The organism is Stenotrophomonas sp. YJH_SMC_135, from assembly GCF_059372355.1.
Genome location: NZ_JCAFVN010000001.1, coordinates 1219881 through 1277551 on the forward strand (window position 1 = coordinate 1219881; position 57671 = coordinate 1277551).

Here is a 57671-nt window from a genome sequence, read left to right on the forward strand (position 1 = left end):
GGGCTGCACGAACTGCAGCTGATCAATGATTTCGAAGCGGTGGCGCTGGCCATCCCCTACCTGCAGCCGGAAACCCTGGTGCCACTGAACGGTGACGCCGATCCGGCGCAGGCCTTCCCGGCGCTGGTACTGGGCGCGGGTACCGGGCTGGGCGCCGCGCTGCGTTTCGCTGATGGCGAGCGTCCGGTGCTGGCCAGCGAGATCGGTCATGCCGCGCTGGGCGCCGGCAACGCGCTGGAACTGCAGGTGCTGGGCCGCCTGCTGCAGCGTTGGCCGCACGTGGACAACGAACGCGTGCTGTCCGGCAGCGGCCTGATGAACCTGTATCCGTGCCTGTGCGAACTGCGCGGCGTCACACCGGTGTGGAACAGTACGGAGGCGCTGATCGGCGCCGCGCGTGGCGGTGAGGATGCACTGGCGGTGGAAACGTTGCAGGTCTTCTGTGCGTGGCTGGGCAGCCTGGCCGGCGACGCGGCAATCGCCGTCGGCGCGCGCTCGGTGTACCTGGCCGGTGGCATTTCCGCGCATGTGCAGGATTTCCTGGCCGATGGCCGCTTCCGTGAGCGCTTCCTCAACAAGGGCGTGCTGACCGAGGTGCTGCGCCAGGTGCCGGTGTGGCGCGTGGAGCATGGCCAGCTGGGCGTGCTCGGCGCAGCGGTCTGGCACGCCGCACGGCAGCCCACGCACGACTGATCGGCAGGGTTGGCATCGGGCCGGCCGTGCATTGCAGACTGGGAGGGGAAAATGGTGGATCGCAGGCAGTTCCTGCAGGCCGGTGCACTGGCCGCAGGCATGGCGGCATTGCCGGGCGTGCAGGCGCGCACGCAGGGTGGGGCCCGGGTGGTCTCCACCTGGGACTTCGGCGTACCGGCCAACCAGGCCGCATGGAAGGTGCTGGCGCAGGGTGGCAGCGCGCTGGATGCGGTGGAGGCGGGCGCACGCTGGGCCGAGAGCGAGCTGTGCAACCCTACCGTTGGCCATTGCGGCAATCCGGATCGCGACGGCGTGCTGAGCCTGGATGCGAGCATCATGGACGGCGATGGCCGTTGTGGTGCAGTGGCCGCGCTGGTGGACATCCTGCATCCGGTGTCGGTGGCCCGCAAAGTGATGGAGAACAGCCCGCATGTGCTGCTGGTCGGCGAGGGCGCGCAGCAGTTTGCGGTGCAGCAGGGGTTCGAGCGCAAGCATCTGCTGACGCCGCAGGCCGAAGCGGCCTGGCGCGAGTGGCTGAAGACCGAGAAGTACCAGCCGCAGATCAATGCCGAGCGCCGTGGCATTCCCGGCAACAGCGACAACCACGACACCATCGGCATGCTGGCACTGGATGCCAAGGGCCAGCTGGCCGGTGCCTGCACCACCAGCGGCATGGCGTGGAAACTGCACGGTCGCGTTGGCGACAGTCCGATCATCGGCGCCGGCCTGTACGTCGACAACGACGTCGGCGCGGCCACTGCTTCGGGTGTGGGTGAGGAGATGATCCGCAACGCGGCTTCGTTCCTGGTGGTCGAGCTGATGCGCCAGGGGCGTTCACCGGCGCAGGCCTGCCGTGAAGCCATCGACCGCGTGGTGCGCAAGCGCCCGGAAGCGAGCAGAACGTTGCAGGTGTGCTTCCTGGCCATGAACAAGCAGGGCGAGGTCGGCGCCTACGCGCTGCATCGTGGCTTCGTCTATGCGGTGTGCGATGCGCAGCGCCAGGATGACCTGCGTGACTCGCCGTCGATCTACACGAGCACCCAGGCGTGAGTACGCGGCGGATCCTGGAGATCGCCAGCAACTCGCTGGCCTCGGCGCTGGCCGCGCAGGCCGGCGGCGCCGACCGCATCGAACTGTTCGACAACCTGGCCGAGGGCGGCACCACGCCGTCGTTCGCCAGCATCGCGATGGCCCGCGAGCGCCTGTCGATTCCGCTGTTCGTGCTGGTGCGGCCACGCCCGGGCGACTTCCACTACGACGCGCTGGAAACCGAACTGATGCTGCGTGACATCGCGCAGTGCCGCGCGCTGGGTTGCGATGGTGTGGTGATCGGCGCGCTGGACGTGCAGGGCGGCATCGACCTGGCGCTGTGCCGGGAACTGGTGCAGGCCGCCGGGCCGTTGCAGGTGACCTTCCATCGCGCCTTCGACGCCGCCCGCGATCTGCCGGCGGCGCTGGAGCAGGTGATCGGGCTGGGCTGCCAGCGCGTGCTGACCTCGGGCGGGCAGGCCAGCGCCGAGGCCGGTGCCGATGTGCTGGCGGGCCTGGTCACCCAGGCGGCGGGGCGCATCACGGTGATGGCTGGCGCCGGATTGGCCCCGGGCAACATCGCAACCGTCGCGCGGCAGACCGGCTGTACCGAACTGCACGCCTCCGCAAAAGGCCTGCGCCGCTCGGCGATGCAGTTCCAGAACCCGGCGCTGCGCGGTCTGGACCCGGACTGGAGCCAGACCGCCACCGCTACCGTGGCCGCGCTGCGGCAGGCGCTGGACGGCTGATCGAATCCGTCGGGCATGGCCCGGGGTCAGATCCCTTCTGCGAAGGGATCTGACCCCTGTCGCAACCCCGGCCGCAGGCACGCGACGGACAAAACCGTTCCGCGCGCGATTGTCGTGATCATGTCACTACTTCGTGCGCCGTTCTGTCAGCGATGCGTCGCAACTCTTTGATTGTTCTGGACACCGGCAGCCGATAGCGGCATCTCGCCGGCTGTTGCTGCGTTGCCGCATGCCGGGCGTGGTTCAGCTGTGCTTTAGTTTGGATCGATCCACAGGGGAGGTGCCATATCGGTCGTGAACCGATCCAAGCGCCTGGATCCGTCGTAGTGCCGCGCCACCGTCCGCCCGTGCGTCCACATCTTCGAAGAGCAACCACCCATGGCTCAGATCGTCCACAAGCGTCGCCACCTGCTGTCCCAGGCCCTGATCCTGGCCCTGTTGCCGCTGGCAGCCAGCGCGCAGGAAGCTGCCAGTTCGTCCACCAAGGATCTGGACGCGGTCACCGTCACCGGCTCGCGCATCAAGCGCGCCAGCGTCGAGGGCCCGGCGCCGGTCAACGTGATCACCGCCGCGCAGATCCAGAAGGAAGGCTTTGTCAGCGTGTACGACGCGCTGAAGACCCTCACCGAGGCCACAGGCACGGTTGAAGCCGCATCGCAATGGGGCTCGCATACGCCCAATGCCAGCGGCCTGAACCTGCGCGGGATGGGCCCGAACCGCTCGCTGCTGCTGGTCAATGGCCGTCGTGTAGCGGATTACCCGCTGCCCTACGGTGGCGAAACCAACTTCTCCAACTACGGCAACATTCCGGCCGCGGCGGTGGAGCGCATTGAAGTGCTGACCGGTGGCGCCTCGGCCATCTATGGTTCGGATGCGATCGCCGGCGTGGTCAACGTCATCCTCAAAGCCAACTACGACGGCGACGAAGTGCGCGTGCGCGGCGGCACTTCCACCGAAGGCGGACGTGATACCTGGGATCTGTCCTGGGCCGGTGGCAAGACCGGCGACAACTGGAGCGTGACCTACGCGCTGCAGTACACCAAGCGCGACCCGCTGTTCGGGCGTGATCGCCCGCAGATGGACGATGCCGACGATGCGCCGTACCCGTCCTGGAACATGGAACAACGCAAGGTCGGCTTCCGTCCCACCGCCGGTCTGGCGCTGATCGATCCGACCACGGGCCAGCGCCTGGCGCCGCCCACCGGCACCTGCGAAAAATTCGACGGCGAGTATTACACCGCCGATCGATTGGTCTACAACTACGCCGCCAACCGCATCACCAACACCGGCCGCCTGTGCGGCATGAGCGCCGACTACGCCAACTGGCTGCTTACCGGCGGCGCCGAGAACGTGTCCGGAAACCTGTACGCCACCTTCGATTTCAGCAATGACCTGCAGGTCTGGACCAACCTGGCGGTGTATCGCTCCGAAGCGATCTGGGGCACCAATCCGCCCGGCGTGTCGCTGATCGACGATGACAACGGCTATTACTGGGATGCCAACCGCAACCGGCCGATCCTGGGCGTGCGCCAGTTCACCCCGAACGAAGTCGGGGGCCTGGATACGCTGCGCAACACCAACCGCGAACTGTCCTGGGACTGGAGCGCGGGCCTGCGCGGGCGCCTGGCCGACCGTTTTGACTGGAGTGCCACGGTGGGGCGTTCCTATTACCGCGTGGAAGAACGGCAGAACGTGGTCGACAAGCAGAAGTCGTATGACTACTTCCTTGGCCCGCGCCTGGGCACCACCGCCGATGGCGAGGCGATCTATGCGTTGAACGAATCGCGCTGGTGGAACCCGCTGACGCCGGACCAGTACTGGCAGATGGGGACCGTGGCGAAGAACCGCGCGGCGTCATGGGTCAACCAGGCGTCGGCGGATATCACCGGCGAGCTGTTCCAGGGCTGGGCCGGCCCGATTTCGTTTGCGGCGGTGGCTGAAGTCGCGCAGCAGGGCTATCACCTCAGTCCGGACCCGCGCGCTGGCATCGACTTCGACCTGCAGAATGTCGATCGCGGCGGCGGTGAGCGTACCCGCTACTCGGCCGGCGTCGAGTTCAAGATCCCGCTGTTGGACAGCGTGACCGCCACTGCGGCCGCGCGCTACGACCGCTATGGCAACTACAAGGCCGATGACAGCAGCGAAGCGCTGGACATCGGCAGCCAGAAGGAAACCACCTGGAACGTCGGCCTGGAATGGCGCCCGGTCGAATCGCTGCTGGTGCGTGGCTCATACGCCACCAGCTTCCATGCGCCGGACATGCATTACCTGCTGGGCCAGCCGAGCAGTTCGGAAGTGCAGACCTATGACCGCCTGCGCTGCATCCAGAGCGGCGCGTACCTGGTCAACAACTGTGGCGTGGGCAACACCGACGTCTGGTACACGTTCGACGTGAACCGGCGTGGGACGCCGCTGCTGCGCTCGGAGACCGGTGATTCGTGGACGGTCGGCTTCGTCTGGGACGTGCTGCCGAACCTGTCGGTCAGTGCCGACTACTGGGCGATCAAGCTGGAAGACATGATCGTCGACGTCGGCGCCGATGAGGTGCTGGCCAGCGAGGCCGGCTGCCTGACCGGCAAGAACATGGACGGTACGCCATGGGCCAACCCGGCCGGTGGCGAGTACTGCGCCGGCATCCTGGCCCGCGTGAACCGTGACAGCAACGGTCGCCTGGTATCGATCGAGCGCGGCCCGTTCAACCTGGCCAGCCGCGAGGTGCGCGGCATCGACCTGACCGCGCGCTATCGCCTGGAAACCGCGCGGTGGGGCAGCTTCCAGCTGGGCGTGAACTACACCAACCAGATCTCGACCAAGGAGCAACGCTACGCCGCCGACCCGAATCCGGAACGCCGCGATCGCGACCTGCGCAGCAAGCTGCGCGCGAGCCTGGCCTGGCAGCGCGGCAACTGGAACGCCAACGTCTATGCCGACCGCATCGGTTCGGTGCCGGGCGTGCGCTACCACTGGGGTACCGACCGCCTGGACAACCCCGGTGGCTGCCTGCCGTTCGCCGATGGCTACGTGCCCAGTGACAGCCCGTCGCTGAACTGCCTGGAGCCGGCACGGCTGCCGGATGGTTCGGTGAACCCGAACCCCAACGCCGGGCAGCAGACGGCGCGCTACTACGGTCGAGTGGGGCCGTTCATCACCTGGAACTTCAACGTGGGCTACCAGCTGACCGAACACGCGAAGGTAAACGTGTACGTCAACAACGCCTTCAACGCCGCCAGCTGGAACCACAAGGACCCGTACAAGCTGGATTACGACTTCGCTCCGACCCGCCTGCTTGGCGCGGTCGGCCGCGAGTTCGCGTTGGAGTATGTGTTCACCTTCTGAGGTGACCTGCCTCCGCCGGTAGGTCCACGCCATGCGTGGATATGGACGCCCGGGCGCCCATTCAGGAACTGCGGACAGGCTGGATTTGACCTTCCCACGATGGCAAGGTTTAGCCTGTCCGCATCCAGAAGGAACCCCGGGAATCCGATCATGAGCACGCCCCGCGCCACTGCGGCCCCCGCAAGCCCTGCCACCATCAGCCTGCCCATCGAGGGCATGACCTGTGCCAGCTGTGTCGGCCGGGTCGAGGCGGCGCTGTCCAGGGTCGAAGGTGTGGGCAGTGTTTCGGTCAATCTGGCCACCGAGCGCGCGGATATTCGCCCGTCCGGTCCGGTCGATCGGGCCGCGTTGATCCAGGCGGTGGAGCGGGTGGGCTACGACGTGCCCGCTGCCACCACCGAGCTGTCGGTCGAGGGCATGACCTGTGCGTCCTGCGTGGGCCGAGTCGAACGTGCGCTGTTGGCCGTGCCCGGCGTCAGCCAGGCCAGCGTGAACCTGGCCACGGAGCGCGCCACCGTGCGTGGCGTGGCGGAAGTTGCAGCGCTGGTCGCCGCGATCGACAAGGCCGGCTATGACGCACGCGTGATTGAAGCCGGCGTGCAGTCCGATGACGAGGCCGCGGAAAAGAAGGATGCCGAGCGCGCCGAACTGAAGCGCGACCTGATCGTGGCCTCCGCGCTGGCGCTGCCGGTGTTCGTGCTGGAGATGGGGTCGCACCTGATCCCCGGCATACACGAATGGGTGATGTCCACCATCGGCATGCAGGCCAGCTGGTACCTGCAGTTCGTGCTGACCGCGCTGGTGCTCGCCATCCCGGGCCGCCGCTTCTACCAGAAGGGCATCCCCGCGCTGCTGCGGCTGGCGCCGGACATGAATTCGCTGGTGGCGGTGGGCACTGCTGCAGCGTTTGGCTACTCGGTGGTGGCGACGTTCCTGCCGACGCTGTTGCCGGCGGGCACGGTGAACGTCTACTACGAAGCAGCGGCGGTGATCGTCGCGCTGATCCTGCTCGGCCGCTTCCTTGAGGCCCGGGCCAAGGGCCGCACCTCCGAGGCGATCAAGCGACTGGTCAATCTGCAGGCGAAGGTTGCCCACGTGGTCCGTGACGGCCGGACGGTGGATGTCCCGGTCAATGAAGTGCTGAGCGGCGACGTGGTGGAAGTGCGCCCGGGCGAGCGCGTGCCGGTCGACGGCGAGGTGGTCGAGGGCCGCAGCTACATCGACGAGTCAATGATCAGCGGCGAGCCGATCCCGGTCGAGAAGCAGCCGGGCAGCAGCGTGGTGGGCGGTACGGTCAACCAGAAGGGCGCACTGACGGTACGTGCCACGGCGGTGGGCGCGCAGACCATGCTGGCGCAGATCATCCGCATGGTCGAACAGGCGCAGGGCTCGAAGCTGCCGATCCAGGCGGTGGTCGACAAGGTCACCCTGTGGTTCGTGCCGGCGGTGATGCTGGCCGCGCTGGCGACCTTCGCAGTCTGGCTGATCTTCGGGCCCTCGCCCGCGCTGAGCTTCGCGCTGGTCAATGCGGTAGCTGTGCTGATCATTGCCTGCCCATGCGCGATGGGACTGGCCACGCCGACCTCGATCATGGTCGGTACCGGCCGTGGCGCCGAGATGGGTGTGCTGTTCCGCAAGGGTGAAGCGCTCCAGTTGTTGAAGGATGCACAGGTGGTGGCGGTGGACAAGACCGGCACGCTGACCGAAGGGCGCCCGCGCCTGACCGATCTGGAGATCGCTGCCGGCTTCGATCACAACACGGTGCTGGCGGCAGTTGCCGCAACGGAGTCGCGCTCGGAGCATCCCATCGCCCGCGCGATTGTTGATGCCGCGACCGGCCAGGGCATCGCGTTGCCGGGCATGGTCGACTTCGAATCGGTCACCGGCATGGGCGTGCGGGCCAGTGTCGAGGGTGCACGCGTGGAGGTCGGTGCCGATCGCTTCATGCGCGACCTGGGCGTGGACATCACTTTGTTTGCGACGCTGGCGGCAGAGCTGGGCATCCAGGGCAAGTCGCCGCTGTATGCCGCCATCGACGGCCACCTGGCCGCAATCATCGCGGTATCCGATCCGATCAAGCCGAGCACGCCGGCCGCAATCGCGGCACTGCATCAGTTTGGCCTTAAGGTGGCGATGATCACCGGTGACAACGCCGGGACCGCGCAGGCGATCGCGCGCCAGCTCGGCATCGACGAAGTGGTGGCCGAGGTGCTGCCGGAAGGCAAGGTCGAGGCGGTGCGCCGCTTGAAGGCCACACATGGCCATGTCGCCTTCGTCGGCGACGGCATCAACGATGCGCCGGCGCTGGCCCAGGCCGATGTCGGCCTGGCCATCGGCACCGGCACCGATATCGCGGTCGAGTCGGCCGATGTGGTGCTGATGTCGGGCAACCTGCAGGGCGTGCCGAATGCCATTGCACTATCGAAGGCAACGCTGGGCAACATCCGCCAGAACCTGTTCTGGGCCTTCGCTTACAACACCGCATTGATTCCGGTGGCGGCCGGCGTGCTGTATCCGGTCTGGGGCGTGCTGTTGTCGCCGGTGTTCGCGGCCGGTGCGATGGCACTGTCCAGCGTGTTCGTGCTGGGCAACGCGCTGCGCCTGCGCCGCTTCCAGCCGCCGATGGCGGACGCCCCCGCCGCGATCCATTGAGGGAGAACCGCATGAATATCGGTGAAGCCGCCAAGGCCTCCAGCGTGTCGGCGAAGATGATCCGCTACTACGAACAGATCGGCCTGATTCCCGCCGCTGATAGAACCGAGTCGGGCTACCGGGCGTATTCGCAGGCGGATATCCACCGCCTGCGCTTCATCCGCCGCGCGCGCGACCTCGGCTTCCAGGTGGCCGAGATCGGCGACCTGCTGGGCCTGTGGAACGACACCTCGCGGCACAGCGCCGACGTCAAGCACCTGGCCGAACAGCACATTGCCGACCTGGAACAGCGCATCGAGCACATGCGGCAGATGGCCGACACGCTGAAATCGCTGATCAGTTGTTGTGCGGGCGACGAGCGCCCGGAGTGCCCGATCCTGGAGCGGTTGGGCGAAGACCATGATGCCCCGGTGCCGGTCGTCGCCGCCAAGACCGGCGCGGTGCGGCGACGCGCACAGAAGCATTGAATCGATATCGCGTGCATGAAAAAGCCCGCCGGGTGCAGCAGCACCGGGCGGGCTTTTCTGTGTGAGACGGGGGCAGGGGATCAGGCAGTACGCGGCGGGAAGCCGGCATCGTTCACCGCGGCGAACACCTGTTCCTGCGACGCAGTAGTCTGCACCTTGACCAGCCCGGTCGGCGGATCGGCCACCACGCTGGCGTTCGGATCGATCTGCTGGATCGCACGGGTCACGCTGCGCGCACAGCCGCCGCAGGTCATGCCGTCGACATGGAATTCCATCTGTAGCTCCTTCGCTGCTCTTGGGATGGGACCAGTGTGCACCTTCCAACGATGGCAGGGTCAAGCGTCGGGCTGAACGACGAACAAGGCGCGGACAAAAAAAACGGCAGCCACCTGTACCAGCGCGGCTGCCGTGGAGGAACGTCCCCGCCAGGGCAGGGCATGGGTTGCACCGGGGCGCGCCCGGACAACCCGGTGTTGCCTTAGAACTTCCAGGTAGCGCCGAAGTACAGCTGGCGGCCTGCATAGGTATTGGAGATCAGGCGTGCCTTGGTGTCGCTTCCCAGGTGCACGCGCTGCTCCGACTTGGTGGCATTGATCACCGATGCGGTCAGGGTCCAGTCCGGGGTCAGGTTGTAGGCCACGTTCAGGTCCAGCTGGTCATACGGCTCGGTGTAGACGGTGAGGCCATTGTTGAGCCCACCGACCACCTGGCCGCGACGGTTGAACGAGGCGCGCGCGAGGAACTTCTCGTTCTCGTAGAAGACCGTCACGTTGGCCTGGTTCTTGGCGCTGCCGACCAGCGGCGAGGAGCCGATTTCCTGCCCGTCCAGAACAATGGAAGCCAGGTTGGTGTCGTTGTAGGTGTAGTTGGCCTGCACGCCGAAGCCGAAATCGAAGGTGTACTGGCCATACAGCTCGACGCCCTGCGACACACCATCGCGGCCATTGGCCTGGGTCTCGTAGCGCTGCACGTTCACCGCTTCACCGTTGATGACCATGGGCGTGTCGCGCACCACCGGCAGGGTGAAGTTGTCCACGTTCTTGCGGAACAGGCTGACGCCGGCGACCGCGCCCGGCTGGAAGTACCACTCCAGGCCCAGGTCGAACTGGGTGGCCTTGAACGGCTCCAGCTGCTTGTTGCTGCCCTGGCCGACCCAGCCTGCGGTCGATGCGCCACCGGCAACGCGGCGATCATTGACGTACTCCTCGCTGTAGTAGCTCAGTGCGCCCGGTGCTGCGATGTCGGTGTAGCCAGGGCGGGCGATCACCTTCGATGCGGCACCACGCAGCACCAGCGTGTCGGTGATGTCCCATGCAATGTTGAAACTCGGCAGCACGTCGGTGTAGGTGCGGTCCACGCCGATCAGGCTGTAGGTCTTGCTCTGCGCAAGGTCATGCGGCAGGCGCACGAAGCCGCTCTCGCAGCTGTAGGTCGGGTAGGCCGCAGCGGCGGGGTCGGTGCACGCCATCGGCGCGCCGGACGCGTTGTCCAGGAAGTAGTCGTTGAACTTCTCGATCGAGTCGGAAGACTGCGCGAACTGCTTGGTGCGCACCACACGCACGCCGACATTGCCGCGCAGGCGCTCGGTGCGGAAGTTGGCCTGGAAGTAGCCGGAGTAGATCTTCTCGTTGACGTTGTAGACGAAGTCTTCCTCGGTACGGTTGTGCGAACCACCGTAGGTCTTGTTCAGATAGTCGATGTACGCCGGGTAGTTGATGCCCGGGAACACGTTGGCATTGAAGCCACCGGCAATGTTGCTGATCGGGTTCGACAGGAAGAAGCCGGGCTGCGCATCGCCGGCAGTCGGATCGCAGCCACTCTGGTAGCGGCTGTTGTCATAGTCGGCCGGGTCACGGCCCGGGCATACCCAGTAGGTGTTGCCGGTGTTGCGGTGGACCTTGCCATCACGGTATTTGGCACCGAACTGGATCGAATCCAGCCAACCGGACTCGAACAGCTTGGTCACGTCGGCCTGGAAGTAGTTCTGCTTGACCTCGGTGCGCTTCCACGACGAATCGGTCGAGCCGGTGTCGACTTCGGCGATGCCGTTCATCAATTGCTGCTGCAGGTCGGGCGAGAAGGTGGCAGACGGCGTGCCGGTCAGGTCCCATGCGCTGTACTGGTTACCGGACAGGTAGTCGTTGCCGACCTTGCGGCGCGGCTTGGCCGACATGCGGAAGTTCATCGACGGACCACCTTCGGACCAGGTGCGGCCACCGGTGAACGAGGCCTTCCACAGCGGGCTGATGTCCCAGTCGATGGTCAGGTCGGCGGTCTGCGACAGCGCCTTTTCCTTGCTGTAGCCACCGGTCAGCTGCGGTGTCGGAATCGTGCAGTCGTCCGGGCCCCAGCCGCCGGGCTTGAGGCCGGCGGCCTTGGCCTGGGCTTCGCTGCAGTAGTAGGTCTTTCCAGCCAGCTTTTCGAATTGGGCACCCGTGACGGTGTTGCCGCTGGCATCGAAGTCCAGGCCATTGAGAAGGCGGCCTCCGGCCCAGTTGCCGTCCTGGTTGTAGCGCGCCATGCTCCATTCCGGAATCTTCAGCATGTTCTGGGTGTAGTCACCCTGCAGCTCGAAGCGGAAGTAGTTGGCGGTCATCGTGACGTTGTCGACCGGCTTGAACTGGAAGGTCAGCTGGCCGCCCTTGCGCTCGCGCTTTTCTTCCTTCACCGCGAAGTTGACCGAGGTCGGCATGAAGAAGTCGCTGTAGTTGCCGCCGGTCTGGTTGTTGAAACCGGACTTGCCCCACCAGTAGTGGATGCCATCCTGCTGCTGCACGTTGCCATAGGCGTCGCGTGCCTTGCCGGCGCCGTACCACTGGTAGTCCTCGGTGCTGGCCTCCATGGTGCGGGTGGTGCGCTTCTGCTGGGTCACGCCGACCAGCACGCCGAAGCGCTCATCCTTGCTGTGCCACGAATACAGGGCCGAGGCCTGCGGGTCGATATCGTGGTGGGTATCGGAGGAGGTGCCCTCGAGCGTGACGAAGCCCGAGTTGGACTCCATGTCCAGCGGACGGCGCGTGTGCAGGATGACCGTGCCGCCGATGCCGCCTTCGTCGATGCGGGCTTCCGGGGACTTGAACAGCTCGGCGCTGGACAGCATGTTCGACGGAAGCAGGGTGTAGTTGAACGAACGGGTGGCTTCGTCGTTGGTTTCCGACGTGGCCACGTAGTTGCCATTCAACTGGGTCAGCGTCAGGTCCGGCGCAAGGCCGCGCACGCTGACACTCTTGCCTTCACCACCGCTGCGGGTGATGACCACGCCGGGCACGCGCTGCAGTGCGTCGGCCACGTTCTTGTCGGGGAACTTGCCGACGTCCTCGGCGGTGATCACTTCGACAACGGCGTTGGCGTCGCGCTTCTGCTCAAGGCTCTTTTCGATGGCGTAGCGGTAGCCGGTGACCTGGACGCTGTCCAGAGTCGTGGCGTCCTGCGAGCCGGTGGTCGTGGCCTGCTGCGCGGCGGCGCCTGCCGGAATGACGGCGGCAGCCAGGGCCAGCGCGATGGCCAGCGACAATGCGTCCTGGCCGTGCGTACGTGTTGAATGCTTCATTCCCATCTCTCCCTCTCTCCTGGATTGATCCGGTGACGTGGCACGGACAACTTGAATCGATCTAATTTGAAGTGAATTTGTCGCTGTCGCCATGCAGTGGCAGTAGCACCGCACGCGTGGCCTGGTGTACGTCCTGTTGCTGCTCCCCCAACTCCCGGCCATCGCAGCGTCGTCTTGGATCGATCTAAGCGATGGGCGGGCGATTTTTAGCATGGGTCGCCCTTGGGCGCATGCTGCTCCGCAATATGGTACTGGCGTGGCGTAGGGATGACGGTTTGCTGAAAACAGTGAAATCGTTTTCGTGCGCAGGGGAGGGTGGGTCGGCAGGGCTGCGCCCTGCACCTGCGGGTAGTGCCGGCCGCTGGCCGGCAAGAGCCAAAGCCAAAGCGGCTCTGGGTTGTCTGGGTTTGGCGGTGCGGTGTGGACTGGCAGGACACGCCGTAGACCCTTCCATGGGGGCTCGATGGCGCCATCCATGGCGCCAACGGTCCTGCCAGCCCACACCGCCCCACCTTTGACAGTTTCCCGGTGACGGTTGGACTGATCCTGGAACGACATGGGGTCCTGGGGTCAGATCCGTTTTCCAAAGGAAAACGGATCTGACCCCAATCGATTTCGTTGTCTGACAGAGATTCATCCACGCATGGCGTGGATCCATCCACAGATCGCGGAAATCTGTCGAAGGCGGGGTGGGTCCGGTTGCGGGGGTGTCCGCGGCATGGATGCCGCTGCCAAGCCCCCAAGGATGGGTCTACGGCGTCCCTCGCAACCGGACCCACCCCGCCATTCCACGGATCGCCGGCTTTTGCTGTTGCTTTGGCTGTTGCGTCTGAGGTTGCCGGCCAGCGGCCGGCACTACCCGCGGGTGCAGGGCGCAGCCCTGCCGAATACCCCCTCATGCTGCGCCGCAGAATGCATTCGGCTGAACCTGCATGCTCTACTTGAATCGATCTAAATCCACGGTCACGTGGGTCGGGCGTCATTCCAGGGGGAGCCTTCTGCCGGTCCAGGCAGAGCTCAGCGGAAGGGTGCCGGAAGGCCCGGGCCGTCTGTCTCTGCGTCATCGACTACAGGAACCCGACATGCGTCCAGTGCCGTCCGCTCCCGCCGTCCCATCATCCTCGCGCCCGCTGGTGCGCCTGGCCTGCCTGATCGCGCTGTCGGCGGTGCCGATGCTGCTGCAGGCCGCACCGGCAGCGCTGGAGCGGGAGGTCAATACCTTCATCGGCAGCAAGGACGACGGCAACACGTTCCCGGGTGCGTCGGCACCGTTCGGCCTGATCCAGGTCAGCCCGATCGGCAGCCACTATTCGGGTTGGCGCTATGACGACGAGAAGATCCGTGGCTTCGGCCACTCCTTCATCTCCGGTGCCGGCTGCTGGGAGCAGGGCGGCCAGGTGTCGGTGCTGCCGGTGACGGGCTCGATCGGTCCGGGCGGCGATTTCGATACCGGCAACGCCAAGCAGTTCGACCACAAGGCCTACGCTGCGTCCTACACCCACGATGGCGAGGTCGGCCAGGCCGGCTACTACAAGGTGCGGCTGACCAGCTACGGTGGCATCGATGCCGAGGCGACCGCGCGTACCCGTGCCGCGGCCGAGCGCTACACCTTCAGCCAGCGCAGTGGCGATGGCCACGTGCTGGTCAATGTCGGCCAGGCCAACGAGCGCCATTCGGTGATCGGCAGCGTGGTCGATGTGGTCGGCGACCGCGTGGTCGAGGGCAAGCTGGTTACCAAGAGTTTCTGCGGCGGCCATCAGTACACCACCTGGTTCCGCATCGAGTTCGACCGTCCGTTCAAGGCGCATGGCACCTGGGGTGAGGGCGGCGGCCTGCCGGGCGCGCGCCACAGCATGGAAGGCGAGCAGAAGCCGAACGGTGCCTGGCTCAGCTTCGACCTGGCCAAGGGCCAGTCGGTGACGGCGGTCAGCGCGATCTCGCACGTGGATGCCGAAGGCGCGCGCACCAACCTGCGTGCCGAGGGCATGCAGGGTGGGTCGCTGCTCGGTTTCGACCGCATGCGCGCGCTGTCGCAGCAGGCCTGGCGTGAGCAGCTGGGCCGTGTACGCGTGCAGGGCGGCACCGCCGATGACCGCACCGTGTTCTACAGCGCGGTCTACCACGCGCTGCTGCAGCCGATGACCGGCAACGATGCCGATGGCCGCTACCGCGGCTATGACGATGGCATCCACCGTGCCGATGGCTGGACCTATTACGAGTACTTCTCGCTGTGGGATACCTATCGCGCGCAGAACCAGTGGCTGGCACTGACCCGTCCGGACGTGGCGCGCGACATCGGCCGCACCCTGCTGGCGATCGATGAGCAGGGCGGTTGGCTGCCGCGCTGGGGCTATGCCAACTTCGAAACCAACATCATGACCGGCGATCCGGTCACCCCGTTCATGGTCGACCTGTGGCGCTTCGGTGCACTCAAGGGCCGTGAATCGCAGGCCTGGGATGCGCTGCGCCGCAATGCCTTCGGCACGCCGCCGCTGAACTCGCGCATGGCCGGCCGCTCCGGCAACCCGACCTACCTGGACAAGGGCTACGTGGTCTACGACCGCGCGTTCCCGTCCAAGGGCATGGACGTCGATCCGCACCACGGTGGTTCGGCCACGCTGGAGTACGCGCTGGCCGACTGCGCGCTCTCGCAGATGGCCGACGGCCTGGGCCATGCCCAGGATGCGGCGACGCTGCGCGAGCGCGGCCGCAACTGGCGCAAGGTGTGGGACCCGCAGGTGCGCGACGCCGAGACCGGCTTCACCGGGTTCCCGCGCCCGCGTACCGAGGACGGCCAGTGGTACACCCCGTCCGACGGCCATTACAGCCCGCGTTCGCACCACGGTTTCCACGAGGGCACGGCGTGGCAGTACCAGTGGCTGGCGCAGCAGGACGTGCCGGGCCTGGTCGAAGCGATGGACGGCCGCGAGCAGGCGGGCCGCCGCCTCGATGCGTTCTTCGCGATGGACGCGCTGCAGGCCGATCCGCTCAATGCCGCCCGCAAGGCGTGGGTGGTCGGGCCGTACAGCTACTACAACCAGTTCCGCTACAACCCGAACAACGAGCCGGACCTGCACTCGCCGTGGCTGTACACGCTGATCGGCCAGCCGTGGAAGACCGCGGCCGTGGTGCGTGCGGCGCAGCAGCTGTTCACCAATGCCCCCAACGGTGTGACCGGCAACGATGACCTCGGCACGATGTCGGCCTGGTACCTGTTCAGTGCCATCGGCGTGTACCCGGCGGTGCCGGGCAGCGGCCAGTTCCTGCTGCACACCCCGCGCTTCAGCAAGGTGGAAGTGGACATGGGCAATGGCCGCACCCTGCGCATCGACGCGCCGGGCGCCGATGGCCGCCGCCTGCAGTATGTGCAGGGCGTGCAGGTCGATGGCCAGGCGCATGCACCGGTGTGGCTGGACTGGAACCGCCTGCAGCAGGGCCCACGCGTGCGCTTTGCGCTGGATGCGAAGGTGCCGGAGCAGGGCTGGGGCACGGCGGTGAAGGACCTGCCGGTATCCTGGTGCGCGGCACCGGGCAGCCAGCTGCGCTGAGCCGGACTGTGCCGTTCGCGGTGACCCAGCGAACGGCACGGCACGACACGGCCCTGATCCATTAGGCTTGAGCCTCCAGCGGAGTCCGGGAAGACGATGAACGACAACGGCAGCAGTCCCAGCAAGCGCGCCAGCAAGGCGGTGACGGTGACCGACATCGCGCGTGCGATCGGCGTGTCACGGGCAACCGTGTCGCTGGTGCTGCGCGGCAGCCCGCTGGTCAATGTCGATACCCGCGCCAAGGTCGAGGCCGAGCTGCGCCGCCAGCGCTATGTCTACAACCGCGCGGCGGCCAACCTGCGCCGGCGCACCTCGTCGAGCATCGCGCTGGTGATCAACGACCTGTCCAACCCGTTCTTCGCCGAATTCGCGTCCGGCGTGGACGAGGCACTGGGCGGGCGCGGTTACGTGACGTTGCTGGGCAGCACCGGGGAATCGCCGGAGCGCCAGCAGGCCGTGCTGTCCACGCTGATGGAGCACACCCCGGCCGGCCTGATCCTGTCGCCGGCCGAGGGCAGCGACACCGCGCAGTTGCGGCAGGCGCTGGGCGCCAATGCCAACGTGCTGCTGTTCAACCGTGAACTGGCCGGGGCTGACTGGGACTTCCTGACCCTGGACAACCAGCACGGCGCCTATCTGGCCACGCGCCACCTGATCGAGCGCGGCCATCGCCAGATCGCCTTCTTCGGCGGCCACGCCGCTTCCAGTTCCTGCCACCAGCGCCGCGCCGGTTTCCAGCAGGCGCTGGCCGAGGCCGGGCTGTCGCTGCCGCCGGGTTGGATGATCGAGTCGGCGCCGAACCGCCTGGAAGCAGCAGCGCGCACCGATGAACTGTTTGCCGATGGCCATCGTCCGAGTGCGGCGGTCTGCTACAACGACACCGTCGCGCTGGGCCTGATGCTGGGCTTGAACTCGCGTGGCATCCGTCCCGGTGGCGACTTTGCCGTTACTGGTTTCGACGACATTTCCGAGGCTGCGGTGGCGGTGCCACCGTTGACCACGCTCACTGCCGACCCGCGCGAGCGTGGCCGGCAAGCGGCCGCGCTGCTGCTGCAACGGCTGGACGAACCGGATGCGCCGCCACGGCGCACGGTCGCGCCGGTGCAGCTGCGCATCCGCGAAAGCAGTGCTGCGCGACCGAACTGATTCCTTTCATACACCCCTTCCACGCAACAACGACCTTCCGCGCATCGAGGCGCGTACCGCATGCCGATCTCCGCAACGCCCCGTCCATCGGGTTCCTCGGGCAACGCACCCGCCGTCACCAACGGCAAGGCGTTGGCTGTCGTCACCACGATCTTCTTCATGTGGGGCTTCCTGACCTGCCTCAATGACATCCTGATCCCGCACCTGAAGGCGGTGTTCGAACTGAACTACGCCAAGGCGATGCTGGTGCAGTTCACCTTCTTCGGCACCTATTTCCTGATGTCGCTGCCGGCGGGGCGGTTGGTGGCGGCGCTGGGCTACAAGAAGGGCATCGTCGCCGGCCTGGTGATCGCCGGCATCGGCGCGCTGGGCTTCTGGCCGGCGGCCGAACTGCGCGTCTATGGCGCCTTCCTCGGCGCACTGTTCGTGCTGGCTACCGGCATTACCGTGCTGCAGGTGGCCGCCAACCCCTATGTCGCGCTGCTGGGCCCGGAGCAGACCAGCTCCAGCCGCCTGACCCTGGCGCAGGCGCTGAACTCGCTGGGCACGGCCATCGCCCCGATCTTCGGCGGCATGCTGATCCTGTCCAACACGGTCAAGAGCGCTGACGACATCGCGGCGCTGCCGGCCGCCGAGCAGCTGGCCTACCGTGCCGCCGAGGCGCAGGCTGTGCAGGGTCCGTACGTGGGCCTGGCGGTGGCGTTGGTGCTGCTGGCGCTGTTCGTATTCCTGTTCCGCCTGCCGGCGCTGAGCGACGCCACCGAGCAGGCCGACCAGGGCCACCACCACAGCTACCTGGATGCGCTGCGCAAGCGCCACCTGCTGCTGGGCGTGCTGGGCATCTTCTTCTACGTCGGCGCCGAAGTGTCGATTGGCAGCTTCCTGGTCAACTACCTGTCGATGCCGAACATCGGTGGCTTCAGCGAGCAGCAGGCCACGCATTACGTGTCTGCCTACTGGACGATGGCGATGATCGGCCGCTTCGCCGGTTCGGCGCTGCTGGCGCGCTTCTCGCCCAGCCGTCTGCTGGCGATCTTCGCGCTGGTCAACGTGGCGCTGCTGGTCACCACCATGCTGAGCTCCGGCAACGTCGCGCTGTACTCGGTGGTGGCCATCGGCCTGTTCAACTCGATCATGTTCCCGACCATCTTCGCGCTGAGCATCGAGCGCCTCGGCCCGCTGACCAACAAGGGGTCCAGCCTGCTGATCATGGCCATCGTCGGCGGTGCCGTGGTGCCGTACCTGCAGGGCGTGCTGGCCGACCACATCGGTGTGCAGGCCAGCTTCATCCTGCCGCTGCTGTGCTACGGCTACATCATTTTCTACGGACTGGTCGGCGCGCGTACGCCGGCCTCCGCAACGCAGGGAGGCTGAGTCCGGAATGGGTGCCATCGTTTGCTTCGGCGAAATTTTGATCGATCTACTAGCACAGCCGCCGGCCTCGGCCGATACCCCGCGTGCGTTCCTGCAGTACGCCGGTGGGGCGCCGGCCAACGTCGCGGTGGCGGCTGCGCGGCTGGGTGCGAAGACCCAGTTCGTCGGCATGCTCGGCCGCGACATGTTCGGTGACTTCCTGGCCGACAGCCTGGTCGAGCATGGCGTGGGTACCGACTACATCGTGCGTACCGACGCGGCCAAGACTGCACTGGCCTTCGTGGCCCTGGATGCCAATGGCGAGCGCAGCTTCAGTTTCTACCGCCCGCCGGCGGCTGACCTGCTGTTCCGTGACAGCGACTTCCAGGCGGCGTGCCTCGACAGCGCGCAATGCTTCCACGTCTGTTCCAACAGCCTGACCGAGCCGGCCATCGCCGAGGCGACCTTTGCCGGCATGGACCGTGCCCGCGCTGCTGGTGCGGTGGTCAGCCTGGACCTCAACCTGCGTCCTGCCCTGTGGCCGGCGAACGAGGACCCGACGCCGCGCCTGTGGCAGGCGCTGGAACGCGCCGACCTGGTCAAGCTGTCGCGCGAGGAGCTGGACTACCTGGCCGCGCCGCTGGGCGCCGATGGCGAGGCGGCGGTGCTGCGGCGCCTGCTGGCCGCGCGGGCGCGCTGGGTGATCGTCACCGATGGTGCAGCCACGCTGCACTGGTACACCCGCGACAACCACGGCACCGTCACCAGCTTCCGCGTGGCCACGGTCGACACCACGGCGGCCGGTGATGCCTTCGTCGGTGGCGTGCTGGTCGGCCTGCTGGAGCGCGGCGGGGCCGGTGCCGGTTTTACCGCCTTCTGCCAGGACCCCGAGGCGATCACCGCCACGCTGCGCTTCGGCGCTGCGGTCGGCGCGCTGGCTGTTACCCGCAAGGGCGCGTTCGCCGCGATGCCCTCGCTCGATGAAGTGCAGCAGCTGCTGCAGGCACAGGACATTACCGCATGAGCACCTCGCCCGATTTCCGTTCGCCCGCGTTCCTGCGCGCCCACATCGCCGATACCATGGCGTTCTACCACCCGCGCTGCATCGATCCCAACGGTGGCTTCTTCCACTACTTCCGTGATGACGGCAGCATCTACGATGCCAGCCATCGCCACCTGGTGAGCAGCACCCGTTTCGTCTTCAACTACGCGATGGCCTACCGCGAGTTCGGCAATGCCGAGTACCGCGACGCGGTCGAGCACGGTGTGCGCTACCTGCGCGAGGTGCACCGCAACCCGGCCACCGGTGGCTACGCCTGGACCCTGCGTGATGGCAAGGTCGAGGACGACATGAACCACTGCTACGGCGTGGCCTTCGTGCTGCTGGCCTACAGCTGCGCGCTGAAGGCAGGCATCGAGCAGGCCCGCGCGTGGATGGACGAGACTTGGCAGCTGCTGGAAGCGCGCTTCTGGGAGCCGCAGCACGGGCTCTACAAGGATGAAGCGGACGGCCAGTGGAACTTCACCGGCTACCGTGGACAGAACGCCAACATGCACATGTGCGAGGCGATGCTGGCCGCGTTCGAGGCCAGTGGCGAGCAGCGCTATGTGGAGCGCGCGCTGCAGCTGGCCGACAACATGACCCGCCGCCAAGCGGCCAAGGCCGGCGGGCTGGTCTGGGAACACTACGATGAGAACTGGGAGATCGACTGGGACTACAACCTGGACGACCCCAAGCACCTGTTCCGCCCGTGGGGCTTCCAACCGGGGCACCAGACCGAGTGGGCCAAGCTGCTGCTGATCCTCGATCGCCACGTGCAGGCCGACTGGCTGGTGCCGACCGCGCAGCACCTGTTCGACGTGGCCGTGGCGCGCAGCTGGGACGACGCGCGAGGCGGCCTGTACTACGGCTTCGCACCCGAATCGCGCCGGCAGCCGGGCATGGATGGCGCGCCGATTGGCGGCGACAGCTTCGTCTGCGACGACGACAAGTACTTCTGGGTGCAGGCCGAAACGCTGGCTACTGCCGCGCTGATGGCCAAGCGCACCGGTGATGACCGCTACTGGCAGTGGTACGAGCGCATCTGGGCGTACGCGTGGGAGCACTTCGTCGACCATCAGTTCGGCGCCTGGTTCCGCATCCTCGATGCCGACAACCGCAAGTACAGCGACGAGAAGAGCCCGGCCGGCAAGGTGGATTACCACACCATGGGCGCGTGCTACGAAGTGTTGAACGTGGTGCGTTGAGGCGCGTGTCGCCATACGCATGATGAATCGGAATCAGTAGCGCCGGGCCACGCCCGGCGGAAGAACAGGAGCTCCGCGTGCATCGTCTTTCCCTCGTTGTCCGTCTGCTCCTGCTGCTGGTCGCAACGTCGGCCTTCCCGGCAACTGCAGCGCCCCTGCAGGCACAGTGGGAGTTCCGCATGCTGCCCGGCGACGCGCAGGGCGCAGCTCATCCAGGCCTGCAGCAATGGCGTGCGGCGACGGTGCCGGGCAGCGTGCACACCGACCTGCTGGCGCATGCGCTGATCCGCGACCCGTACGTGGGTGCGCCCGAAGCGGAGCTGCAATGGATCGGCCTGGCGGCCTGGGAGTACCGCGCGCGCTTCGACGTGGACGCGGCGATGCTGGCCAAGCCCAATGCCGAACTGCGCTTCGACGGGCTGGACACTTATGCCGAAGTCAGCCTCAACGGCAAGCCGCTGCTGCGCGCGGACAACGCGCACCGGACCTGGCGCGCGCGCGTGGAAGGGCATCTGCGCGCCAGGGGCAATGAACTGCAGATCGTGTTCCGTTCGCCAATCCGCAGCCTGTTGCCGGGCGTGGAGGCAATGCCACACAAGATCGCTGGCAACTATCCTTCGCCCTATGGGGACGAGCCGAAGGACGCGATGGTCGGAAACTTCGCGCGCAAGCCGGCCTACCACTTCGGCTGGGACTGGGGCCCGCGTTATGTCACCGCCGGGGTCTGGCGCGGGGTCGACCTGCAGGCCTGGGATACGCACCGCCTGACCAGTCTTGCCGTGCGCACCGATGCATTGAGCGCGGAGCAGGCGAAGCTGGCGGTGCTGCTGCAGGTGGAGCAGGGCGCAGCGGCCGGCTCCGCGGTGGTGAACGTGGATGTGCGCGATCCGCAGGGCCGCAACGTGGCCCAGGTACAGCGCACGGTGCTGCTGAAGCCCGGCCAGAACACGGTTGAACTACCGATTGAACTGGCGGAACCGAAGCGGTGGTGGCCGGTCGGCCATGGTGCGCAGGATCGCTATACCGTGCAGGCGCGCCTGGATGGCGGTGCCGACGCAACGCTGGTGCGCGAGCAGCGCATCGGCCTGCGCACGGTCGAACTGCGCCGCGAAGAGGACGGCAAGGGCGGGCAGGGCTTCGCCTTCGTCATCAATGGCGTGCCGATCTTCGCCAAGGGCGCCAACGTCATTCCGTTCGATGCCTTCCCCGCACGCGTCGACGCAGCACGTCTGCGCCAGGTGCTGACCGCCGCGCGCGACGCCAACATGAACATGCTGCGCAACTGGGGCGGTGGCTACTACGAGGACGACGCTTTCTTCGACATCGCCGACGAACTGGGCCTGCTGGTCTGGCAGGACTTCATGTTCGGCGGCGGCATGCAGCCGGGCTACGATCCGGCCTTCCGTGCCAGCGTGGTGGCCGAGGCGCGCGACAACGTGCGCCGGCTGCGCCATCACCCCAGCATCGTGCTGTGGTGTGGCAACAACGAGGAAGAAACCGCCTGGAAGGACTGGGGTCACGGCCGTGACCTGAAGGCGGCCGACCCGGCATTTGCGGTGAAGGTCTGGCAGGGCTATGTCGACCTGTTCGGCAACGACCTGCGCCAGGTAGTGGGCGAGGAAGGACTGGGCGTACCGTACTGGTCCAGTTCGCCCAGCAACGATCTGGACGAGAAGGCCAACGATTCCACCCGCGGCGACAAGCACTACTGGCAGGTCTGGGGCAATCCGGCGCTGCCGGTGCAGGCCTACCTGCGTGAGACGCCGCGCTTCATGTCCGAGTACGGGCTGCAGGCGTGGCCGTCGGTGGCGACGGTGGACCAGATCGCCACCCGCGCCGAACAGCGCATCGACAGCCCGGTGATCCGCGCGCACCAGAAATTCATGGCCGGCGAGGGCAACAGCCGCCTGCTGCACTACATCGAACTGGGTTACGGCACGCCGAAGGACTTCGAGGACTTCGTCTACCTCAGCCAGGTCATGCAGGCCGATGGCATCGCACTGGCGGCGCTGCATCATCGCGCCTCCCGGCCATACACGATGGGTTCGCTGTACTGGCAGCTCAACGATGTCTGGCCGGGCGCCTCGTGGTCCAGCGTGGATTATTTCGGCCGCTGGAAGGCGCTGCACTTCGCCGCGCGGCGTTTCTTCGCGCCGGTCACGGTAGCCGCGCTGCGCGATGAGGGCAGCACGCGGGTGCGCCTGATCAATGACGGTGCGGCGCTGGATGCACGTTGGCGGCTGCGGGTGATCGACATGGACGGCAAGGTGCTGCGTCGTCGCGAGGACGCGGTGACGTTGACGGCGGAGGGCGTCACCTCGATCGGTGATTTTCGCGATGCCGAGTTGCTGGCCGGTGCCGATCCGAAGCGCACGGTGGCGGTGTTTGAGCTGCTGCAGAACGGGGCGGTGAGCGCACGGCAGGTGGTCGGATTCGTCGAAGCCAAGGACCAGGTATTGCCGCGGCAGAAGCTCAAGGCCACCTTGTCCATCGAAGGCGACCACTATCGACTGCGGCTGGAAAGCGCGGCGTACGTGCGCGCGGCGTGGATCGACTTCGGCGCGCTGGACGTGCAGGTCGAAGACAACCTGCTGGACCTGTTGCCGGGCGAAACCCGCGATATCGCGGTGCGCGGCCCGGTGGATCTGGTTACCCTGCGCGAGGCGCTGAGGGTGAAGACCCTCAACGACCGTTGAGGGATATCCCGCTTTGGTAGGTGCCAACCTTGGTTGGCACACCAGGAGCCTGCCAACCAAGGTTGGCCTCTACCATTTTGCTTACAGCTGGATCTGCTGGAAGTTCTCGACCCGCTCGTGGCCGTTGGCGGCCTGGCCGGTACGCGGCATCGGGTAGTCATCCAGGCGGTCGATCAGCCGGGTCTGCAGGCCGGCTTCGCGGGCAGCATCCAGTTCTTCGACCACATCGGACAGGAACAGGATCTCGCCGGCCGGCACGCCGATGGCCTGCACGATGCGGCGGTAGCTGTCGGCCTCACGCTTGCCACCCATCTCGGTATCGAACCAGCCCGACACCAGCGGGCTGAGGTCACCGGCATCGCTGAAGCCGAAGAACAGCTTCTGCGCCGGCACCGAGCCGGAGGAGTACACGTACAGCGGCAGGCCGGAGGCATGCCAGCCCTTCAGCACCGGTGCCACTTCCGGGTAGAAGTGCGCGGTGTAGTCGCCGCGACGGTAGCCCTCATCCCAGATCAGGCCCTGCAGCGCCTTCAGTGCGGTGTGCTTGCGGTCCTGGTCAATCCAGCCCTGCAGCGTCTCGGCCACCAGGCTGTCCTGGCAGGCGCCGCCGATCTCGGTAGCCACCGCGTCCAGCCAGCGGCGGACCTCCGGCTGCTGGCCATGTTCGGCGACGAACGCGGGCAAGGCCTTGCGGGCATAGGGGAACAGCACGTTCTTGACGAACGAGATGCTGCTGGTGGTGCCTTCGATGTCGGTCAGGATGACGCGGGGCTGCATGGATCAGGACGCCTGGGTAGGTACGTAACGGGGGAACTTCTGCGCGATGTCGGTGCCGGTGAAATGACCCACCCAGCCGTCCGGCTCGGTGAAGAAGCGGATCGCCACGAAGCTCGGTTCATCGCCCATGTCGAACCAGTGGGTGGTGCCATCGGGCACGGCGATCAGGTCGTCCTTCACGCACTCGATCTCATAGACCTTGTCACCCACGTGCAGGGTGAACAGGCCCGAGCCTGCGACGAAGAAGCGCACCTCGTCTTCCTTGTGGAAGTGCTCGTCGAGGAACTTCTTGCGCAGCTCGGCGCGGTTCGGGTTGTCCGGGGCGATCGAGGCCACGTCCACGCTCTTGAAGCCGCGCTCGGCGACCAGGCGGTCGATGTCCGCACGGTAGGCGGCGAACACTTCCTCCTGGCTGGCGCCCGGCGCGACTGGCGCGGTGGCCTGCCAGCGCTCGAAGGTGACGCCGATCTTCTGCAGCTCGGCAGCGATGACCGCGCCGTCCTGGGTGTCCAGCAGCGGCGATTCGGGGCGGGTGTCGTCGTAGATGCGCAGTCGGCTCATGGCGGCAGCTTGAACGTCTCGGGGGGAAGACAGGGTAGCAGGGTGGGGGCGAGGCGCAGATTCCGGATCGGCATCTGCACCTGCGCGCAGGCTCAGCCGCGCAGCTTGCGCAGCTCGAGCTCGCAGTGGAACAGGAATTCGAAGGCTTCCAGGTGACGGCGGGCCTCGGCCATGTCACGGCCCCAGGCATACAGGCCGTGGCCGTCGATCAGGTAACCCCACAGGTTCTGCCGGTCGAGCAGGTCGTCGACCTGCGCCGAGAGCACGTTCATGTCCTGGGTGTTGGCGAACACCGGTACGTCGATGGCCATTTCATGGGTGCTGTTGCCGGCGAAGGCCTTCAGCAGCTCGTAGCCTTCCAGGCGGATATGACCCTGCGGCGCGTACAGGCGCGAAGCGATGGTCTGCACCGGCGAATGCGTATGCAGCACACAGCCGATTTCCGGGAAGCGGCGGTACAGCTGGGTGTGCAGCAGGGTCTCGGCGGACGGGCGCAGCGGGCGACCGACGGCCAGGCCGTCGAAGTCCACCACCATGATGTCGTCCTCGATCAGCCGGCCCTTGTCCTTGCCGGACACGGTGATCGCGGCGTGGCGGTCATCCAGGCGGTGGGAGAAATTGCTGCTGGTGGCCGGGGTCCAGCCGGCGTGCGCCAGTTCGCGGACGTTGTCGATCAGCAGCTGGGCCAGTTCGCTCAGGCGCGCGGTGTCGTACGGGAAGGTGGGGGCGTTCATGCCGGCGATTTTACTGGATTCGGCCAGCGGCTGAGCCCCTCGTGGCGGGTCGTGTAGAGCGGTTCATGGGCGGGGCGGGGCGGGTGGGCCGTGCAGCGCCCCCCGCAATCTCGCCCCTTCCCGCCAAACCCTCAGACCCGCTGTTGCCGTTGCCGTTGCTCCGGCTTCAAAGCCGGGTGCAGGGCCGCAGGCCCTGCAATCCCTTTATTTCGCGCGCAGGCGGCTGTGCCGGAACCCGTAGCAGAAATAGATCACGAAGCCGACGAACGTCCATACCCCCATCAGCATCCAGTTGTGCATCGTCATCGCCGACAGCAGCGCCAGGCAGCTCAGCACGCCCAGGCTGCAGATCAGCCACGCCATCGGCATGCGGAACGGGCGCGGCAGGTCCGGCTGGGTGCGGCGCAGGATCAGCACGCCGGCGCAGACTGCGGCGAACGCGATCAGCGTGCCCATCGAGGTCAGCTCGCCGAGGATGTCCAGCGGGAACAGCGCCGCCAGCAGCGCGATGCCAATGCCGGTGATCACGGTGTTGATGTGCGGCGTGCGGTACTTCGGGTGGATCCTGGTGAACACCGGTGGCAGCAGGCCGTCGCGGCCCATGATCATGAAGATGCGCGGCTGGCCGATGATCATCACCAGCACTACCGATGACAGGCCGACCAGCGCGCCGACCTCGACCACCCAGCGCAGCCAGCCCAGCTGCGGGTGCGCGGCCACGGCAGTCACCACCGGCTCGTCGGTGCCCAGCAGCTGGAACGGCACCAGGCCGGTCATCACTGCCGCCATCGCGATGTACAGCACGGTGCAGATCACCAGCGACAGCATCATGCCGATCGGCATGTCACGCTGCGGGTTCTTCGATTCCTGCGCCGCCACCGATACCGCCTCGAAACCGATGTAGGCGAAGAACACCATCGCCGCGCCACGCAGCACGCCTTCCATGCCGTACTTGCCGGGGCCTTCGTTGGCCGGGATGAACGGGGTCCAGTTGCTGGTGTCCACGTATTTCCAACCGACCACGATGACCAGCACGATCAGGCCGGTCTTGAGCACGACCATCGCCATGTTCATCGCCGAGGACTTGCTGATGCCGACGTAGCACAGCCAGGTCAGCAGCAGCACCAGTGCGGCGGCGGGCAGGTTGGCGATCGCGCCGGTGGGGCGCAGCTGCGCGTCCAGTGGCGCGCTGACCAGTGCCGCCGGTAGATGGATGTCGAACTGGCTGAGCAGGCTGAGGAAATAACCGGTCCAGCTGACCGCCACCGCCGAGGCGGAGACGCCGTACTCGAGCACCAGCATCCAGCCGATGAACCAGGCCGAGAGCTCGCCGAAGGTGGCGTAGGTGTAGGTGTAGGCGCTGCCGGAGACCGGCACCATCGAGGCGAATTCGGCGTAGGCCAGCGCGCAGAAGGCGCAGCAGATGGCGGCCAGCACGAAGGACAGCATGATCGCCGGGCCGGCGTGGTTGGCGGCGGCCTGGCCGGTGATGACGAAGATGCCGCCGCCGATCACCGCGCCGATGCCCAGGGCGGTCAGCCCCCAGGGGCCAAGGTGGCGACGCAGGCTCAGGCCGTTGGCGTCTTCATGGGCGGCATGCGGATGCTTGGTGGCCCACAGTTGCTTGAACATGTGTGGTGGTCTTGTCGAAGCGCGCCATGGGCGGCGCGCGGGAAAACGGACGGGCCGGCGCGAGGCCGGCCCGAAGGCGGATCAGGGCGACTTGGCCAGCTTGCTGTTGCGGATGCCGTAGCCCAGGTAGATCAGCAGGCCCAGCAGCGTCCAGCCAACGAACAGGTGCCAATGCACCACGAACGCCTGCCAGAACAGGAACAGGCAGGTGGCCGCACCGAGCGGGCAGATGATCCACACCATCGGCACGCGGAACGGGCGGTGCAGGTCCGGCTTGGAATAGCGCAGTACCAGCACGCCGATGCAGACCGTGGCAAACGCCAGCAGGGTGCCCATCGAGACCAGCTCGCCCAGCACGTTCAGCGGCACCAGGCCGGCCAGCGCGGCGGCGATCACGCCGACCACGATGGTGGCGACGTACGGGGTGCGGAAACGGGCATGGACCTTGCCGAAGAACTTCGGCAGCAGGCCGTCGCGGGAGATGGTATAGGCGATGCGGGTCTGGCCCATCATCATCACCAGCACCACCGAGGACAGGCCGGCGATGGCGCCGACTTCCACGAACGTCTTCAGCCAGGACAGGGTCGGGTAGGGCTCCAGGGCGGTGGCCACCGGCTTGTCGGTGCCCAGCAGGTGGTACGGCATCATGCCGGTCAGCACCGCACAGACGATGATGTAGACGATCGTGCACACGGCCAGCGAGCCGAGCAGGCCGATCGGCATGTTGCGTTGCGGGTCCTTGGTCTCGCCAGCAGCGGTGGAGACCGCATCGAAGCCGATGTACGCGAAGAACACGATGGTGGCGGCGCGGAAGATGCCGCTCCAGCCGAACTCACCCGGCACGCCGGTGTTTTCCGGAATAAACGGGTGCCAGTTGGCCGGGTCAATGTGGGCCGCGCCGATGCCGATGAACAGGCAGATGACAGTGACCTTGATCGCCACGATGATGGCGTTGACGAACGCCGACTGGGTCACGCCCACGTACAGCAGGCCGGACACCGCCGCCACGATCAGCACCGCCGGCAGGTTGAACAGCTTGCCGGAGGAGACGAACTCGCTGCCGGTCCAGGCGATGGGCGCGGCGCTGAGCATGTCCGGGAAGGGCATGTGCAGCGTGGTGGTGATGAAGCTGATCAGGTAGGCCGACCAGCCCACCGCGACCGAGGCCGAGGCGAACAGGTACTCCAGCACCAGGCACCAGCCGATGAACCAGGCCATGCCTTCGCCGAGGGTGGCGTAGGAATAGGAGTAGGCACTGCCGGAGACCGGCATCATCGCCGCGAACTCGGCATAGCACAGGCCTGCCAGCGCACAGGCGAAACCGGCCAGCACGAACGACAGCATGACCGCCGGGCCCGCGTGGTTGGCTGCGGCCTGGCCGGTCAGCACGAAGATGCCTGCGCCGATCACCGCACCCACGCCCAGCAGGATGAGGTGTTTAGCCGTGAGGGTCCGTTTCAACGTGGCTTCGCCGTCCAGGCTGCCTTCGATGGGTTCGCCGGCATCGACGTGCCCGGCCGGCTCGACCGGCTTGACCCTCAACAGAGCTTTCAGCATGCAGTACTTCCTAGTGATCGGATGGGGTGGGCGGCCGATACGTTGCCGGCTGCCTTGAATGGTGAAGGCCGTGCGAACGGCCCGCTGTACCTTAGCCAAAGCTGAAGCCAACGCACAAGCGCAATCGCAACAATGAACGGCGATAATGAGCAGTATTTTTCCGAACCGCCCCCATTCATGAGCCAGACCGCCGAAACCCTTGCCGCGCTTGACGATCGCCTGCGCGGCCTGCTCCGGGACTACGCGCGCCGCGAACCCGCCCACGACGCCCTGGCTGCCGAATTCGGCACATTGCTGGATGATCCGGAAGATCCCTTCCGCCGCGAGCGCCTGGCCGGCCACTTCACCGCCAGCTGCTGGCTGGTCAGCGCCGATGGCCAGCGCCTGCTGCTGACCCACCACCGCAAGCTGCAGCGCTGGCTGCAGCTGGGCGGCCACGCCGACGGCGACCGTGACCTGGCCCGGGTGGCGCTGAAGGAAGCCGAGGAGGAGTCGGGCCTGAGCGGCCTGGTACTGGAAGACCCGGCCATCTTCGATCTGGACAAGCACTGGATTCCGGAGCGCAAGGACGTGCCGGGGCACTGGCACTACGACGTGCGTTTCGTGATACGGGCGCTGGGGGGCGAGGCCTTCGTGCTCAGCGAGGAATCGCTCGACCTGGCCTGGCGGCCGGTGACCGAGGTCGCGGCCGACCCCGAATCGGATGAATCCATGCAGCGCATGGCGCGCCGTTGGCTGGCGCGTTGAAAAAAGGGGACGGAGGGGATTAAGTCGTTAATGCATAAACGACTTAATCCCCTCCGTCCCCTTTTTACCTAGTACAGGATGCGCGTCCGCAGCGTGCCTGGAATCGCGGCCAGTTCGTCGCGGACGGCGGCGGCCTGCGCCTCGCTGGCGGTGATGTCAATCACCACGTAACCCACCTTCGGGTCGGTGCGCAGGAACTGGCCGTCGATGTTGACGTTGTGGCGCGAGAAGATCTCGTTGACCCTGGACAGCACGCCCGGCACGTTCTGGTGAATGTGCAGCAGGCGCAGGCTGTCTTCGTGTTCGGGCAGGGTCACTTCCGGGAAATTGACCGCCGACAGCGTGCTGCCGTTGTCGCTGTAGCGCACCAGCTTGGCCGCCACTTCCACGCCGATGTTGTCCTGCGCTTCCAGCGTGCTGCCGCCCACGTGCGGGGTCAGGATCACGTTGTCGTGGCGGGTCAGCGGCGACTCGAAGATATCGCCGTTGCCCTTCGGTTCGACCGGGAATACGTCCAGCGCGGCACCGCCGACGTGGCCGCTGGCTAGCGCTGCGTCCAGCGCGTCGATGTCGACCACGGTGCCGCGCGCGGCGTTGATCAGGTGCGCGCCCTTGCGCATCTTCGCCAGCTCGGTGCTGCCGATCATCCACTGCGTGGCCGGGGTCTCCGGCACGTGCAGGGTGACGATGTCGGCGCGGGCCAGCAGATCGTCCAGGCTCGCCGCAGCACGGGCATTGCCCAGCGCCAGCTTGGTTTCCACGTCGTGGAAGATCACCTGCATGCCCAGCGATTCGGCCAGCACGCCGACCTGGGTGCCGATGTGGCCGTAACCGATGATGCCCAGCGTCTTGCCGCGTACTTCATGGCTGCCGCTGGCCGACTTCGACCAGCCGCCGCGATGGCACTCGGCGTTCTTCTGCGGAATGCCACGGGTCAGCATGATCGCCTCGGCGATCACCAGCTCGGCCACGCTGCGGGTGTTGGAGTAGGGCGCATTGAACACCGGGATGCCGGCCAGCTCGGCCGCGTCCAGGTCGACCTGGTTGGTGCCGATGCAGAAGCAGCCCACCGCGATCAGGCGCTTGGCCTCGGCCAGCACCTCGGCGCTGAGCTGGGTGCGCGAACGGATGCCGACGATGTGCGCCTCGGCGATGCGCGCCTTCAGTTCGTCCTCGGGCAGTGCCTTGGTGTGCGCCTCGATCTGGCTGTAGCCGGCGGCGCTGAACACCTCCACGGCGGTCTGGCTGACCCCCTCCAGCAACAGTACGCGGATATCCTGCTTGGGGAACGAGGTCTTCTTCGGCGACATGGGGCAACACGGCCAGTGGGACAGGGGCTGATCACTATGCCAGATCGAAGCGCCCATGGTGCAGTGCGCAATTGGTTGCATCCGTAGCTATCTGTATCGCTGCGGGGCTGGACGCTGGCGCGTACCGCTGGCACGCTTGCCCGTCTTCACGCACCGCGTTGGACCGTCATGACCGATTCCCGCATTGCCTCGCTGCAGCAGGCCTGTCCCGGCCTGAAGCTGAAGATCGACCCGGCTGACCTGGAGCATTACGGGCGCGACTGGACCCGGCGCTGGACGCCAGCGCCGCTGGCGATCGCACTGCCGGCCACGGTCGAGGAAGTGCAGGCGGTGATGCGCTGGAGTGCGGGCGAGGACGTGGCCGTGGTGCCGTCCGGCGGACGTACCGGCCTTTCCGGTGGCGCGGTGGCCGCCAACGGCGAGCTGGTGCTCAGCCTGGAACGGATGAACAAGGCACTGGCCTACGACGCGGTCGATCGCACCCTGGTGGTGCAGGCCGGCATGCCGCTGGAGGCCGTGCACAACGCCGCGCTGGACCACGGCCTGATCTACCCGGTGGACTTCGCTGCGCGCGGGTCGTGCACGATCGGTGGCAACATCGCCACCAATGCCGGCGGCATCCGCGTGATCCGCTATGGCAATACCCGCGAGTGGATCGCCGGGCTGAAGGTGGTTACCGCCAGCGGCGAACTGCTGGAACTCAACAAGGGACTGATCAAGAACTCCAGCGGCTATGACTTCCGCCAGCTGCTGATCGGTTCGGAAGGCACGTTGGGCGTGATCGTCGAGGCGACAGTGAAACTCACCGATCCGCCGCCAGCCAGCAACGTGATGCTGCTGGCCGTGCCCAGCTTCGAGGTGCTGATGCAGGTGTTCGCCGCGTTCCGCGCGCGCCTGCAGCTGCAGGCCTTCGAGTTCTTCACCGACCGGGCGCTGGAGCACGTGCTGGCGCATGGCGCGCAGGCACCGTTCGGCGAGGTGCATCCGTACTACGTCGTCACCGAGTTCGCGGCCAACGACGAGGCACAGGAAGCCGCGGCGATGGCGGCCTTCGAGGACTGCATGGGCAACGGCTGGGTCAGCGACGGTGTGATCAGCGCCAGCGATGCCCAGGCCGCCCAGCTGTGGCGCCTGCGCGAAGGCATCACCGAATCGCTGGCGCGCTACAAGCCCTACAAGAATGACGTCTCGGTGCGGATCTCGGCGATGCCGGCGTTCCTGGCCGAGACCCAGGCACTGATCGAGCAGGCCTACCCGCACTTCGACGTGGTCTGGTTCGGCCATATCGGCGATGGCAACCTGCACATCAACGTGCTCAAGCCGGACGACACCAGCGACGCCGACTTCGTGGCGCAGTGCGAGCACGTGACCAAGCTGCTGGCGCAGGTGCTGGCCCGCTTCGATGGCAGCATCTCGGCCGAGCACGGCATCGGACTGGTCAAGAAGGGCTACCTGGACAGCACCCGCGGCCGCGCCGAGATCGCGCTCATGAAGGCGGTCAAACGCGCGTTCGATCCCCAAGCGCGGCTGAATCCCGGCAAGCTGTTCGACGCCTGAGCCGGGCAAATCCTTCACGTACCCGTTACGCTCCACGCACCTTCACAACCGGCTTCGAACCGATGACCCGTCCGCTTCTGCTGCTCGCCCTGCTGTCCCTGCCGCTGGCCGGCTTCGCTTCCAGCTTCGCTGGCACCTCGGCCGGTTCGGCGACCGGTGCCTCCTCCGGTTCCTCGGGCAGCAGCTCGGGCGACGACAAGGTGGTGCAGGCCGCGCGCGACGATGCCGCTGCGTTCGTCGCCAGCGACGGCCAGATCCGTGGCGCCCGCCTGCAGGCCGCGCTGGTCCACCTGCGTGAGCAGAGCGCTGCCGCACAGCAGCAGAGCGACCTGGAACTGGCCCGCGCGCTGCTGGCACGTTGATGCGGGCTGCATGACCTCGGCGTCATCGCTTTCTGCAGAGCCGAGCCATGCCCGGCTGGATGCCCGGCGCACCCGGATCGCAACAGCAGCCGAGCAAGGCTCGGCTCTACGGAAGCACAACGGGCGGTGCGGGTGGATCGCCGCATTGGCATGGCTGCTCATCCCTTCCGTCCACGCGGCTGATCGGCTGCAGCTCGATCCCTCCGGTCTCGATCCGGCGCAGCAGCAGCTCGCCAGCCAGACCCTGGCCGACGTGCAGTCCCTGCTGCCGGAAGGCCTGCTGCGCGCTTTGCCGGCTCAGGTGCAGGTGCGCTGGAGTGATGACCTTCCCGCCGAGGTGCACGGGCGCGCTTTCGCCGGCCGCATTACGTTGCGCCGCACCCTGCTGGATGACGGCATGCCCGGCAACCGCCGTGCGCGCCGCAGTGCGCTGGTGCATGAACTGACCCACGTCGCCGACCGTGGCGGTGCGAACTGGTCGCAGAGCGTGCGATGGCGTGACCTTGCGGGCTGGCAGCGCAGGCCCTGGCACCTCGGCCGGGGCGATAACGATTTCCGTGATCGCAGCCCGGATGTCTATGAACTGGCGAACCCGGCCGAGTACCTGGCCGTGAATGCCGAGCATTTCGTGCTCGACGGCGAGTTCGCCTGCCGGCGGCCCGCGTTGGCGCAGTGGTACCAGGCGCATTTCGGAACACCACCGTCGCTGCCACGGCCGCGGTGCGCCACGACGCTGCCCCTGCTCCAGGCCGAATCGGAGGAGGGCGCTGCATCGCTGCTGCAGCTCGACCCGGCGCGCGTCTACGCGGTGGACTACCTGTTCGCCGAAGGCAGTGCGCAGCCGATGAGTCGCTGGGGCCACAGCATGCTGCGGCTGGTGGTCTGCAAGCCGGGCCGCGTACCTGGGCCGGACTGCCGCCTGGACCTGGAGTACCACCGCGTGCTGTCGTTCCGCGCGTTCGTGGGCGACGTGCAGATATCCAACTGGCGTGGCCTGACCGGCGGCTATCCGTCGCGGCTGTTCGTGCTGCCCCTGCAGCAGGTGGTGGACGAGTACACCAAGGTCGAGCTGCGCGGGCTGCAGTCGCTGCCGCTGCAGCTGGGCCGCAGCGAAATCGCCAGCCTGCTCGAGCGCACCGCGCAGGTGCACTGGAGCTATGACGGGCGCTATTACTTCGTCAGCAACAACTGCGCGGTGGAAACCGCCAAGCTGCTGCAGGCCGGGGTGCCGCGCCTTGGCGAGGCGGGCCTGGCCCAACTGAGTCCGCGCGGCCTGAAGCGGCGACTGGTGCGGCTGGATGTGCTCGACGAGAGGGTACTGGCGGACCGCACTGCAGCGCAGGCGCAGGGCTACTACTTCGCCTCGGCGCGCGACCACTACCAGCAGTTGTTCGCAGTGGCCGCGGCCCAGCTGGCCTTGCCCGCTCGTGATGTGCGCGGCTGGTTGAAGCTGCCTGCACAGCAACGCGCACCGTGGCTGCTGCAGGGTGACCTGCGTGCCAGCGCCGGCCTGTTGCTGCTGGAACAGGCCGCGCAGCGGCGCGCCGAGCTGCGCGCACGCGATGTGCTCAAGCGGCAGCTGCTGGCCGCACCGGACAGCGCTGAAACGCGCAGCCTGCGCGGGTTGCTGGAGCAGAGCGGGCAGTGGCTGCGCCCGGGGACGCTGCTGCAGGACGACGGCTATGGATTGCCTCTGGGCGACGAGCAGGCGCTGCTGTCCGCGGCCGTGGCCACTGCCAGTGCGCAGGCGGTCCCGGCGTGGCAGGCATTGCGCGTCCAGCTGCGCCAGCAGCTGCCGATCCGCCAACGCGAGGAAATGGATGCGATCGACGCCAATCTGGCCGCACTCGGTGCACACCTGCGTACGCAGGCAGCCCGCCCGGCTACTGGCGCGGCAGTTCGATGACGAAGCGGCTGCCGCCGGCGCTGCCCGGGATGCAGTAGACGCGGCCACCGTGCGCGTCGGCGATGGCCTTGACCACCGCCAGGCCGAGCCCGCTGCCGCCGCCCTGGCGCGAGCGCGAACCGTCGCCACGCATGAACGGGGTGAAGATATCCGCGTGCAGTTCCGGGTCGATGCCCGGGCCCTCGTCTTCGATCGCCACCTGCACATGGCCGGGCGTGTCATGCACTGCAATCCGCACCTTGCCCGGACTGGCATAGCGCCGCGCGTTCTCCAGCAGCGCCAGCAATGCCTGGCGCAGGCGGGTCGGGTCGCAGTGCGCGTTGTGTTCCTCGCGGCTGGTTTCCAGCTCAAGCACGAAGCCGGCGGCGCGGAACTGTGGATCGACCAGGGTCATCACCGAATGCACCTCGGCCACCACGTCGGTGCGCGCGCGACGCACGTCCAGCCGCGCGTTGTCGGACAGGCTCAGCACGCGCAGGTCCTCGATCAGCCGTGACAGCCCTTCGACCTGGGCCAGCAGGCTGCGGAACTGCGACTCGTCTGGCTGGAACACACCCTCTGCCAGCCCCTGCAGGCGGCCACGCAGGATCGTCACCGGTGTGCGCAGCTCATGGGCGATGGCCGCGTGCCACATCGCGCGCTCGCTCTCCATGTGCTGCAGGCGGCGCGCCATCGCATTGAAGTCCTCGACCAGGGTCGCCACTTCGCCCGGCGAATTTTCCTCGACGCTGGCGCGTGCACCCAGGTCGCCGCCCGCGAGCGCACGCACGCTGTCCACCAGCGAATTCAGCGGCGACAGGATGCGGTGGGCGAGGCGGAACGAGGCGGCGATGGCCAGCGCCAGCCCGGTCAGGATCACGCCCACCATCCATGCCAGTTCCGGGCCGGTCGGCAGCCAGCTTTCAGGCTCCTCGGCGCTGCCGGGGAAGAACTCGACCAGCACCGCGTACAGCAGCCACGATGACAGGATCATCATCACGATGACGCCGATCACCATCAGCGACATCGAAACGATGATGTGGCGGCTCAGCCCGGAGCGGCGCAGGGAGGGCATCAGCGATCGGCCATCAGCCGGTAGCCGACGCCACGCACGCTGGCTGGGACGTTGACCATGCCCACTTCATCCAGCTTGCGGCGCAGCTTGCTGACATGGCTGTCGACGGTGCGCTCCAGTGCTTCGCTTTCCGGCAGGCATTCGTGCATCAGCTCGCTGCGGCTGAAGATGCGCGTCGGCGCCAGCGCCATGCAGTGCAGCAGCTTGAACTCGGTGAGGGTGAGCAGCACTTCGTGGCTGTAGCCTTCGCCCTCCACGTGCACCGCGTGGGTGGCCGAGTCGATCAGCAGCGGGCCGACGCGCAACGCGGTGGGTGCGTCCACGCGCGCGGCGCGCAGCGTGCGCCGCAGTACGGCGCGCACGCGCGCGGCCACCTCGGCCGGGTTGAAGGGCTTGACCACGTAGTCATCAGCGCCCATCCGCAGCGCGGTCAGCTTGTCCAGGTCCTGGTCCAGTGCGGTCAGCATGATCACCGGCGTCTCGCCGCGCTGGCGCAGCTGGGTCAGCACGCTCCAGCCGTCCAGGCGCGGCAGCTGCACATCGAGCAGGACCAGGTCGGGCCGGGCGCTGCGGTGCAGGTCCAGTGCGCTGTGGCCATCGGCGGCGCGCAGCGTGCGCAGTCCTTCGCGTTCCAGGTAGGCGCAGAGAATGTCAGCGATCTCGGCCTCATCCTCGACGATCAGGACGAGGGCGGCGAGGGCAGGGGAGGCATGCATGCAGGGGCGGGGCCGTAAGGTGCTTGCCTCCATCGTATCTCCACAGTTCCTCCATCGAAACCCCATCATCGCCACGCAGACTGCGCGCTTCAGAACCTATCCGCCGCCTGCGCGGCATTGTGCACAGCAATGAGAACCTTCAGGACTCCGGTCGCGTTGATCGCGGCCCTCGCCTTGGCCACGGCCTGCTCCACTCCCGAAGCCACCCCCGAGGCGGCGCCGCGCGTCAGCGTGATCAGCGTCGGCCCGCAGGTGGTGCAGCGTGACGACGAACTGCCAGGCCGCGTCGCGGCGGTGCGCACCGCGCAGATCCGCGCACAGGTGGGCGGCATCGTGCAGCGGCGCCTGTTCGACCAGGGGGCGGAAGTCAGTGCCGGCCAGGCCTTGTTCCAGATTGACCCGGCAGCGTTCCGGGCCGACGTCGATTCGGCGCTGGCCGCACTGCAGCGCAGTGAGGCGGCGTTGGGCCGCAGTCGCGTGCAGTCGCAGCGCCTGCACGCCCTGGCTGCCGCGCAGGCGGTCAGCCAGCAGCATCGGGACGACGCCAGCGCCGAGTACGAGCAGGCACGCGCGGCAGTGAATGAAGCGCGCGCGATCCTGTCCCGTCGCCAGCTCGACCTGCGCTATGCCACGGTCAGCGCACCGATTGCCGGCCGTATCGATCAGGCATTGGTGACCGAAGGTGCGCTGGTCGGCGTGGCCGATGCCGAGCCGATGGCCGTGGTACAGCAGATCGACCAGGTCTACGTGGATGTGCGCCAGCCGGCGGCGCAGCTGGAGTCGCTGCAGCGCAGTGCGGCCGGCGGCGACAAGCTGCCGGTGACCATCATCGGTGCCGCCGGCAAGCCGCTGCCCGAGCGTGGCCAACTGCTGTTCTCCGGTATCAATGTCGATGCACGGACGGGTGATGTGATCCTGCGCATCCTGGTGGACAACCCGCGGCGGCAGCTGCTGCCCGGCATGTATGTGCGCGCGAGGGTGCCGCGGGGTGCCCCGGCCAGTGCGTTGACCGTGCCACAGCAGGCCGTGCTGCGCAGCGCCGGTGGCCAGGCCTATGCCTGGGTGATAGGCGCCGACGGCAGGGCGGTGATCCGCACGCTGGAGGTGGACGGCAGCGTCGATCGCCAGTGGCTGGTGCGCGCGGGCCTGAAGGCCGGCGAGAAAGTGGTGGTCGAGGGCCAGGAGCGCCTGCAGGAAGGCGTGGTGGTCGATGCGCGCGACTGGCAGAAGCCGGTCGCCAGCGCCGGTGCGGTGCAGGCCGGCAGCAAGGGCTGAGCCTTTCCCGGGACAGCCCCTCCAGGAAAATCCAACATGGCACGTTTCTTCATCGATCGCCCGGTGTTCGCCTGGGTGCTGGCGATCTTCATCATCCTGGCCGGCGCGCTGGCGATTCCGCGCCTGGCCGTGGAGCGCTATCCGGCGGTCGCGCCGCCCAGCGTCAGCATCTATGCCAGCTACCCGGGTGCGAGCCCGCAGACGTTGAACGATGCGGTGGTCGGCCTGATCGAGCGCGAGCTGTCCAGCGTCAAGCATCTGCTTTACTTCGAATCGTCGGTGGACACCTCCGGCGAAGCCTCGATCACCGCCACCTTCAAGCCCGGCACCAATCCGGAACTGGCGCAGGTGGACGTGCAGAACCGGATCAAGGCGATCGAGCCGCGCCTTCCGCGCAGCGTGCGGCAGAACGGCCTGTTCGTGGAGGCCGCCGATTCCGGCTTCCTGATGCTGGTCGGCCTGCGTTCGCCGGATGCCAGCGTCAGCGAGGCCGCGCTGGGCGATTTCATGGCGCGCAACATCATCGAAGAGCTGCGCCGCATCGATGGCGTCGGTCGCGTGCAGTTGTTCGGTGCCGAGCAGGCGATGCGCGTGTGGCTGGACCCGACCCGGTTGACCGGCTACGGCCTGACCATGGGCGATGTGGCCACTGCCATCGAGCAGCAGAACCTGGAGATCTCGCCGGGGCGCATCGGTGATTCGCCGGGTGTTCCAGGCCAGCGCATCACCGTGCCGCTCAGCGCCGACGGCCAGTTGTCCACGCCGGAACAGTTCGCGGCGATCGTACTGCGCGCCGGGGCCGACGGTTCACGGGTGGTGCTGGGTGATGTCGCCCGCGTCGAACTGGGCGCGCAGAGCTATGCCTGGGGCACCCGCGAGGATGGCCATCCGGCCACCGCCGCCGGGGTGCAGCTGCGGCCGGGCGCGAATGCGGTGCGCACGGCGTCGGCGGTCCGTGAGCGCATGGCGGAACTGGCGCCGCTGTTGCCGCGCGGCGTGGAGGCGAGCATCCCGTTCGACACCGCGCCGTTCGTGAAGATCTCGATCCAGAAGGTGGTGCAGACGCTGCTGGAGGCGATGCTGCTGGTGTTCGCGGTGATGTACCTGTTCCTGCAGAACTGGCGCTACACGCTGATTCCTGCGCTGGTCGCACCGATCGCGCTGCTCGGTACCTTCGCGGTGATGCTGGCGCTGGGCTTCTCGATCAACGTGCTGACCATGTTCGGCATGGTGCTGGCGATCGGCATCATCGTCGACGACGCGATCGTGGTGGTCGAGGGCGTGGAGCGGATCATGGCCGAGGAGGGCCTGCCGCCGCGCGAGGCGACCATCAAGGCGATGCGCGAGCTGACCGGCGCGGTGATCGGCATCACCCTGGTGCTGACCGCGGTGTTCATTCCGATGGCCTTGGCCAGCGGCTCGGTGGGCGCGATCTACCGCCAGTTCACCGTGGCGATGGCGGTGTCGATCCTGTTCTCGGCGCTGCTGGCACTGAGCCTGACACCGGCGCTGTGCGCGACCCTGCTGCGCCCGAACACCCACGGCCATCATGGTCGTGGCGGGCTGTTCGGCGCCTTCAATCGTGGCTTCGAGGCGTTGACCGGGCGCTACCAGCGTGGCGTGGCCTCCGTGCTGCAGCGAAGCGGCCGGGTGATGGGCGTGTTCGCCGCGCTGGTGGCGGCGCTGCTGCTGGGCCTGCACTGGCTGCCGGGCGCGTTCCTGCCGGAAGAGGACCAGGGCTATTTCATGACCTCGATCCAGCTGCCGGCCGAAGCCACCGCCGAACGCACGCTGGCGGTGGTCGAAGCCTACGAACGGCACGTGGCCTCGCGCCCGGGCATCGGCTCCAACCAGTCGATCCTCGGTTACAGCTTCTCCGGTTCCGGCCCGAGCGCGGCGCTGACCTACACCATGCTGAAGGACTGGGGTGAGCGTGCTGGCGCCACCGCGGCCAGCGAGGTGGAGGCCGCGCAGCAGGCGATGGCCACGGTTGCCGAGGGTGAGGTGATGAGCGTGATGCCGCCGGCGATCGACAGCCTGGGCCGTTCGTCCGGGTTCTCGCTGGCCCTGCAGGCGCGTACCGGGCAGAGCCAGGCCGAGCTGCGCGCGGCCCTGCAGCAGCTGCTGAAGCTGGCCGAGGCCAGTCCGCTGCTGTCGGAGGTGCATGCCGATGGCCTGCCGGCAGGTACCAGCGTGCGGCTGGACATTGATCGCGCCAAGGCCGAGGCGATGGGCGTGGGCTTCGAGCACATCAGCAGCACGCTGTCAGCGGCGATGGGCTCGCAGTACGTCAATGATTTCCCCAACAAGGGCCGGTTGCAGCAGGTGATCCTGCAGGCCGACGCGCCGCATCGCATGGAACTGGAGGACGTGCTGAAACTGTACGTGCGCAACAGCGAGGGCGGCATGGTGGCGTTGTCGGAACTGGTGACCCCGCACTGGACCGAGGCGCCGCTGCAGCTGCAGCGCTACCTCGGCTTCCCGGCGTTGAATCTGTCCGGCGCACCGGCCTCCGGCGTGTCGACCGGCCAGGCCATGGCGGAGATGGAGCGGTTGGCCGGGAAGCTGCCGTCCGGTTTTGCCCTGCAGTGGACCAGCCAGTCGCTGCAGGAGCGTGAGTCGGGGGCGCAGGCGCCGTGGCTGCTGTTGTTGTCGATGCTGGTGGTGTTCCTGGTGCTGGCGGCGCTGTACGAGAGCTGGTCGATTCCGCTGGCGGTGATGCTGGTGGTGCCACTCGGCCTGCTCGGTGCGGTCGCCGCGGTGCTGTTGCGTGGCATGCCCAACGATGTGTTCTTCAAGGTCGGCATGATCACCGTGATCGGGCTGTCTGCGAAGAACGCGATCCTCATTGTCGAGTTCGCGCGGCAGCTGCAGCAGCAGGGGCGCAGCCTGGTCGAGGCGGCATTGGAGGCAGCCAGGCTGCGCCTGCGCCCGATCGTGATGACCTCGCTGGCATTCGCGCTGGGCGTGGTGCCGCTGATGCTGGCGCAGGGCGCGTCGAAGGAAACCCAGCAGGCGATTGGAACCGGTGTGTTCGGCGGGATGGTCAGTGCGACCGTGCTGGCCGTGTTCTTCGTGCCGGTCTTCTATGTAGTGGTGCAGGGCGCGCGGCAGTGGATCGCGCAGCGCCTGCGCAGGCGCCGGCCGATGCCGGGAGGAACCGTGGATGGAACGGAACATCGTTGAAGATCTGCATGAGCAACAGTTGATGGCGCTGGAGCAGCGCCTGTGCGCGGCGCTGCTGGAAAATGACCACGATGCGTTGAACGCGCTGGTATCGCCGGCCTTGTTCATGATGGAAGGCCACGGCGGCCGCATGCTCGATCTGCCATGGCTGGGCGATTGGCTGGCCGGCAGCCTGCAGGTGCGAAGCCTGCAGCTGCACGCGGTGGAGACGCTGCTGTGTGGCCGCCTGGCGTTGCTGTCCAGCGACGTGCGGTTGTCCGTGTGGCGGCAGGGCCGGGAGCGTGAAGTGAAGCTGCGCCTGCTGCGGGTCTGGACCTGCAGTTCCGGCGGCAGCGGTGCGCAGCTGTTGTCGATGGCGGTACTGGCCGCGTGAGTACGGTCAGGCCGCTTTCAGGCCGCGCTCACCGGCAGGTGGTAGGGTCGAAGGTCTCTGTAGTGTCGACAAGGAGTCGAGCCATGCGTGTAGTTCCCAGTCTGTTGGCAGCCTCGCTCGGGTTGGTGCTGGCCGCGTGCCAGCCGGCCCAGGCACCCGCTGCGGGCGGCACCGATGCCGCGCCGCCGGCGGCGCCCGAACCGGCTGCCAGCACCAGCGCCGGTACCGGCAGCGAGACCACGTACCAGTGTGGTGATCTGAGCGTGCGCGCGACTTTCAATGGCGAGGATGCGGCCACGGTGGTGATCGGCGAACGTACCTTCGCCATGACCTCCGAACGTGCGGCGTCGGGTGCCAAGTACGGTGATGGCCAGGGCAACAGCTTCTGGACCAAGGGCAGCGATGACGGCCTGTTGAGCCTGAAGGGCGAGGCGGACCGCGAGTGCCATGCGGTCGAAGCGACCGAAGGCGATGGCAGCGCGGGCACGGCCGCGTTCCGCGCCACGGGCAACGAGCCGGGCTGGTTGGCGGTCGTCGATGGCGACGCGCCGGGCCTGCGGGTGGAAGTTGACTATGGCGAGCGTCGCTTCGACGTCGCCACGCCCACCGAAGGTGCTGACGGTTGGAGTGGCAAGGCGTCCGACGGTACCGACGTCAAGCTCAGCTTCCAGCGCACCACCTGCCAGGACGACATGAGCGGCGAGGCGTTCGATGCCAAGGTGAACCTGACCATCGGCACCCGCCAGTACCACGGCTGCGGCAACTTCGGCGCGAAGCAGCCGTAAGCCTTCTGTAGAGCCGAGTCCACGCTCGGCTCTACACGATCGCTACATGCGATGCGCTGCCCGCTGCCTGCGGCGAGCACGCCGCAAGCAGGGACAGGCAGCCGATCAGCGCAAGGCGCTTAGTCGGCACGGCCGGCGAATTCGCCGGTGGCGGTGTTCACCAGCACGCGTTCGCCGTTGACGATGTATTCCGGCACCATGATCTCGATGCCGGTGTTGAGCTTGGCCGGCTTCGGGCGCTTGGTGGCAGTGCCGCCCTTCAGTTCCGGCGGGGTCTCGATCACTTCCAGCACCACCGAGGCCGGCAGCTGGATCGCCACCGGCTGCTCGTCGATCACCTGCACGTAGATGCCGGTCAGGCCGTCGGTGATGTAGCCGGCGTCGTCGCCGATCACGTCCGCGTCCAGGGTGTAGGGGGTGTAGTCCTCGTCATCGAGGAACACGAAGGCATCGCCGTCCTTGTACGAATAGGTGGACTGGCGGCGCAGCAGTTCGACCTCGACCAGGTTGTCGTCGGCATCGAAGCTGGCGTCGAGCTTGTTGCCGCCCGGCACGCTGTACATGATGAAGCGGAAGCGGACGTTGCCGCCGCGACCCTGCGGCGAGCTGCGCTCGATGTCGCGGATCTGGTACACGCCGTTGTTGTACTCGACGACGTTGCCCTTCTTGATGTCGTTGGCTTTCATGGTGATCTAGGTCGTTGGGGGAGGGCGCCGTCCCGGCGCCCGGGGGGAATCACTTCGGAGCGAGGCGGGTAGCGCCGTCCAGGCGGATGGTCTCGCCGTTGAGGTAGGTGTTGCCGAGGATGAAGCCGACCAGGCTGGCGAAGTCTTCCGGCTTGCCCAGGCGCGACGGGAACGGGATCGAGGCGGCCAGCGACTGCTGCACGGCTTCGGGCATGCCATCGACCATCGGCGTCCAGAACACGCCAGGAGCAATCGTATTGACGCGGATGCCGAAGCGCGACAGTTCGCGCGCCATCGGCAGCGTCATCGACACCACGCCGCCCTTGCTGGCGGCATACGCGGCCTGGCCGATCTGTCCTTCATAGGCAGCGATGCTGGCGGTGTTGATGATCACGCCGCGCTCGCCGTCTTCGCCGGCGTCGTTGTGCTGCATGCGGTTGGCCGCGGCCTTGGCGACGTTGAAGCTGCCGACCAGGTTGACCATCACCGTGCCCTGGAAGCCGGCCAGCGGCATCGGGCCTTCCTTGCCGAGCACGCGACCGGCGCCGAGGATGCCGGCGCAGTTCATCGCCACGTTCAGGCCGCCGAGGAAATCGTGGGCCTGGTCGATGGCTGCAGCCACGGCCGCCTCATCGCTGACATTGACATTGAAATAGCGGGCCTTGTCGGCACCCAGCCCGGCAACGGCAGCTGCACCCTTGTCGTCGTTGAGGTCGAACAGAGCCACCTTGCCGCCCTGGGCGACGAGGTGCTGGGCCACGGCCAGGCCGAGGCCGGAGACGCCGCCAGTGATCACGGCACGTACGGAAGACAGCTGCATTGCACGGTCCTGCAGGTTCGAGAACCGCCGATTCTAACGGAAGCGGCGACCGTCGCCGTTGTGCGCTGCGCCGCCCGAGCGGGAGCGGCGCAGCGGGGTGCTCAGCCGGCCGCTGCGAGCGCCTGGCCGGTGCGGCTGGCGGTGGCGCGGCCGAGCAGGCCGGCCAGCCAGCGGCCGGTCTCGGCCAGTGCCGGCAGGTCCACGCCGCTGTCCAGGCCCAGGCCCTGCAGCAGGTAGACCACGTCCTCGCTGGCGACGTTGCCGCTGGCCCCCTTCGCGTACGGGCAGCCACCGGCGCCCGAGACTGCACTGTCGACCACGCGCACGCCTGCTTCCAGGCAGGTGGCGATGTTGGCGATGGCCTGGCCGTAGGTGTCGTGGAAGTGCACGGCCAAGGCTTCCATCGGGATCTCGGCAGCGACCGCCTGCAGCATCGCCCGTGCCTTGCGTGGGGTGCCGACGCCGATGGTGTCGCCCAGCGAGATTTCGTAACAGCCCATCTGGTGCAGCGCGCGCGCCACCCGCACCACGTCGGCCAGCGGCACCTCGCCCTGGTAGGGGCAGCCGAGCACGGTGGAGACGTAGCCGCGCACGCGCACGCCATCGGCGGCGGCGCGGCGCAGGATCGGCTCGAACCGGGCCAGCGATTCGTCGATGCCGGCATTGGTGTTGGTGCGGTTGAAGGCCTCGGACGCAGCGGTGAACACCGCCACTTCCTCCACGCCCACCGCGCGGGCGCGGTCGTAGCCCTGTTCGTTCGGCACCAGTACCGGGTAGTGGATGCCCGGCCGGCGCTGGATGCCGGCGTAGACCTCGGCGGCATCGGCCAGCTGCGGAATCCACTTCGGGCTGACGAAACTGGTCGCCTCGATGCTGCGCAGGCCGGTGGCCGACAAGCGGTTGATCAGTTCGATCTTGTCGGCGGTGGACACCGATTGCTTTTCGTTCTGAAGGCCGTCACGCGGGCCGACCTCGACGATGCGGACGTAGTCGCTCATGCAGCCACCTCACCGATGGGGCGATGGCAGACCGCTTCGATGTTGTTGCCGTCCGGGTCGAGCACGAAGGCGGCGTAGTAATCCGGGTGGTACCACGGGCGCAGGCCCGGCGCGCCGTTGTCGCGGCCACCGGCGGCGAGGGCGGCGGCGTGGAAGGCGTCCACCTGCGCGCGGCTGGCGCAGGCGAAGGCCACGTGCACGCCGTGGCTGGCGGTGCCGCCATTGCCGAGCCAGAAGAACGGCTTGCCGTCGCTGCCGAAGCCGATGTGGTCGTGGTCGCCGGTCTGTTCGGCGCTCACTTCCATCACCACGCCGATCTGCAGCGGCGCCAGCGCCTGCAGGAAGAAGGTCTTGCTGCGCGCCAGGTCGGCGCTGGTCAAACCAAGATGATCGAGCATGTTCAGGCTTCCGTGACCCAATGGGGGGCGCGCTTGTCGAGGAAGGCACCCAGGCCTTCCTGGCCCTCGGCGGACACCCGCAGGCGCGCGATCAGGGCGGCATTATCCCGATCCAGCGCGTCGCGGTCATGGCTGTCGCGGACCTGCCGGACCAGCTGCTTGGCGGTGGACGAGGCGATCGGGCCGGCCTTGTCGAGCAGGGCCAGCTGGCGCTCCAGCGCTTCGTCCAGGCGCTCGGGCTCGACCAGCTGGTGGACCAGGCCGATGCGCAGTGCGGTATCGGCGTCGAAGTGCTCGCCGGTGGCGAACCAGCGCCGCGCCTGGCGCGGGCCGATGGCCTCGATCACGTAAGGCGAGATCACCGCCGGCAGCAGGCCAAGGCGGCTTTCGGTCAGGCCGAAGCGGGCCGAGGTGCTGGCGATGGCAATGTCGCAGCAGGCAACCAGGCCGACGCCGCCACCGAAGGCCGCGCCGTGGACCCGGGCCAGGGTCGGCTTGGGCAGCTCGTCCAGGGTGCGCATCAGCCGTGCCAGTGCCAGCGAGTCCTCGCGGTTGTCGGCCTCGCTGGCCGCCGCCATGCCGCGCATCCACTGCATGTCGGCACCGGCCGAGAAGGAGGCGCCGTGACCGGCCACCACCACGGCCCGGACCGAATCATCGCGGCCGGCGGCTTCCAGCGCGGCGGTCAGCCGGGCGATCAGGCTGGCGTCAAAGGCGTTGTGCAGCTCCGGCCGGTTCAGCCAGAGGGTGAGGACGGCGCCACGGCGCTCGATCTGCAAAGCATCGTTCATGGGATTCCAGGGTCACTCCATACCTGTATGGATCATAGCGGGCCATTGGTCATGGGCCATGACGCGACGCGGGAATGTTAGAATCGAGAACCATTTACATCCAGCAGAGAACACGCTAGATGACGCTGTCCGAACTGCCGCTGCACACCTCGGCCGTGGTCGAGTCCGTGCAGGACCTGCATGCCAACGATGCCATTGCCCGTCGCCTGCGCGAGCTGGGTTTCGTGAATGGCGAGGAAGTGCGCTTGGTGGCCAAGGGCCCGGTGGGCGGCGAGCCGCTGCTGGTGCAGGTCGGGTTCACCCGGTTCGCGCTGCGGATCAGTGAAGCCAAGCGGGTCGTGGTCGACGCCGCCAGCCAGGAACGACGTGCATGACCGCAATCGCCGCCACTGCCCCCCTGCGCATCGCGCTGGTCGGTAACCCCAACAGCGGCAAGACCGCGCTGTTCAACCAGCTGACCGGAAGCCGGCAGAAGGTCGCCAACTACACCGGCGTCACCGTCGAGCGCAAGGAGGGCCGCCTGCGCGCGCCGTCCGGCCGTGAATTCGCCGTGCTCGACCTGCCGGGCGCCTACAGCCTGCATCCGGCCAGCCTGGACGAGGCGATCACCCGTGACCTGTGCCGGGGCTTCTACCCGGGCGAGGCCGCGCCGGACGTGCTGCTGTGCGTGATCGACGCCACCAACCTGCGCCTGCACCTGCGCTTCGCGCTGGAGCTGCGCGAACTGGGCAAGCCGATGGTGGTGGCCCTGAACATGGTCGACGCGGCCCAGCGCCGCGGCATCCAGGTGGATGTGGCCGCGCTGGAGCGCGAACTGGGCGTGCCGGTGGTGGAGACTGTGGCGGTGCGCAAGCAGGGCGCCAAGGCCCTGGTCGAGCGCCTGGACGCGATGGTGCCGCACCTGGATGCACCGGTGCCGGGCCCGGAAAGTGGCATCGATTACCACGCCAAGGTGCGCGGGATCCTGTCAGTCGCCGTGCGCATGCCAGCACGGACCGCGAAGATCGACGACGCGCTGGACCGCTGGCTGCTGCACCCGGTGTTCGGCCTGGTCAGCCTGGCGATGGTGATGTTCCTGATCTTCCAGGCGGTGTACGCCTGGGCGACGCCGCTGATGGACGGCATCGAGGCTGGCTTCGCCTGGCTCGGCACCTTTGTTGGCAGCGTGCTGCCGGAAGGCCCGCTGGCCAGCCTGCTGACCGACGGCATCATCGCAGGCGTCGGCGGTGTGGTGGTGTTCCTGCCGCAGATCCTGATCCTGTTCTTCTTCATCCTGGTGCTGGAGGAGTCCGGCTACCTGCCGCGTGCGGCGTTCCTGCTCGACCGCATGATGGCGGCCGCCGGCCTGTCCGGCCGCTCGTTCATCCCGCTGCTGTCCAGCTTCGCCTGCGCGGTGCCGGGCATCATGTCCACGCGCAGCATCCAGGACCCGCGTGACCGCTTGGCCACGATCCTGGTGGCGCCGCTGATGACCTGCTCGGCGCGCCTGCCGGTGTACGCGCTGCTGATCGGTGCGTTCATTCCGCAGAAGACGGTGTGGGGCGTGTTCAACCAGCAGGGCCTGGTGCTGTTCGGCCTGTATGCGGCGGGCATTCTCAGCGCGCTGGCGATGTCGTGGATCATGATGAAGTGGCGTCGCGACAAGAGCGAGCACCCGCTGATGCTGGAGCTGCCGTCGTACCGCCTGCCGCATGTGCGCGACCTGGCGGTGGGGCTGTACGAGCGCGGCATGATCTTCCTCAAGCGCGTCGGCGGCATCATCCTGGCGCTGACCATCCTGCTGTGGGTGCTGCTGTCGTTCCCGGCGGCACCGGCCGACGCCACGATGCCAGCCATCGACTACAGCTACGCCGGCCAGATCGGCCATGCGATGGCGGTGTTCTTCGCGCCGCTGGGCTTCAACTGGCAGATCTGCATCGCGCTGATCCCGGGCCTGGCCGCGCGCGAGGTGGCGGTGTCTTCGCTGGCCACCGTGTATGCGCTGTCGGCCGCCGATGACGATGCCGCCAGCCAGGCGCTGACCCCGCTGATCAGCGATGGCTGGTCGCTGGCGACCGCGCTGTCGTTGCTGGTCTGGTACATCTACGCCCCGATGTGCATCTCGACGCTGGCCACCATCAAGCGTGAGACCAATTCGTGGAAGCAGATGGGCTTTGCCGCGTTCTACCTGTTCGCAGCGGCTTACGTGGCTGCGCTGATCACCTACCAGGTGACCAGGGTGCTGGGAGGCGGCTGATGGATACCGGTCTGCTGGTCCAGTACCTGATCATCGCGGTGGCCGTGCTGGTCAGTGCCTGGGTGGTGCTGAAGAAGCAGTTCCCCGGCACCGTGCGCACGCTGCGCGGGGCGCTGGCGCTGGCCCTGCTGAAGCCGGGCCGCGCCGCCTGGCTGCAGGCGCTGGGGCGGAAGATCGCGCCGCCGGCAACGGGCGGTGGTGGTGCCTGTGGCGGTTGCGACAGCTGCGGGCCGAGCAAGAAGTGAAGTAGCGTCGAGCCTGTTCGGCTGCGGCCGCCTGGTGGGCGCGAACCTTCGGCCGGTGGGTGCGGGCCTTCGCCCTGTGGGTGCGAACCTTCGCCCTGTGGGTGCGAACCTTGGTTCGGACGCTCTCGGGGTTCAGACCTCTCTGCGGATGATCGCCCGGAAGTTCCCGTCCCGGTTCAATCGCCGCACCGATTCCCTGTTCCCATGGGCTGCCGCGAAACCCGCCACGTCGGCCAGGGCATCGAGCAGCAGGGCCTTCAACGCGTCGCGGTTACCGGCCTCCAGCAGATCTTCAAGATCCTGCTGGATGAAGGTCCGGCGCAGGCCCGGCGTTTCTTCGATCCGCCAGTCGACATGGGGCGTGGGGATGCTGGAGCGGTACCGGAAAGCCGTTTCAAGATCGTCAGGCGCGAGGGGATACGCGAGCAGTTCCGGAAAGTAGAGTCCAGCATTCACATAGAAGCCCCGGCTTTCGCTGGCGCGCTGGTGATTCACGACAAGCAGCGCGGCGTCCAGCAAGCGGTAGCGGGTCGTCGACGTACCGGCAAAGCCGGTCTTCCTGGCGCACTTGCTGAAGACGGTCGAGGATTTCATGGGCTTTGCCTGGGCCGTAACAAGGGCCCACAGCCTTGAGGCGCAGTGCCTGACGGTCAATTGGCAAATGCGACACCCGCAACGAGCGCCGCAGGTGGGTGCGAACGCTCCAGGTGGGTGCGAACCTTGGTTCGCACGCTCTTCCAGCTAGTTGGCCCGTGAGCCCAGCTCCGCTGCCAACGCCAGCCACCGGTTGCGTTGCTCCGGCGAGCTGCTGCGCACCGCACCGAGTCGGCTGACCCGCACCGGGCGGATGCCGCAGAATTCCAGAATAGTGGCGCGGATCTGCGTGATGCCCGGGTCGCGGTAGATCCAGCGGTAATACCAGGGCGGCGTATCCAGCGTAGTGATCACCCGTGCGCTGCGACCGGCCAGCAGCCGGTCCCACCAGACTGAATCGCGCCGGTAGCGGAAGGCGTACCCCGGCAGCAGCACGCGATCGAAGAAGCCCTTCAGCAGCGCCGGCATCGCGCCCCACCAGGTGGGATAGACCAGCACCAGATGGTCGCAGGCCTCGATCGCATCCGCAGTGTCCTGCAGGTCGGCTTCCAGCGGCTGGATCTGGCGGTAGCCATGGCGCAGCACCGGATCGAACTCGAGTTCGCCCAGTGCGATCAGGCGCACCCGATGGCCAGCATTCTCGGCGGCGGTGGCGTAGCGCTGGGCGAGGGCACCGCACAGGCTGTCGCGGTCGGGATGGCCGAGCAGGATCAGGATGGAACGGGACACGGCAACCTCGGGCAATGGAAAGTGCGCGAGGTTGGGCTATGCCCTTGGGGCAGAGTCAACCACCAGCGGCGCAGCCGCTGGGTTCCAGGATGCAGTCACCGCTACCGGAGTGCAGCCACTGCCGCAGTTCGTCGCTGACCTGCTGCAGGTCGAGCTCGACCTGCGCCAGCCGTGCCCGCTCGCTGGCGATGCGGCTGCGTTGTTGCTCAAGCAGGGCCAGCACCGCGGGCCAGTCGAGCCGTCCGTCGCGGCCCTGCAGGCGGGAGATCGCGGCCAGGGTGATGCCCAGCGCCAACGCCTGGCGGATCAGCTGCACCCAGGCCACATCCTGTTCGCTGTAGTCGCGATAGCGGTTCAGCCGCGGCACCGGCGGCAGTAGTCCGCGCGCCTCGTACAGGCGGATGGCCTTGGCGCTGGCGCCGGTCAGGCGGCTGACCTCGGAAATGCGCATTGGCTCAGTCCCGCACCAGCCCGCCATCGACCACCAGGTTCTGCCCGGTCACCGCGCGCGACCAGGGGCTGGCGAAGAACAGCGCGGCATCGGCGAATTCTGCTGGCGTGGTAACGCTGCGCAGTGGCGTGTTGGCGGCGATGTAGTCGAACACTGCCTCCGGCGTGGCAGCGCTGGCATCGGTGGTGCGCAGCAGGCCGCCGGACAGCATGTTCACGGTGATGCCATGTGGGCCGAGGTCGCCGGCCAGCGTGCGCGTGAGGGACAGTAGCGCGGCCTTGGCGGCGGTGTAGTCGTGGTAGGGCACGACCGGGTTCTGGAACAGGTTGGTGCCGATGTTGATGATGCGGCCGAAGCGGCGGGCCTGCATGCCGGGTAGGGCGGCCTGCACGGTGTTCAGCGCGCCGCGCACGCTGCCCTCGAACTGCGCCTGGAAGGCCGGCCAGCCGATGTTGGCGGCACCATCGCGGGCATCACCATTGAACGAGAACGCGGCGAGCGCGTTGTTGACCACGGTGGTGACGCCCTGGCCGAAGTGGGCCAGGGCGTGCTGCAGAATTGCATCGACCTGGCCGCGGTCGGTGACGTCGGCCGGTAGCGCGATCGCCTGTCCGCCCAGCTCGGCGGCCAGCGCACGTGCGGCGCCTTCGCTGCGGTGGTAGTTGACGATGACGCGCGCACCCTGCGCCGCGAACGCGCGGGCGATGTGCTGGCCAAGGCCGCGGCCGGCGCCGGTGACCAGCACCAGCTGTTCGCTGATCTGCATGAGGGAGCTGCCATCCATTGCATGAAAGGGCATGCAGCGTAGCAGCGATGGCGCTTGCCGGAGCGGGCGTGCTGCCGCTAGCCTGCAGGCATGAACCAGACTCCCCTGCGATTGCTCATTCACGGTGCCTCCGGGCGCATGGGCCAGGCCCTGCTGCGGCTGGCCGCCGAACATCCCGAAACCCTGCAGATCGTGGCCGCAGTGACCGGCCGTGCGCCGGCCCAGCGCGTGGTCGACGGCGTGCCGTTCTTCGGCGCCAGTGAGCTGCCCGGCGCGCCGGTGTTCGATGTGGCGATCGACTTCAGCCTGCCGGAGGGTTTCGACCCGATGCTGGCGTTGTGCGTGGAACGGGGGGCCGGGCTGGTGTCGGGCACCACCGGTATCTCCAGCACGCAGCGCCAGGCGCTGGAGGCCGCGGCGGCGAAGATCCCGCTGGTATGGGCCTCGAACTTCAGCCTGGGCGTGGCGGTACTGGACGAGCTGGTGGAGCGCGCGGCGCAGGCGCTGGCCGGCTGGGACTGCGACATCGTCGAATCGCACCACACCCAGAAGAAGGATGCGCCATCGGGCACCGCGCTGACCCTGGGCGCGGCCGCGCAACGGGGCGGGGCGGAGCCGCACTACGCCAGCCTGCGTGCCGGTGACATCGTGGGCGAGCACCTGGTGCAGTTCACCGGTCTGGGCGAGCGCATCGAGCTGGTGCATCGGGCCACCAACCGCGACATCTTCGCCCGCGGCGCCCTGTTCGCCGCCCGCCAGCTGCAGGGGCGGGCGCCGGGCAGCTACCGTGTGCGGGACCTGCTGCAGTAGGGCGGGCTGATTCGTGGGGTCGGATCCCTTTCCTGCGGAAAGGGCTCTGACCCCATCCGAGGGCGCCTGGGGTCAGAGCCTTTCCCATTCGGGAAAGGATCCGACCCCGCCTCCGGCCTGCATACGCCGCCGGATTGAAATGAATGCGCAATCGCCTGTTCATGAAGCGCGATAACCGCTGGCGCGAGCGCCCCGGCAGCGCTACAATTCGCACTCGCCGAATCACGAAAGCCGGACCGGTCCCAGACCGTACGTCCGCGCTTTTTTGCAACCGGATTTCCGTGAAGCGCAGGCGTGACTTCGGCAGCCCCCTCGGTAGCCAAAGTGAGATTCCCGTGACCCAAGCCGCAATCCTCGTCCTCGAAGACGGCACCGTATTCGAGGGCGAATCCGTAGGCGCGCCCGGCCTGTCCGTCGGTGAGGTGGTGTTCAACACCGCCATGACCGGCTATCAGGAAGTGCTGACCGACCCGTCCTACGCCCGGCAGATGGTCACGCTGACCTATCCGCATATCGGTAACACCGGCATGACCGACCAGGACAACGAAGCGTCCAAGGTGTGGTCGGCCGGCCTGATCGTGCGCGACGTTCCGCGCCGCCCCAGCAACTGGCGCAGCCAGGTGTCGCTGCAGGACTGGCTGATCCAGCGTGGCGTGGTTGCCATCGCCGGCATCGACACCCGCAAGCTGACCCGCATCCTGCGCGAGAAGGGCGCGCAGAACGGTGCGCTGATGGCCGGCGACATCGACGTGGAAAAGGCACTGGAAGCCGCCCGCAAGTTCCCGGGGTTGAAGGGCATGGATCTGGCCAAGGTCGTCACTACCGAGAAGACCTACACCTGGACCGAGGGCCAGCTGGACCTGGATGCCAACGCTTTCGTCAGCGTGCCGGCCCGGTTCAAGGTCGTGGCCTACGACTTCGGTGTGAAGACCAACATCCTGCGCATGCTGGCCGAGCGTGGCTGCGAAGTGACCGTGGTACCGGCGCAGACCCCGGCCGCCGAAGTGCTGGCCCTGAAGCCGGACGGCGTGTTCCTGTCCAACGGCCCGGGTGACCCGGAGCCGTGTGACTACGCCATCGAAGCGATCAAGACTTTCATCGATGTGAAGATCCCGACCTTCGGCATCTGCCTGGGCCACCAGCTGCTGGGCCTGGCCTCGGGCGCGCAGACCATGAAGATGGGCCATGGCCACCACGGTGCCAATCACCCGGTGCAGGACCTGGACAGCGGCCGGGTGATGATCACCTCGCAGAACCACGGTTTCGCGATCGATGAAGCGACCCTGCCGCCGACCCTGCGCGTGACCCACCGCTCGTTGTTCGACGGCACCAATCAGGGTGTCGCCCGCACCGACGTGCCGGCGTTCTCGTTCCAGGGCCACCCGGAAGCGTCGCCGGGCCCGACCGATGTCGGTCCGCTGTTCGACCGCTTCGTGGTGCTGATGGAGCAGGCCAAGGCGTGATCAGTACGCCGCCGGCCCCCCGGTGGCGTCGCGATGGACCGTAAACCCCGCATCGCTGCTGCCCCCGGCGCGGCGCTGCGGATCAAGATTCCTGATCGACAGCGTGCGATCACTCCCCCTTGTCACGCTGTACTGACTTAGAGAAGAAAATGCCCAAGCGCACTGACCTCAAGACCATCCTCATCATCGGTGCTGGCCCGATCGTCATCGGCCAGGCCTGCGAGTTCGACTACTCCGGCGCCCAGGCCTGCAAGGCCCTGCGTGACGAGGGTTACCGCGTGGTGCTGGTCAACAGCAACCCGGCCACGATCATGACCGACCCGGAGATGGCCGACGCCGTCTACATCGAGCCGATCAACTGGCAGACGGTCGAGAAGATCATCGCCAAGGAAAAGCCCGATGCGCTGCTGCCGACCATGGGTGGCCAGACCGCGCTGAACTGCGCGCTGGACCTGGCCGACAACGGCGTGCTGGAGAAGTACAACGTCGAACTGATCGGCGCCAAGCGCGAAGCGATCCGCATGGCCGAAGACCGCGAGCTGTTCCGCGTGGCCATGGGTGAGATCGGCCTGGAATGCCCGACCGCCGCCGTCGCCCACACCCTGGACGAAGCGCTGGAGATCCAGACCCGCGTCGGCTACCCGACCATCATCCGCCCCAGCTTCACCCTGGGCGGCAGCGGTGGCGGCATCGCCTACAACCGCGAAGAGCTGGTCGAGATCGTCAGCCGCGGCCTGGAACTGTCGCCGACCACCGAGGTGCTGGTGGAAGAGTCGGTGCTGGGCTGGAAGGAGTTCGAGATGGAAGTGGTCCGCGACACTGCGGACAACTGCATCATCGTCTGCTCGATCGAAAACCTGGACCCGATGGGCGTGCACACCGGTGACTCGATCACCGTGGCGCCGGCGCAGACCCTGACGGACAAGGAGTACCAGCGCCTGCGCGATGCCTCCATCGCCGTGCTGCGCAAGATCGGCGTCGATACCGGTGGCTCGAACGTGCAGTTCGGCATCAACCCGAAGACCGGCCGCGTGGTCGTCATCGAGATGAACCCGCGCGTGTCGCGTTCCTCGGCGCTGGCCTCCAAAGCCACCGGCTTCCCGATCGCCAAGGTCGCCGCCAAGCTGGCCGTGGGTTACACCCTGGACGAACTGAAGAACGAAATCACCGGTGGCCTGACCCCGGCCTCGTTCGAACCGTCTATCGACTACGTCGTCACCAAGATCCCGCGTTTCGCCTTCGAGAAGTTCCCGGCCGCCGATGCCCGCCTGACCACCCAGATGAAGTCGGTGGGCGAGGTGATGGCGATGGGGCGTACCTTCCAGGAGTCGGTGCAGAAGGCCCTGCGTGGCCTGGAAACCGGCAAGGTCGGCTTCGACCCGACCGGCCTGGACCTGGCCAACGAAGACGACCTGCAGACCCTGCGTCGCGAGTTGAAGGCGCCGGGCCCGGAGCGTCTGTTCTTCGTCGCCGACGCGTTCCGCGCCGGCATGAGCGTGGAAGAGATCTACGCACTGTCGTTCATCGACCACTGGTTCCTGGACCAGATCGAGGAAATCATCGCTGCAGAAGGCGAAGTCGCTGCCGGTGGCATCGACGCGCTGGACGCCGCACGCCTGCGCAAGCTGAAGCGTGCTGGCTTCTCCGATGCGCGCCTGGCGCAGCTGACCGGCACCAATGAAGCCGCCATCCGCGCGCTGCGTCGTGCGCACAAGGTGCGCCCGGTCTACAAGCGCGTGGACTCCTGCGCCGGTGAATTCTCCACCGGCACCGCCTACCTGTACTCGACCTACGAGGACGAGTGCGAGGCCGCGCCGAGCAACCGCGACAAGATCATGATCCTGGGCGGTGGCCCGAACCGCATCGGCCAGGGCATCGAGTTCGACTACTGCTGCGTGCACGCGGCACTGGCGCTGCGCGAGGATGGCTATGAAACCATCATGGTCAACTGCAACCCGGAAACCGTGTCGACCGACTACGACACCTCCGACCGCCTGTACTTCGAACCGCTGACCCTGGAAGACGTGCTGGAGATCGTCGAACTGGAACAGCCGAAGGGCGTGATCGTGCAGTACGGCGGCCAGACCCCGCTGAAGCTGGCGCGCGCGCTGGAAGCCAATGGCGTGCCGGTGATCGGCACCAGCCCGGACTCGATCGACCTGGCCGAAGACCGCGAGCGCTTCCAGCAGCTGGTCGACACGCTGGGCCTGAAGCAGCCGCCGAACCGCATCGCCCGCAACGACCAGGAAGCCCTGCTGCTGGCCCGCGAGATCGGCTACCCGCTGGTGGTGCGCCCGAGCTACGTGCTGGGCGGCCGTGCGATGGAAATCGTCTACGGCGAAGCCGACCTGGCCCGCTACGTGCGCGACGCGGTGAAGGTGTCCAACGATTCGCCGGTGCTGCTGGACCGCTTCCTCGACAACGCCGTGGAGTGCGACGTCGACATCATTGCCGATGCCCAGGGCAACGTCCTGATCGGTGGCGTGATGGAGCACATCGAAGAAGCCGGCGTGCACTCGGGCGATTCCTCGTGCTCGCTGCCGCCGTACTCGCTGTCGGCTGAAACCCAGGCCGAGCTGCGCCGCCAGGTGGTGGAGCTGGCCAAGGCCCTGAACGTGGTCGGCCTGATGAACACCCAGTTCGCGATCCAGACCAGCGACGAGGGTGCCGACACCATCTACCTGCTGGAAGTGAACCCGCGTGCCTCGCGCACCGTGCCGTTCGTGTCCAAGGCCACCGGCATGCCGCTGGCCAAGATCGCCGCCCGCTGCATGGCCGGCAAGACGCTGGCCGAGCAGGGCGCGACCAAGGAAATCGTGCCGGACTACTACTCGGTGAAGGAAGCGATCTTCCCGTTCGCCAAGTTCCAGGGCGTCGACCCGATCCTCGGGCCGGAGATGCGCTCCACCGGTGAGGTGATGGGCGTGGGCCGCACCTTCAACGCCGCCTTCGCGCGGGCGCAGGAAGCCGGCGGCATCAAGGCCCCGCCGGTTGGCAAGGCCTTCGTCTCGGTGCGTGATCCGGACAAGAAGCGCGTGCTGCCGGTGGCCAAGGCGCTGCTGGCGCGTGGCTACAGCTTGGTCGCCACCCGTGGCACCGCCGCCTGGCTGCAGCAGCACGGCATGGACTGCGAGATCATCAACAAGGTGGTCGAAGGCCGTCCGCACATCGTCGACTCGATCAAGAACGGCGAGATCGTCTACATCGTCAACACGACCGAAGGTCGTTCGGCGATCAACGACTCGTTCTCGATCCGTCGCGAGGCGCTGCAGCATCGCGTCACCTACTCGACCACCATTGCCGGCGCCAAGGCGCTGGTGGATTCACTGGAATTCCGCGGCACCGGTCCCGTCTGGTCGCTGCAGGAGCTGCACAAGGAGTTGAATGCATGAGAGCCCCCATCACCATGAAGGGCGCGCAGAAGCTGCGCGACGAACTGGATCACCTGAAGTCGGTCAAGCGCCCGAAGGTGATCGCCGCCATCGCCGAAGCGCGTGAGCATGGCGACCTGAAGGAGAACGCCGAGTACCACGCCGCGCGCGAGGAACAGGGCTTCATCGAAGGCCGCATCAAGCAGCTGGAAGGCGAGCTGTCGCACGCCGAGATCATCGACGTGAGCAAGCTCAACGCCGGCTCCAAGGTGGTGTTCGGCGCCAGCGTGACGCTGGCCGACGTGGAAACCGACGAAGAGAAGAAGTACCAGATCGTCGGTGACCTGGAAGCGGACATCAAGCTGGGCCTGATCGCGATTTCCTCGCCGGTGGCGCGCGCGATGATCGGCAAGCTCGAAGGCGATTCGATCGTGATCGACGCCCCGGCCGGCCAGCGCGAGTACGAGATCGTCAGCGTCAGCTACGTGGACTGACACGGTGGCAACGGCGACCCTGCTGTTGCCGGCCCGCAGCCGCTTTGCCGCGGCTGCGTTGCCGGACGATGTGGCACGTGCACTCGGCCGTGCCACGACCGTGCAGGTCGCGCCGGGCGAACGCGCGCAGCTGACGCGCCATTTCGCGGTTGCCGCGCCGCACTGGCCGGTGGCCGCGTTGACCCGCCAGCGCGACGTCGGCGATGCGGCCGGCGCCAGCTGGCTGCGTGCCGATCCGGCCTGCATGGTGCCGGACATGCATGGCGCGCGGATGATGGCCTACGGCGAAACGCTGCGGCCGACGCTGGCCGACAGCCTGGCCCTGCTGCCGGTGCTGCAGCCCTTGTTTGCCGATGCCGGCTTCGTGCTTGACGCACCGGACCCGTCGCGCTGGTACCTGCGGCTTCCAATCGACCTGGTGCTGCCGGACTTCAATAGTCCGGACGAGGTGCTGGGCGATGACCTGTTCTCGCATCTGCCGGAGGGCGAGGGCGGCCGTCGCTGGCGGGCGCTGATGACCGAAGCGCAGGTACTGCTGCACAACCATTCCTGGAACCAGCAGCGCGCCGCTCAGGGACAACAGCCGATCAATTCGCTGTGGTTCTGGGGCGGTGGCGTGATGCCGGTGTCGGTCAGCACGCCGCATGCGCAGGTGCGCAGCCGCGATGCGCTGCTGCAGGGCTTGGCTCTTGCGGCTGGCGTAGCCGTGGATGGCGAGCAGGCGGTCGATGCACTGGTTGATCTGCGCCAGCTGCGCTCGCTGCAGCAGCTCGGCAACGATGCGATCCGTCCGCTGCTGGCCGCGCTGAAGCGCGGCGAGC

General features: G+C 67.3%; 47 protein-coding genes (2 of these 47 cut by a window edge). 28 read left to right on the plus strand and 19 right to left on the minus strand.

Annotation, left to right across the window (positions count from 1 at the left end):
• The 6 genes from AC5P98_RS06155 to cueR form a co-directional block, all read left to right on the plus strand.
• Nucleotides 1-693, plus strand: the 3' portion of a protein-coding gene (locus AC5P98_RS06155) for a glucokinase (protein ID WP_032957988.1). It extends 330 nt beyond the left edge of the window; only the last 693 of its 1023 coding nucleotides appear in the window; the start codon falls outside the window, past its left edge; the stop codon is at nt 691-693.
• A 51-nt stretch (nt 694-744) separates the two neighbouring features.
• Nucleotides 745-1743, plus strand: a complete 999-nt coding sequence (locus AC5P98_RS06160) for a glycosylasparaginase (RefSeq protein ID WP_041863371.1) — start codon at nt 745-747, stop codon at nt 1741-1743.
• Nucleotides 1740-2471 carry a copper homeostasis protein CutC gene (locus AC5P98_RS06165; RefSeq protein ID WP_049404077.1) on the plus strand — a complete coding sequence of 244 codons (732 nt, stop codon included), beginning with the start codon at nt 1740-1742 and terminating at the stop codon, nt 2469-2471. The genes AC5P98_RS06160 and AC5P98_RS06165 overlap by 4 nt, the downstream gene beginning before the upstream one ends.
• Nucleotides 2472-2849: 378 nt before the next feature.
• Entirely contained in the window at nt 2850-5807 is a 2958-nt protein-coding gene (locus AC5P98_RS06170; protein ID WP_495229906.1) for a TonB-dependent receptor plug domain-containing protein, read from the plus strand.
• 150 nt (nt 5808-5957) lie between these two features.
• Complete coding sequence (locus AC5P98_RS06175) at nt 5958-8459, plus strand: heavy metal translocating P-type ATPase (RefSeq protein WP_049404080.1); 2502 nt, start codon at nt 5958-5960, stop codon at nt 8457-8459.
• Nucleotides 8460-8470: 11 nt separating this feature from the next.
• Nucleotides 8471-8926, plus strand: a complete 456-nt coding sequence (cueR, locus tag AC5P98_RS06180) for a Cu(I)-responsive transcriptional regulator (RefSeq protein ID WP_049404083.1) — start codon at nt 8471-8473, stop codon at nt 8924-8926.
• Between the two features lie 80 nt (nt 8927-9006).
• Here the strand turns inward: cueR and AC5P98_RS06185 are convergent, their stop codons facing one another.
• Nucleotides 9007-9201: a heavy-metal-associated domain-containing protein gene (locus AC5P98_RS06185; protein ID WP_008267227.1), complete on the minus strand. Its 195-nt coding sequence runs from the start codon at nt 9199-9201 to the stop codon at nt 9007-9009.
• Nucleotides 9202-9404: 203 nt separating this feature from the next.
• On the minus strand, nt 9405-12482 hold the full coding sequence (locus AC5P98_RS06190) for a TonB-dependent receptor (RefSeq protein WP_049404087.1): 3078 nt from the start codon (nt 12480-12482) through the stop codon (nt 9405-9407).
• 1076 nt (nt 12483-13558) lie between these two features.
• On the opposite strand from AC5P98_RS06190, the gene AC5P98_RS06195 reads away from it, so the two are divergent.
• The 6 genes from AC5P98_RS06195 to AC5P98_RS06220 all read left to right on the plus strand — a co-directional run bounded on the left by AC5P98_RS06195 (nt 13559) and on the right by AC5P98_RS06220 (nt 23466).
• Nucleotides 13559-16024 carry a GH92 family glycosyl hydrolase gene (locus AC5P98_RS06195; protein ID WP_049418917.1) on the plus strand — a complete coding sequence of 822 codons (2466 nt, stop codon included), beginning with the start codon at nt 13559-13561 and terminating at the stop codon, nt 16022-16024.
• A gap of 96 nt (nt 16025-16120) precedes the next feature.
• A complete protein-coding gene (locus tag AC5P98_RS06200) occupies nt 16121-17170 on the plus strand; it encodes a LacI family DNA-binding transcriptional regulator (RefSeq protein WP_495229908.1) in 1050 nt (349 codons plus the stop codon).
• Between the two features lie 60 nt (nt 17171-17230).
• A complete protein-coding gene (fucP, locus tag AC5P98_RS06205; protein ID WP_032957977.1) occupies nt 17231-18544 on the plus strand; it encodes an L-fucose:H+ symporter permease in 1314 nt (437 codons plus the stop codon).
• 7 nt (nt 18545-18551) lie between these two features.
• Nucleotides 18552-19547 (plus strand): carbohydrate kinase family protein, encoded by a 996-nt coding sequence (locus AC5P98_RS06210; protein ID WP_049418919.1) that lies wholly within the window; start codon nt 18552-18554, stop codon nt 19545-19547.
• Nucleotides 19544-20770, plus strand: coding sequence for an AGE family epimerase/isomerase (locus AC5P98_RS06215; protein ID WP_049408762.1), 1227 nt, complete (start codon nt 19544-19546; stop codon nt 20768-20770). The genes AC5P98_RS06210 and AC5P98_RS06215 overlap by 4 nt, the downstream gene beginning before the upstream one ends.
• Nucleotides 20771-20847: 77 nt before the next feature.
• The gene (locus AC5P98_RS06220) at nt 20848-23466 is read left to right on the plus strand and encodes a beta-mannosidase (RefSeq protein WP_099476084.1); all 2619 of its coding nucleotides are present in this window, start codon (nt 20848-20850) and stop codon (nt 23464-23466) included.
• 81 nt (nt 23467-23547) lie between these two features.
• Here the strand turns inward: AC5P98_RS06220 and mtnC are convergent, their stop codons facing one another.
• The 5 genes from mtnC to AC5P98_RS06245 all read right to left on the minus strand — a co-directional run bounded on the left by mtnC (nt 23548) and on the right by AC5P98_RS06245 (nt 28727).
• Entirely contained in the window at nt 23548-24243 is a 696-nt protein-coding gene (gene mtnC, locus AC5P98_RS06225; protein WP_049408764.1) for an acireductone synthase, read from the minus strand.
• Nucleotides 24244-24246: 3 nt separating this feature from the next.
• The gene (locus AC5P98_RS06230; protein WP_005409451.1) at nt 24247-24804 is read right to left on the minus strand and encodes a 1,2-dihydroxy-3-keto-5-methylthiopentene dioxygenase; all 558 of its coding nucleotides are present in this window, start codon (nt 24802-24804) and stop codon (nt 24247-24249) included.
• A 92-nt stretch (nt 24805-24896) separates the two neighbouring features.
• Nucleotides 24897-25538, minus strand: coding sequence for a methylthioribulose 1-phosphate dehydratase (locus AC5P98_RS06235; RefSeq protein ID WP_041863375.1), 642 nt, complete (start codon nt 25536-25538; stop codon nt 24897-24899).
• Between the two features lie 204 nt (nt 25539-25742).
• Nucleotides 25743-27170: an amino acid permease gene (locus AC5P98_RS06240; RefSeq protein ID WP_032957969.1), complete on the minus strand. Its 1428-nt coding sequence runs from the start codon at nt 27168-27170 to the stop codon at nt 25743-25745.
• Between the two features lie 81 nt (nt 27171-27251).
• Entirely contained in the window at nt 27252-28727 is a 1476-nt protein-coding gene (locus tag AC5P98_RS06245) for an amino acid permease (RefSeq protein ID WP_014646972.1), read from the minus strand.
• A gap of 132 nt (nt 28728-28859) precedes the next feature.
• On the opposite strand from AC5P98_RS06245, the gene AC5P98_RS06250 reads away from it, so the two are divergent.
• A complete protein-coding gene (locus tag AC5P98_RS06250) occupies nt 28860-29474 on the plus strand; it encodes an NUDIX hydrolase (RefSeq protein WP_080354567.1) in 615 nt (204 codons plus the stop codon).
• A gap of 68 nt (nt 29475-29542) precedes the next feature.
• Here the strand turns inward: AC5P98_RS06250 and serA are convergent, their stop codons facing one another.
• Nucleotides 29543-30784 carry a phosphoglycerate dehydrogenase gene (serA, locus tag AC5P98_RS06255; RefSeq protein WP_005416356.1) on the minus strand — a complete coding sequence of 414 codons (1242 nt, stop codon included), beginning with the start codon at nt 30782-30784 and terminating at the stop codon, nt 29543-29545.
• A gap of 168 nt (nt 30785-30952) precedes the next feature.
• On the opposite strand from serA, the gene AC5P98_RS06260 reads away from it, so the two are divergent.
• From AC5P98_RS06260 to AC5P98_RS06270, 3 genes are all read left to right on the plus strand, one after another.
• On the plus strand, nt 30953-32341 hold the full coding sequence (locus AC5P98_RS06260) for an FAD-binding oxidoreductase (protein ID WP_049408766.1): 1389 nt from the start codon (nt 30953-30955) through the stop codon (nt 32339-32341).
• Between the two features lie 62 nt (nt 32342-32403).
• Nucleotides 32404-32703 (plus strand): DUF2388 domain-containing protein, encoded by a 300-nt coding sequence (locus tag AC5P98_RS06265; RefSeq protein ID WP_049408767.1) that lies wholly within the window; start codon nt 32404-32406, stop codon nt 32701-32703.
• A gap of 10 nt (nt 32704-32713) precedes the next feature.
• Nucleotides 32714-34609, plus strand: coding sequence for a DUF7844 domain-containing protein (locus AC5P98_RS06270; RefSeq protein ID WP_440579850.1), 1896 nt, complete (start codon nt 32714-32716; stop codon nt 34607-34609).
• Here AC5P98_RS06270 and AC5P98_RS06275 read toward each other — a convergent pair.
• Complete coding sequence (locus AC5P98_RS06275; RefSeq protein ID WP_014646977.1) at nt 34587-35663, minus strand: ATP-binding protein; 1077 nt, start codon at nt 35661-35663, stop codon at nt 34587-34589. The genes AC5P98_RS06270 and AC5P98_RS06275 overlap by 23 nt on opposite strands.
• Complete coding sequence (locus tag AC5P98_RS06280; protein ID WP_014646978.1) at nt 35663-36379, minus strand: response regulator; 717 nt, start codon at nt 36377-36379, stop codon at nt 35663-35665. Before AC5P98_RS06280 ends, AC5P98_RS06275 begins: the two co-directional genes overlap by 1 nt.
• A 129-nt stretch (nt 36380-36508) precedes the next feature.
• On the opposite strand from AC5P98_RS06280, the gene AC5P98_RS06285 reads away from it, so the two are divergent.
• The 4 genes from AC5P98_RS06285 to AC5P98_RS06300 all read left to right on the plus strand — a co-directional run bounded on the left by AC5P98_RS06285 (nt 36509) and on the right by AC5P98_RS06300 (nt 41998).
• Nucleotides 36509-37654, plus strand: a complete 1146-nt coding sequence (locus tag AC5P98_RS06285) for an efflux RND transporter periplasmic adaptor subunit (RefSeq protein ID WP_262085685.1) — start codon at nt 36509-36511, stop codon at nt 37652-37654.
• A gap of 36 nt (nt 37655-37690) precedes the next feature.
• Nucleotides 37691-40840 carry a multidrug efflux RND transporter permease subunit gene (locus tag AC5P98_RS06290; RefSeq protein WP_049418922.1) on the plus strand — a complete coding sequence of 1050 codons (3150 nt, stop codon included), beginning with the start codon at nt 37691-37693 and terminating at the stop codon, nt 40838-40840.
• Nucleotides 40821-41213: a nuclear transport factor 2 family protein gene (locus AC5P98_RS06295; protein WP_049408771.1), complete on the plus strand. Its 393-nt coding sequence runs from the start codon at nt 40821-40823 to the stop codon at nt 41211-41213. Before AC5P98_RS06290 ends, AC5P98_RS06295 begins: the two co-directional genes overlap by 20 nt.
• Nucleotides 41214-41296: 83 nt before the next feature.
• A complete protein-coding gene (locus AC5P98_RS06300; RefSeq protein WP_049408772.1) occupies nt 41297-41998 on the plus strand; it encodes a COG3650 family protein in 702 nt (233 codons plus the stop codon).
• 119 nt (nt 41999-42117) lie between these two features.
• Here AC5P98_RS06300 and yeiP read toward each other — a convergent pair whose 3' ends face one another.
• The 5 genes from yeiP to AC5P98_RS06325 form a co-directional block, all read right to left on the minus strand.
• Nucleotides 42118-42684 carry an elongation factor P-like protein YeiP gene (yeiP, locus tag AC5P98_RS06305; protein WP_005409468.1) on the minus strand — a complete coding sequence of 189 codons (567 nt, stop codon included), beginning with the start codon at nt 42682-42684 and terminating at the stop codon, nt 42118-42120.
• Between the two features lie 49 nt (nt 42685-42733).
• Nucleotides 42734-43504, minus strand: coding sequence for an SDR family oxidoreductase (locus tag AC5P98_RS06310; RefSeq protein ID WP_014646983.1), 771 nt, complete (start codon nt 43502-43504; stop codon nt 42734-42736).
• Nucleotides 43505-43605: 101 nt separating this feature from the next.
• Nucleotides 43606-44502: a hydroxymethylglutaryl-CoA lyase gene (locus AC5P98_RS06315; RefSeq protein WP_005409470.1), complete on the minus strand. Its 897-nt coding sequence runs from the start codon at nt 44500-44502 to the stop codon at nt 43606-43608.
• On the minus strand, nt 44499-44900 hold the full coding sequence (locus AC5P98_RS06320; protein ID WP_014646985.1) for a VOC family protein: 402 nt from the start codon (nt 44898-44900) through the stop codon (nt 44499-44501). The genes AC5P98_RS06315 and AC5P98_RS06320 overlap by 4 nt, the downstream gene beginning before the upstream one ends.
• Before the next feature lie 2 nt (nt 44901-44902).
• Nucleotides 44903-45691, minus strand: a complete 789-nt coding sequence (locus AC5P98_RS06325; RefSeq protein ID WP_014037048.1) for an enoyl-CoA hydratase/isomerase family protein — start codon at nt 45689-45691, stop codon at nt 44903-44905.
• Nucleotides 45692-45810: 119 nt separating this feature from the next.
• Between AC5P98_RS06325 and AC5P98_RS06330 the strand changes: the two genes are divergently transcribed.
• From AC5P98_RS06330 to AC5P98_RS06340, 3 genes are read left to right on the plus strand one after another with little or no spacing between them, the layout of a single operon-like run.
• Nucleotides 45811-46065, plus strand: coding sequence for a FeoA family protein (locus AC5P98_RS06330; RefSeq protein ID WP_005416370.1), 255 nt, complete (start codon nt 45811-45813; stop codon nt 46063-46065).
• Nucleotides 46062-47927: a ferrous iron transporter B gene (gene feoB, locus AC5P98_RS06335; RefSeq protein ID WP_049408773.1), complete on the plus strand. Its 1866-nt coding sequence runs from the start codon at nt 46062-46064 to the stop codon at nt 47925-47927. Before AC5P98_RS06330 ends, feoB begins: the two co-directional genes overlap by 4 nt.
• Nucleotides 47927-48172, plus strand: coding sequence for a DUF6587 family protein (locus AC5P98_RS06340; RefSeq protein WP_049408774.1), 246 nt, complete (start codon nt 47927-47929; stop codon nt 48170-48172). The genes feoB and AC5P98_RS06340 overlap by 1 nt, the downstream gene beginning before the upstream one ends.
• Before the next feature lie 132 nt (nt 48173-48304).
• On the opposite strand, the gene AC5P98_RS06345 is transcribed toward AC5P98_RS06340, so the two are convergent.
• The 4 genes from AC5P98_RS06345 to AC5P98_RS06360 all read right to left on the minus strand — a co-directional run bounded on the left by AC5P98_RS06345 (nt 48305) and on the right by AC5P98_RS06360 (nt 50712).
• Nucleotides 48305-48766 carry a DUF4304 domain-containing protein gene (locus tag AC5P98_RS06345; protein WP_049408775.1) on the minus strand — a complete coding sequence of 154 codons (462 nt, stop codon included), beginning with the start codon at nt 48764-48766 and terminating at the stop codon, nt 48305-48307.
• Nucleotides 48767-48913: 147 nt separating this feature from the next.
• Nucleotides 48914-49495 (minus strand): NAD(P)H-dependent oxidoreductase, encoded by a 582-nt coding sequence (locus AC5P98_RS06350; protein ID WP_049408776.1) that lies wholly within the window; start codon nt 49493-49495, stop codon nt 48914-48916.
• Between the two features lie 55 nt (nt 49496-49550).
• A complete protein-coding gene (locus AC5P98_RS06355) occupies nt 49551-49946 on the minus strand; it encodes a MerR family transcriptional regulator (protein ID WP_014646990.1) in 396 nt (131 codons plus the stop codon).
• A 4-nt stretch (nt 49947-49950) separates the two neighbouring features.
• A complete protein-coding gene (locus tag AC5P98_RS06360) occupies nt 49951-50712 on the minus strand; it encodes a 3-oxoacyl-ACP reductase (RefSeq protein WP_425603916.1) in 762 nt (253 codons plus the stop codon).
• A gap of 90 nt (nt 50713-50802) precedes the next feature.
• On the opposite strand from AC5P98_RS06360, the gene dapB reads away from it, so the two are divergent.
• The 5 genes from dapB to AC5P98_RS06385 all read left to right on the plus strand — a co-directional run.
• Nucleotides 50803-51522 carry a 4-hydroxy-tetrahydrodipicolinate reductase gene (gene dapB, locus AC5P98_RS06365; protein WP_080052982.1) on the plus strand — a complete coding sequence of 240 codons (720 nt, stop codon included), beginning with the start codon at nt 50803-50805 and terminating at the stop codon, nt 51520-51522.
• Between the two features lie 335 nt (nt 51523-51857).
• Nucleotides 51858-52985 carry a glutamine-hydrolyzing carbamoyl-phosphate synthase small subunit gene (gene carA, locus AC5P98_RS06370; RefSeq protein WP_014646993.1) on the plus strand — a complete coding sequence of 376 codons (1128 nt, stop codon included), beginning with the start codon at nt 51858-51860 and terminating at the stop codon, nt 52983-52985.
• Nucleotides 52986-53134: 149 nt separating this feature from the next.
• On the plus strand, nt 53135-56377 hold the full coding sequence (gene carB / locus AC5P98_RS06375; RefSeq protein WP_014646994.1) for a carbamoyl-phosphate synthase large subunit: 3243 nt from the start codon (nt 53135-53137) through the stop codon (nt 56375-56377).
• A gap of 8 nt (nt 56378-56385) precedes the next feature.
• Entirely contained in the window at nt 56386-56850 is a 465-nt protein-coding gene (gene greA / locus AC5P98_RS06380) for a transcription elongation factor GreA (RefSeq protein WP_026347191.1), read from the plus strand.
• A gap of 4 nt (nt 56851-56854) precedes the next feature.
• Nucleotides 56855-57671, plus strand: partial view of a Regulatory protein, RpfE type gene (locus tag AC5P98_RS06385; RefSeq protein WP_014646995.1) — the 5' portion only. Its footprint extends 101 nt past the window's final position; the window shows 817 of its 918 coding nt (coding positions 1-817); its start codon is at nt 56855-56857; its stop codon lies beyond the right edge, outside the window.

Bases quoted from the DNA above. Each gene is read 5' to 3' on its own strand.
- AC5P98_RS06160 (WP_041863371.1), top strand. From the start codon at position 745: ATGGTGGATCGCAGGCAGTTCCTGCAGGCCGGTGCACTGGCCGCAGGC.
- AC5P98_RS06170 (WP_495229906.1), top strand. From the start codon at position 2,850: ATGGCTCAGATCGTCCACAAGCGTCGCCACCTGCTGTCCCAGGCCCTG.
- AC5P98_RS06175 (WP_049404080.1), top strand. From the start codon at position 5,958: ATGAGCACGCCCCGCGCCACTGCGGCCCCCGCAAGCCCTGCCACCATC.
- cueR (WP_049404083.1), top strand. From the start codon at position 8,471: ATGAATATCGGTGAAGCCGCCAAGGCCTCCAGCGTGTCGGCGAAGATG.
- AC5P98_RS06185 (WP_008267227.1), bottom strand. From the start codon at position 9,201: ATGGAATTCCATGTCGACGGCATGACCTGCGGCGGCTGTGCGCGCAGC.
- AC5P98_RS06190 (WP_049404087.1), bottom strand. From the start codon at position 12,482: ATGGGAATGAAGCATTCAACACGTACGCACGGCCAGGACGCATTGTCG.
- AC5P98_RS06195 (WP_049418917.1), top strand. From the start codon at position 13,559: ATGCGTCCAGTGCCGTCCGCTCCCGCCGTCCCATCATCCTCGCGCCCG.
- AC5P98_RS06200 (WP_495229908.1), top strand. From the start codon at position 16,121: ATGAACGACAACGGCAGCAGTCCCAGCAAGCGCGCCAGCAAGGCGGTG.
- fucP (WP_032957977.1), top strand. From the start codon at position 17,231: ATGCCGATCTCCGCAACGCCCCGTCCATCGGGTTCCTCGGGCAACGCA.
- AC5P98_RS06210 (WP_049418919.1), top strand. From the start codon at position 18,552: ATGGGTGCCATCGTTTGCTTCGGCGAAATTTTGATCGATCTACTAGCA.
- AC5P98_RS06215 (WP_049408762.1), top strand. From the start codon at position 19,544: ATGAGCACCTCGCCCGATTTCCGTTCGCCCGCGTTCCTGCGCGCCCAC.
- mtnC (WP_049408764.1), bottom strand. From the start codon at position 24,243: ATGCAGCCCCGCGTCATCCTGACCGACATCGAAGGCACCACCAGCAGC.
- AC5P98_RS06230 (WP_005409451.1), bottom strand. From the start codon at position 24,804: ATGAGCCGACTGCGCATCTACGACGACACCCGCCCCGAATCGCCGCTG.
- AC5P98_RS06235 (WP_041863375.1), bottom strand. From the start codon at position 25,538: ATGAACGCCCCCACCTTCCCGTACGACACCGCGCGCCTGAGCGAACTG.
- AC5P98_RS06240 (WP_032957969.1), bottom strand. From the start codon at position 27,170: ATGTTCAAGCAACTGTGGGCCACCAAGCATCCGCATGCCGCCCATGAA.
- AC5P98_RS06245 (WP_014646972.1), bottom strand. From the start codon at position 28,727: ATGCTGAAAGCTCTGTTGAGGGTCAAGCCGGTCGAGCCGGCCGGGCAC.
- AC5P98_RS06250 (WP_080354567.1), top strand. From the start codon at position 28,860: ATGAACGGCGATAATGAGCAGTATTTTTCCGAACCGCCCCCATTCATG.
- serA (WP_005416356.1), bottom strand. From the start codon at position 30,784: ATGTCGCCGAAGAAGACCTCGTTCCCCAAGCAGGATATCCGCGTACTG.
- AC5P98_RS06260 (WP_049408766.1), top strand. From the start codon at position 30,953: ATGACCGATTCCCGCATTGCCTCGCTGCAGCAGGCCTGTCCCGGCCTG.
- AC5P98_RS06265 (WP_049408767.1), top strand. From the start codon at position 32,404: ATGACCCGTCCGCTTCTGCTGCTCGCCCTGCTGTCCCTGCCGCTGGCC.
- AC5P98_RS06270 (WP_440579850.1), top strand. From the start codon at position 32,714: ATGACCTCGGCGTCATCGCTTTCTGCAGAGCCGAGCCATGCCCGGCTG.
- AC5P98_RS06275 (WP_014646977.1), bottom strand. From the start codon at position 35,663: ATGCCCTCCCTGCGCCGCTCCGGGCTGAGCCGCCACATCATCGTTTCG.
- AC5P98_RS06280 (WP_014646978.1), bottom strand. From the start codon at position 36,379: ATGCATGCCTCCCCTGCCCTCGCCGCCCTCGTCCTGATCGTCGAGGAT.
- AC5P98_RS06285 (WP_262085685.1), top strand. From the start codon at position 36,509: ATGAGAACCTTCAGGACTCCGGTCGCGTTGATCGCGGCCCTCGCCTTG.
- AC5P98_RS06290 (WP_049418922.1), top strand. From the start codon at position 37,691: ATGGCACGTTTCTTCATCGATCGCCCGGTGTTCGCCTGGGTGCTGGCG.
- AC5P98_RS06295 (WP_049408771.1), top strand. From the start codon at position 40,821: ATGGAACGGAACATCGTTGAAGATCTGCATGAGCAACAGTTGATGGCG.
- AC5P98_RS06300 (WP_049408772.1), top strand. From the start codon at position 41,297: ATGCGTGTAGTTCCCAGTCTGTTGGCAGCCTCGCTCGGGTTGGTGCTG.
- yeiP (WP_005409468.1), bottom strand. From the start codon at position 42,684: ATGAAAGCCAACGACATCAAGAAGGGCAACGTCGTCGAGTACAACAAC.
- AC5P98_RS06310 (WP_014646983.1), bottom strand. From the start codon at position 43,504: ATGCAGCTGTCTTCCGTACGTGCCGTGATCACTGGCGGCGTCTCCGGC.
- AC5P98_RS06315 (WP_005409470.1), bottom strand. From the start codon at position 44,502: ATGAGCGACTACGTCCGCATCGTCGAGGTCGGCCCGCGTGACGGCCTT.
- AC5P98_RS06320 (WP_014646985.1), bottom strand. From the start codon at position 44,900: ATGCTCGATCATCTTGGTTTGACCAGCGCCGACCTGGCGCGCAGCAAG.
- AC5P98_RS06325 (WP_014037048.1), bottom strand. From the start codon at position 45,691: ATGAACGATGCTTTGCAGATCGAGCGCCGTGGCGCCGTCCTCACCCTC.
- AC5P98_RS06330 (WP_005416370.1), top strand. From the start codon at position 45,811: ATGACGCTGTCCGAACTGCCGCTGCACACCTCGGCCGTGGTCGAGTCC.
- feoB (WP_049408773.1), top strand. From the start codon at position 46,062: ATGACCGCAATCGCCGCCACTGCCCCCCTGCGCATCGCGCTGGTCGGT.
- AC5P98_RS06340 (WP_049408774.1), top strand. From the start codon at position 47,927: ATGGATACCGGTCTGCTGGTCCAGTACCTGATCATCGCGGTGGCCGTG.
- AC5P98_RS06345 (WP_049408775.1), bottom strand. From the start codon at position 48,766: ATGAAATCCTCGACCGTCTTCAGCAAGTGCGCCAGGAAGACCGGCTTT.
- AC5P98_RS06355 (WP_014646990.1), bottom strand. From the start codon at position 49,946: ATGCGCATTTCCGAGGTCAGCCGCCTGACCGGCGCCAGCGCCAAGGCC.
- AC5P98_RS06360 (WP_425603916.1), bottom strand. From the start codon at position 50,712: ATGCAGATCAGCGAACAGCTGGTGCTGGTCACCGGCGCCGGCCGCGGC.
- dapB (WP_080052982.1), top strand. From the start codon at position 50,803: ATGAACCAGACTCCCCTGCGATTGCTCATTCACGGTGCCTCCGGGCGC.
- carB (WP_014646994.1), top strand. From the start codon at position 53,135: ATGCCCAAGCGCACTGACCTCAAGACCATCCTCATCATCGGTGCTGGC.